Here is a 56,445-nt window from a genome sequence, read left to right as displayed (position 1 = left end):
GCATGCGGGACGACAGGTCGCGGCGTCGTTCGGCGAGCTTTCCGACGCCTTCGCCAGCCGCAGCAAGAAGACCTTCGACGAGATGGCCGAGGAGATGCTGCGGCCCATGCTGCAGGATTGGCTCGACAACAACCTGCCCACCCTCGTCGAGCGGCTGGTTCGCGAGGAAATCGAGCGCGTGGCGCGCGGCGCGCAGTGATCCTGCCCGAAAATTCGTGATGAAGTCGCTGCCTTGGGGCGGTGCCTTTGTTTGGAGGAGGGTGCAACCGTATCGCGGTGTACCCGGTCAGCGCCCGTCATCAAGGCGACATGACGGGGCTCTGGGCAAACGGGCTCTCTCGACGGCCGGCCACGTGATGCCCACCCCTACATTCGACAGGAACCTCCTCCGCGTCATGATCGTCCTCGCGGTGGGCCAGGTCATTGCTTGGGGCACGCTCGGCCTTCCTGCTGTCGTGGGCAGCCGGATGGCCGCCGATCTTCACATGAGCGTCTCGGCTGTCTTTGCCGGCATATCCGTCCGTGGCGCGCGAGACGATGCCCTTGGCCCTCTGCGACAAGGCTGATTACACACAGGCTGCCTCGCGCCCTGCCTTGCCGCTCAATCTGATCTCGGCGACGTCTCCGCCGCTCATGGCGGGGCTGCTGGTGCATTCCGGCAGCAAGGCGCTTCTGCTGCTGGCGATAGCCTGTTCCTGCGTCGCGCTGGCCATCACCCTGACACTCGGCACACGCCGCCCGACTGCCGCCGTCGCCATCGCCTGAATGCCGCGCCGGCACGACGGCAGTTCCACCAATGGCGCCGATTGCCGCTTGCCGCGAGCAGCCTATCTATAGACTGCGGCGAGCGTCTCCTCCGCCCGCGGTTGACTCGACCAAGCCCTTCCGATTTACACCGGTGGGATCAATTCCCGACAGTTCGGACTTCCTCCATGCTTGAAAAGACCTACGACGCCAAAACCGTCGAGCCGAAGATCGCCAAAATCTGGGAAGAGGCCGACGCCTTTCGCGCCGGCGCGGGCGCGGAGGAAGGGGCGGAAGCCTTCACCGTGGTGATCCCGCCACCGAACGTCACTGGCTCGCTGCATATGGGCCATGCGCTCAACAACACGCTGCAGGACATTCTCGTGCGCTTCGAGCGCATGCGCGGCAAGAATGTTCTGTGGCAGCCTGGCATGGATCACGCCGGCATCGCCACCCAGATGGTGGTCGAGCGCCAGCTCATGGAAAGGCAGATTCACCGCCGCGACCTCACACGCGAGGAGTTCGTCGAAAATGTGTGGGAGTGGAAGGCCGAATCCGGCGGCTCGATCCTCAACCAGCTGAAGCGCCTCGGCGCCTCGGCCGACTGGTCGCGCGAGCGCTTCACCATGGACGAAGGCCTGTCGAAGGCGGTGCTGGAAGTCTTCGTCACGCTCTACAAGGAAGGGCTGATCTACAAGGACAAGCGCCTTGTGAACTGGGATCCCAAGCTGCTGACCGCCATTTCCGATCTCGAGGTCGAGCAGCACGAGGTCAACGGCAATCTCTGGCACTTCCGCTACCCGATCGAAGATGTGACTTTCGATCCCCAGAACCCGAAGACGTTCATCACGGTTGCGACGACGCGGCCAGAGACCATGCTCGGCGACACGGCGGTGGCCGTGCACCCGGACGACGAGCGGTTCAAGGATCTGGTGGGCAAGAACGTCGTCTTGCCGATCGTTGGCCGCAAGATACCGATTGTCGCCGATGAATACTCGGATCCGGAAAAAGGATCCGGCGCGGTCAAGATCACCCCGGCGCACGACTTCAACGATTTCGAGGTCGGCAAGCGCCACAAGCTGCCGGCGATCAACATCCTGACCGTCGAAGCCGCCGTAAAGCTCAAGGACAACGAGGATTTCCTCGCCGGCCTCGAGGTCACGCCGGAGCGCCAGGCCGTGTGGGACGAACTCGATGGGCTCGACCGCTTCGCGGCACGCAAGAAGATCGTCGAGCTGATGGAGGCGGGCGGCTTCCTGGAGAAGGTCGAGCCACACCGCCATGCCGTGCCGCATGGCGACCGCGGCGGCGTGCCGATCGAGCCGTTCCTCACCGACCAGTGGTACGTCAACGCAGCCGAGCTCGCCAAGCCAGCTATGGCTTCCGTGCGCGAGGGCCGCACGAACTTCGTGCCGAAGAACTGGGAGAAAACTTATTTCGACTGGATGGAGAATATCCAACCCTGGTGCATCTCGCGCCAGTTGTGGTGGGGCCACCAGATACCGGCCTGGTATGGACCGGACGGGCGCGTCTTCGTCGAGAAGACTGAGGAGGAGGCGTTGGCCGCCGCCGTCGAGTACTACCTGGCGCTGGAGGGGCCCTGGAAAGCCTGGGTCGAGGACAAGCTCGAGAACTTCCAGCCGGGTGATATCCTGACGCGCGACGAGGACGTGCTCGACACCTGGTTCTCCTCGGCGTTGTGGCCGTTCTCGACACTCGGCTGGCCCGACCATACGCCAGAGCTCAAGACCTACTATCCGACCGACGTCCTGGTGACAGGCTTCGACATCATCTTCTTCTGGGTCGCCCGCATGATGATGATGGGGCTGCACTTCATGGACAAGGAGCCGTTCCACACGGTCTATGTGCATGCGCTGGTGCGCGACAAGAACGGGCAGAAGATGTCGAAGTCGAAAGGCAACGTCATCGACCCGCTCAATCTGATCGACGAGTATGGCGCCGACGCGTTGCGCTTCACGCTGACGGTCATGGCGGCGCAGGGACGCGACGTGAAGCTCGATCCGGCGCGCATTGCCGGCTATCGAAATTTCGGCACCAAGCTCTGGAACGCAACGCGCTTCGCAGAGATGAACGAGGTGGCGCGCAATGACGACTTCTGGCTGCGAGACGCAAAGCTAGCGGTTAACCGGTGGATCCTGACGGAACTGACGCGGGCGGCGCGCGCTATCACCGAGGGCATCACAGCCTATCGCTTCAACGAAGCGGCGGGAGCCGCATACCGCTTTGTCTGGAACCTGTTTTGCGACTGGTATCTCGAGCTTCTGAAGCCGGTGTTCATGGGCACCGATGAGGCGGCCAAGGCCGAGAGCCGGGCGTGCGTGGCCTTCGTGCTCGACGAGATCTACAAGCTGTTGCATCCGATGATGCCGTTCATGACGGAAGAGCTGTGGGCGCAGACCGCGGGCGAGGGCAAGGAGCGCTCCTCGCTGCTTTGCCACGCCGCCTGGCCGTCGCCCGACTTCGAGGACGAGGATGCTGCGGCCGACATCAACTGGCTGGTCGATCTCGTTTCGGGCATCCGTTCGGTGCGCTCGGAAATGAACGTGCCGCCGGCGGCGATTGCGCCGCTGGTGGTGATCGGCGCCAACGCGCTGACCAAGGAGCGGCTGGAGCGCCATACCCAGGCCATCATGCGGCTGGCGCGGGTGGGCGACATCGCGCTCGGCGACACGCCGCCCAAGGGTTCGGCGCAGATCGTGGTCAACGAGGCGACCGTCTGCCTGCCGCTCGGCAGCCTGATAGATCTCCAGGCCGAAGCCGCGCGCCTGCAAAAGGAACTGGCCAAGGTGACCGAGGAGATCGCCCGCCTGCACAAGAAACTTTCGAACGAGAAATTCGTCGCCAACGCTCCGGAAGAAGTGGTCGAGGCCGAGCGCGAAAAACTGGCGGAATATCGCGAGGCGCAGGAGAAGCTTTCGGTCGCCCTCAAAAGGGTGCGGGACGCCGGTTGAGCGCCAAGATTCGCACCCGTCAAACGGCGCTTTCCGGTACGTTAGCTGCCTCGAAAATAGGCATGCCGCTACGTTAATTTTGACGTAAACGGAAACTTTGCGCCCCATTGTTGCCGTAATGTAACAATGGGGCCTGTTTACCCAAAAATCGGCTGTTTTTGTGCTGTTTTGGATGATTTTTGTAGCCGTTTTGCACCGTTCGACGCCGTTTGAGCCGATTTAAGGCTCAATTGAGAGGACTGTCACCGTGGCGAAATTACGTGCTGTCAAGATGTACATGTACAGTTTTTGAATTCGTTGTTGCGCCGTTAACCCGAATTGGTTCTAGCTTGGACCACTTAGTATTCGGGGAGGGATTCCATGAACATTTTGCGTCTGAAGGCACTGCTGGGGGCAGGGTGCTTTTCTCTCGCCTTGATCGGAGCTGCGATGCATCCGGCCCATGCCGGTGGCCTGGAGCGCGGCGGCTACGACATCGACCTGCTGTTCGATCCGGCACCGGTCGCGACCGAAGCGGAAGCAACCTATGTGATGCCGGACCGTAAGTACAAGAATGCGCTTGGTCCGGGAGGCTTCAACCTAGGCTACGGCACAACGGCCAAGGGGGCAGAGGACTATTGGGTGCCGCGCATTGGCGCCAAGGCCCAGATCGTTCAGGGCGTCGACTGTATGGTCGATTATTCCCAGCCTTGGGGCGCACATGTTGCGCCAGGCATCTGGAACGGCGCGTTCTCCAACATCGAAACCAACATCAAGAGCGACAACTACGCCGGTACCTGCTCTTACAAGATGGATGCCGGCAAAGGCCAGCTTCGCTTTATCGGCGGCGTATTCTACCAGAAGGTCTACGGCTTCAAGGAAAGCCTGGTGTCGCCCCTAGTGCCGGATTTCGGCGGTACCGGCCGGGTTGATCTGTCGAGCAGCGGCTGGGGCTGGCGCGCCGGCATTGCTTATGAAATCCCTGAGATCGCCTTGCGCGCGAGCCTTGTCTACAATTCGAAGGTCAAGCTCGATAACATTTCGGGCACGTTGGACCTGACGAATGTTGGCGAGGGTGTGATCCCGATCTACGGCTCGACCCAGTACATGCCGGATGTGGTGGAATTGAAGCTCCAGTCGGGCATTGCGCCGGGATGGCTCGCTTTCGGCTCGATCAAGTGGGTCGACTGGAGTGTTCTGCAGAGCGTGCCAATCTGCGCGGTCGGTACCCCCGCTGCATTGTGCGTCACGGGTGATAAGGCTCATTCTGCTCAGCTGACCTCGCTCGATCTGATGTACCGTGACGGCTGGACAGTGACCGGCGGCATCGGCCACAAGTTCAACGAAGAATGGAGTGCCGCCGCTCAGCTTTCATGGGATCGCGGCACCTCGCACGGTTATGGCTCGCAGACCGATACGTGGACGGTGGGCGGTGGGGTGGCCTATACGCCCCGGCCAAACATCGAACTTCGTCTTGCTGGCGCGATCGGCGTGATGACCAGCGGCCATTCCGGGATCGTGGCTGGTGAGAACGGCTATCTGGCAGGCACGGATGCCAGCTACGATTTCGGCAACGATCTGGTCACCGCAATTTCGGGCGGTCTGAAGATCACATTCTAAGACTTTGAAAATTCAAAGAAAAAAGGCCGAGCAATGCTCGGCCTTTTTTCTTTGACCTATGGGGCTCCCGACTCCACCCGATCGGGCAATGTTGCAGATTCGCTGCACAATTAGCGCCCTATGCGATTGTGACGTTTTGGCAACAGTTTATGAACAACCCCTGCGCTAAAGATCAGGTCGAGGGGACTGCCCATTTCCCGCCATAAACCCGGAGCACCTCGGTTAGGTGCCAGGAAGCGTGCCGGGGGTGGCTCGGCGATGGGCAGGCCGCGGGGTGTGCGGCAAGGACGAGTATGGACGCCAAGGTTATCTCCAAGGCCAAGTTGCCGAGCCGCTACGTGACCGTTGGTCCGGCGCGGGCGCCGCATCGCTCCTACCTCTATGCCATGGGACTTTCGGCGGCCGAGATCGCGCAGCCGCTGGTCGGCGTTGCCAGCTGCTGGAACGAGGCGGCGCCCTGCAACATCTCGCTGATGCGCCAGGCGCAGGTGGTGAAGAAGGGCGTGGCCGCCGCCAACGGCACGCCGCGCGAATTCTGCACCATCACCGTCACCGACGGCATCGCCATGGGCCACCAGGGCATGAAGTCGTCACTGGTGTCGCGCGAGGTCATCGCCGATTCGGTCGAACTCACCATGCGCGGCCATTGCTACGACGCGCTGGTCGGGCTTGCCGGCTGTGACAAGTCGCTGCCCGGCATGATGATGGCGATGGTGCGCCTCAACGTGCCGTCGGTCTTCATCTATGGCGGTTCGATCCTGCCTGGCAGCTATCGCGGTCGGCAGATCACCGTGCAGGACGTGTTCGAGGCCGTCGGCCAGCATTCGGTCGGTACGATCGGCGATGCCGAGTTGCTGGAAATCGAACAGGCGGCGTGTCCTTCGGCCGGATCTTGTGGCGCCCAGTTCACCGCCAACACCATGGCGACGGTCGCCGAGGCGATCGGCCTGGCGCTGCCTTATTCCTGCGGCGCGCCGGCGCCCTACGAGATGCGCGACCGCTTCAACTTCGCGTCCGGCGAGAAGGTCATGGAACTGATCGCCAAGAACATCCGGCCGCGCGATATCGTGACCCGCAAGGCGCTGGAGAACGCTGCGACCGTGGTTTCGGCCACCGGCGGCTCGACCAACGCCGCGCTGCACCTTCCGGCGATCGCGCATGAGGCCGGGATCAAGTTCGACCTTTTCGACGTGGCGGCGATCTTCGAGAAGACGCCCTACATCGCCGACCTCAAGCCCGGCGGCAAATATGTCGCCAAGGATATGTTCGAGGCCGGCGGCATTCCGCTCTTGATGAAGACGCTGCTCGATCACGGTTATCTGCACGGCGACTGCCTCACCGTGACTGGCCGCACTTTGGCCGAAAACATGGAGCACGTTGCCTGGAATGACAGCCAGGACGTGGTCCGTCCCGCCAACCGGCCGATTACCAGCACGGGCGGCGTTGTCGGCTTGAGGGGCAACCTTGCCCCCGAAGGCGCGATCGTGAAGGTCGCCGGCATGTCGGAGCTGAAATTCTCAGGACCGGCGCGCTGCTTCGATTCGGAAGAGGAGTGTTTCGAAGCGGTCACGCAGCGCAATTACCAGGAAGGCGAGGTTCTCGTCATCCGCTACGAGGGGCCGCGCGGCGGTCCGGGGATGCGTGAGATGCTGTCGACGACGGCGGCGCTCTATGGCCAGGGCATGGGCGGCAAGGTGGCGCTGATCACCGACGGCCGCTTCTCGGGCGCCACGCGCGGCTTCTGCATCGGCCATGTCGGGCCGGAGGCCGCGGTGGGCGGACCGATCGGGCTGATCAAGGATGGGGACATGATCTCGATCGACGCCGTGAACGGCACAATCGAGGTGGCGCTATCGGACGCCGAATTGGCCGCCCGGGCAAAGGACTGGAAGGCGCGCGAGACGGACTATCAGTCTGGCGCGATCTGGAAATACGCACAGACCGTAGGGTCGGCCCGCGATGGCGCGGTCACCCATCCGGGCGCTGCCAGAGAAACGCACTGTTATGCGGACATCTGAGGTGTTGAGGTCGTTTGTCTTGCCGGCACTGGTCGCGATCGCGACCTTGGGCGCCGTCGGGCAGGCCATGGCCTTCGACGACAAGGTGTTCGACGACAAGACCGGCGTGAAGCCGCAGTCCAGCCCGTGGGCGGTGTTCCAGTTCGGCTTTTCGGCCTACAAGAACGGCCATAAGGAACAGGCGGTCGAAGCCTATAAATACGCCGCCGAGAACGGTCAGATCGGCGCGACCTGGAAACTTGCGCGCATGTATGCCGAAGGCGACGGCGTGGCGCGCGACGACTATGCCGCGTTCAAATTCTTCTCCGAGATCGTCGACCAGGATGTCGAACCCGGTTCGCCGGAGGAAAGCTATGTGTCGGATGCGCTGGTGGCGCTCGGCGATTACCTTCGCAAAGGCATTCCAGGCAGCCCGGTGACGGAGAACGATGTCGCGGCGCAGGAATATTATATGCGTGCCGCCGCCAACTACCGCAATCCGAACGCCCAGTTCGAGATCGGCCAGATGTTCCTGAAGGGCGAGGGCGGCGTGAAGGCCAGCGTCAAGCAGGCCGGCCGCTGGCTGCAGCTTGCGGCGGAGAAGGGTCATGCCGGCGCGCAGGCGACGCTCGGCAACCTCCTGTTCCAGAGCGGCAAGATCGTGCGCGGCCTGGCAATGATGACGGCCGCGCTGCAACGCGCTCCGGCGGCCGACCAGCCCTGGATCCGCACCATGCAGGAAGAGGCCTTCGCGGCAGCCGGCGAAGCCGACCGCCGTACCGCGATCTCGCTCGCCGACGACATCCTGACCAAAGGCAATAACGGCGACCAGTAAGCCGCTGCTGATTTCCAGCTTGCAGGAGGGGGCTTCGCGCAGGGCCCCCGAAGCACGTTTCGCCGGTCCGAGGCTAGAGCATTTCACCGTTTCATGGAAACGGCGAAACGCTCTATCTCTTTGTTTCTACGCAATTCCGGACGGAAAACCGTTTCACACTTTTCCTGGAATTGCTCTAGTGCCCCCCGGCCGCTGCTTCGCGGCCATCCGCCTCAAGAGGGGAGATTATCCCCTCAAGTCTCAGTTGGCGGTCGGCTCGGTCGGTGTTTTATCGGGCGTCGGGGTGACGACCGATGTCGGGCGCGGTTTCGGCGCCTCGCCGGGGCACTCGTCCTTGACTGTCGTCCAGGAAGTGTTGTTGAGAACCATCTCGCAGCGAGCGAGGTGGCTTTGGCTGGGAAGCGTCAGGCAAGCCTGTTCACCGAGCTTGTAGGAATTGCCGTTGGCAAGACAGGCCTGGGCGGCAAGCACCGGCGCGGGCGTGGCGACGGCGATAGCGGCGCCCATCGCGCCAAGAGCAAATCGCATTTTCATGTCACCCCCCATTACGACGGTTCGTATCAAAGGCGCGATTTGTGGCGACAAAACGGTTCGGCGAGGGCTGCGACGCGATCCGGACTCAGGCCGGCTGCAGATCGAGTTCTATCGCCACCGGCACGTGGTCGGACGGTTTCTCCCAGGCCCGCACATGCTTTTCGACCGAGGCCGAGGCAAAGCGGTTGGCGGCCTCCGGCGACAACAGCAGGTGGTCGATGCGAATGCCGTTGTTCTTCTGCCAGGCGCCGGCCTGATAGTCCCAGAAGGTATAGACATCAGGCGAATCCGAGACCGCGCGCACGGCTTCGGTGAAGCCGAGGTTCTTCAGCCGGCGGAAGGCTTGTCGGGTCTGCGGCTGGAACAGCGCGTCGCCGAGCCAGTTCTCGGGGAACCTGGCGTCGGCGAGCTCGGGAATGACGTTGTAGTCGCCGGCCAGCACCAGCGCTTCCTCGAGCCGCAAGCGTTCTTGCGCCCAGCGCTCAAGTCTCGCCATCCATGACAGCTTGTAGGAAAACTTCCGCTCGTCATCGACCGGGTTGCCGTTGGGCAGATAGAGCGAGACGACGCGGAGGGCGCCCTTGCCGGTCGAGAACACGCCCTCGATGAAGCGCGCGTGGTCGTCCTCATCGTCGCCCGGCAGGCCGCGATTGACCTCGTCGAAGCGCAGCTTCGACAGGATGGCGACGCCGTTGAAGCTCTTCTGGCCGTTGGTCTCGACATTGTAGCCCAGCGCCTCGATCTCGGCGCGCGGGAACAGTTCGTCGACCGACTTGATCTCCTGCAGGCAAACGATGTCCGGCGCGCTCTCGGTCAGCCAGTGAGTGAGGTTGCCGATGCGGGCGCGAACGCCGTTGATGTTCCAGGTAACGATCTTCATTTCGGCCTCAATGCGATTCCGGACTGAGGCTGATCGTATTGCCTGCGGGGGCCTTTAGATAGGCCACCTCAAACTTCTCCTGCCAGAAGGCACCAAGCGCGCACAGGCTTGACGAGACCGATACCCGTGTCCGCCGTATCGCGCTGCCCGCAGGTTTCGAAAATAGCGTGAGTCAGATGGAGAAGCTGGTGCCGCAGCCGCAGGAGGCGACCGCGTTCGGATTCCTGATCTGGAAGGACTGGCCCATCAGATCGTCGACGAAATCGATCACCGAGCCGCCCATATAGACCAGCGACAGGTCGTCGATCAGGATCGTCGCCCCGTCCTTCTCGATCGCGACATCGTCGTCGTTACGGCTGTCCACGAGATCGAACTTGTAGGAAAAACCGGAGCATCCGCCGCCTTCGACGGAGACACGAAGCGCCGTCTTGCCAGCTTCGCCGGCAACGATCCTGGCGATCCGCTTCGCGGCGGCGTCGGTCATCTCGACCTTCATGGCAGTCTTTGCGTCCGCGCCCATCGGCGTCACCTTGCTTTCGGTTTCACATGATAGGTATGAAGCGGGCGCGGGCAAGTCAACTGGTGGGTGAATGGGCAAGGATGCTCTCGGCGACATCGGATTCGGCTACCGGCCGCGCGCCGTCTACGCGAGCGATCCGGCGCAGTCGCGCGGCCGCCTGTTCCCTGAACCCGAAAGTCCGACGCGCACGCCGTTCCAGCGTGACCGCGACCGCATCATCCATTCCACCGCCTTTCGCCGGCTGAAGCACAAGACGCAGGTCTTCGTCGCGCATGAGGGCGATCACTATCGTACACGACTGACGCATTCGATAGAGGTGGCCCAGATTGCCCGCGCCCTGGCGCGGGCGCTGCGCGGCGACGAGGATCTCGCCGAGGCTGTCGCGCTGGTGCATGATTTCGGCCACACGCCCTTCGGCCACACGGGCGAGGAGGCGCTGAACGAGAAGATGGCCGCCTGGGGTGGCTTCGACCATAACGCGCAGTCGCTACGCGTGGTGACACGGCTCGAGCGGCGCTATGCCGAGTTCGACGGGCTGAACCTCACCTGGGAGACGCTGGAAGGACTGGTCAAGCACAATGGTCCGCTGACCGACGCAAGCGGCAAGGGGCTCAAGGGTACGGTGCCGCAGGCGATCCGCGACTATTCCGAATTGCACGACCTCGAGCTCGACCGCTTCGCCGGCATCGAGGCGCAATGCGCGGCGATCGCCGACGACATCGCCTACAACACCCATGACATCGACGACGGTCTGCGCGCCGGCTTCCTGACGCTGGACATGCTGGACGACATTGGGTTGCCGGGGTCGATACTCAAGGGCGTACGCGCCCGCTATCCTCAGCTCGACGATGTCCGCACCGGGCACGAGCTCATGCGCAGGCAGATCACGCTGATGGTCGAGGACGTCATTGCGTCTGCCTCGGCAAATATCGGGCGCTTGAGGCCGGAAAGCGCCGATGCGGTGAGAGAGGCCGGCGAGACGATCGTGAGCTTTTCCGCCGGCATGGCGGCGGCCGAAAAGGAACTGAAGGCCTTCCTCTACAAGCATCTCTACCGTCATGCGGAAGTGATGCGCGTGCGCGCCGACGCCGAACAGATCGTGCGCGACCTGTTCGATGTCTATTTCGCCGACCCGCGCGCCATGCCGGACGGGTGGCGCGAAGGGCTCGACCGCGCCGAGGATCGCATCAAGGCGCGCAGCGTGGCCGATTTCCTGGCCGGCATGACCGACACCTATGCGCTCAAGGAACATCGGCGTCTGTTTGACCATACGCCGGATTTGAGCTAGGGCGAGCCACGATTTTGCCGGCCAAGCAGCCGGCGCCTCTTAAAGCCCAGAGCACACCCAATGAATATCTTCGCCGATTTCAACGCGCGGATCGTAAAGGCCGTCGAAACCCTCGACCTGAAAGACAAGGATGGCGCCGCGCTCGACCTGTCGCGCATCGCGGTCGAGCCGCCGCGCGATGCAAGCCATGGCGATCTTGCAACCAACGCGGCGATGGTGCTTGCAAAGCCAACCGGCCAGAATCCGCGCGCGCTTGCGGAAAAATTGGCGGAAGCACTGCGGGCCGACAGCGATATCGCCTCCGCCGAAATCGCAGGCCCCGGCTTCGTCAATCTCAGGCTCAAGGATGGGTTCTGGCAGGCGCATCTTGCCGGACTGCTCGGTGCGGGCCGCGACTATGGTCGCTCGAGGATCGGCGGCGGACGCAAGGCCAATGTCGAGTACGTCTCGGCCAACCCGACCGGCCCGATGCATGTCGGCCATTGCCGCGGCGCAGTCGTCGGCGACACGCTCGCGAACCTGATGGCATTCGCGGGGTACGACGTAACCAAGGAATACGTCATCAATGACGCGGGCGCGCAGATCGACGTGCTTGGCCGCTCGGCCATGCTGCGCTATCGCGAGGCGCTCGGCGACAACATTGGCGAGATTCCTTCCGGCCTTTATCCTGGCGACTATCTGGTTCCGGTTGGCCAGGCGTTGGCCAAGGAATTCGGCCGCGACCTGCTGCCGTTGCCCGAAGAGGAGGCGTTGGCGATCGTCAAGGATCGCACTGTCGACGCGATGATGGCGATGATCCGCGAGGATCTGGCGCTGCTCAATGTCCATCACGACGTCTTCTTTTCCGAGCGCACGCTGCATGCCGACAATGCCAAGAAGATCCGCGCGGCGATCGCCGACCTGACGCTGAAGGGCCATATCTACAAGGGCAAGCTGCCGCCGCCGAAGGGCGAGAAGCCAGACGACTGGGAAGACCGCGAGCAGACGCTGTTCCGCTCAACAGCGGTGGGCGACGACATGGATAGGGCACTGGTCAAATCAGACGGCTCGTTCACCTATTTCGCCGCCGACGTCGCCTATCTCAAGGATAAGGTCGAGCGCGGCTTCGTCGATCTGATCTATGTGCTGGGCGCCGACCATGGCGGCTATGTCAAGCGGCTGGAGGCGCTGGCGCGCGCTGTTGCCGGCGACAGGGTCAAGCTCACGGTTTTGCTTTGCCAACTGGTAAAGTTGTTTCGCGATGGCGAGCCCGTCAGGATGTCAAAGCGGGCAGGGGATTTCGTCACTCTGCGGGAGGTTATCGAGGAAGTTGGGCGTGACGCGGTCCGCTTCATGATGCTCTATCGCAAGAGCGACGCGCCGCTCGATTTTGACTTCGCCAAGGTCACGGAGCAGTCCAAGGACAATCCGGTGTTCTATGTGCAGTACGCCTCGGCGCGCTGCCATTCGGTGTTCCGGCAGGCGAGCGAGCAACTGGGCGAGGCAAATTTCGATCGAAACCGGCTGGCTGCCTCGGTCGCGTCACTGACGGACGAAGGCGAAATCGGCCTGATCCGGAAGCTGGCTGAATATCCAAGGCTGATCGAATCCGCGGCACTTGCGCTCGAGCCGCACAGGCTGGCATTCTACCTTTACGATCTGGCTTCCAGCTTCCACGGACACTGGAACCGGGGTACCGACAACCCAGACTTACGTTTTGTTAAGGTTAACGACCCACAATTGACGCATGCCAGACTAGGGCTGGTGCAGGCTGTCTCGGATGTCTTGACGTCCGGCCTGACGCTGATAGGGGCCGATGCGCCGACCGAAATGCGTTAGGTTTGACTAAAAAACCTGTCACCTTTTGCCCACATTGCGCTGGTAAGGGCCAACCCTGCGCGACGTCCATGGCGTCCGACTGTGTGCGAGTTCGGGAACAATAATGGCAGACAGAACCCAGCTGAAAGTAGCCGACCACAACCATATCGCCGAGGATGATCCGTTCGCGGAACTGACCCGCATCATGGGTTTCGATCCGCGTCAGCCTGCCAGGCCGCAGGCGCCCGGGGTCGAGAAGGTAGGGTCGGCAAACCAGGCTGTCGGAGACGACGATTTCGACATCGATCTCGAAAAGGAGTTGATGGGCGAATTCGACGCGGTCGAGGAAGAGGCGCCGGTCGCGCAGCAGGCTGCCGCGCCGCGCCTTGCGCATGAGCCGGCTTTCGAAACGGCGAGTGCTCCATTGAGCGATGACGAGCTCGCGGCGTCCTTCGAACAGGACTTCGTCTTCGACGATGCGGCAGATCATGCCCATTTCGCCGCGCCTCGCGCACCTGAGCCAGCCGCCGACATCGCGTTCGACGATGATTTCGACACGGCGGTTGCGAACTCGCTGGATGTCTCGCCGCTCGAAGACGATCTTCCCATCGACCAGGAGATGGCTGCGTCGCTGGATCAGGATTTCCAGCCTGACCGCCATGAGACCGCCGTAGCCCGCCAGGATCCCGCCGAGGCCGTGCAGTCGGCCAGCGAAGCAGCGTTCGATACCGACTTCGACAACGCCGTCCAGATATCGCTCGAGGACGAGTTGGCCTTCGACAGTCACGAACATGACAGGGCAGGTGAAGTCCATCATGCTCACGCCGCCCCCGCTCAGCCGATCCCGGACGAGGACTTCGCCGGCCATTTCGATGAAGCGATGGACGACGTCGACCTGGATATCGATCCCCATCATAATCTTCCGCTCGACCCGGAACCGGCCGTCGAAGTGGCGCAGTTCGCCGCCCACCCGGAACCGGTTGTAACAGCCGAGCCGGTCGTCGATGTGGCTGAACACGCCTTCGGCGATGAGGCTGAACACGCCTTCGGCGATGACTTCGAAGCCAGTTTCCGCGATGCTCTTGCCGACCAGCCGGAAGTTCCGGCCGTGGAACCTGCCAAGGAAGCTCCCGAACCAGTTACCGTAGTGCAGCCGTCAATCGCCCAGCCCGCGCCAGTCGTGCCGGCGCCGGTAGCGCTGGTTGCCGCGGTCGAACCGGCGAAGCCGGTCGCGGCCGCCAGCGAGCGGAGCCTGGAAGACGAACTCAACGCGCTGCTCGGCGCGATGACCGCCCGGCCGATGCCTGTCGTGAAGGAAGCCGCGCCGGCTCCGCAATCTGTCGCACTGGCTGCCTTCGGCTATGGCAGCCATAAACCGGCCGCCGCCCGCGATTGGGATGCTGGCGAGCATGGTCCCGCGCAGGGCCAGCAGGCGGTCCACGCTGCCGACACCGATCTCGACGATCTGCTCGCGGGTGAACTCGATCGGCACGATTTTCATGCCGAGCCGTCCGTGACCGATCCCGAGCCGAGCATCGATTTCGATGACGAGGCCTTCGACGCAGCCTTTGCCAAGGGCATCGAGATGGATCGGGAAACGCACGCGGCGGTCGCCGCGCCCGAGGTGTCGTCCGCGAGGCCGGCCAATTCGCCGAGCTGGCTGAATTCGACGCCGGCCGAGCCGGCGCCGTCGTGGAGCCGCGCGACTCCGGTCGCCGCTCCGGCGCAGGCTTCGTTCGCGCCGCAGCCGGCGCCCTCGGCGCCGCAGGCACCCTCGGCACCGCAGGCGGTTGCAGAGCCAGCCTACCGGAGCGAGCCGGTTGTTGATTATTCGGCCTATGTCAGGCCAGCCCCGGCGCAGCCTTCGTTCCCAACCCAACCGGCGCCCGCGGCGCCGCAGATGCCGGCGGCGCCCATTTATCAAAGCGAGCCGGCGGTGGATCAGCCGGCCTTCAACAGGCCGGCGCCGCAGTCTCGTCACCACGACGAGATGCCCGACGTCGAGACGGTCGATGTGCCGGAGCGCGTCGTGGCGCTCGCCGACGACCTCGACATTCCGGAGCTCAGCTTCGAGGAAGACCAGCCGGCGGCGCCCGCCTATGACGATCTCGACGCGGAGTTCTCGAGCCTGCTCACCGAGATGAACGCGACCGACATCGCGCCGGCGACGACGACGACGAGCCGCAGCTACGAAGACGATTCCTACAATGCCGGCTTCAAGATGGGCTACGATCGCCGGGATACGCGCGCAGAGCCACCCGCCTCGGCTCCCGCGGCTGCCTCTTATGCCGCCGCGAACGATTACGACGCCCACGATTTGCCGGGCAGCCGGCCGGTCTCCCAAAAGGACGAATTCGCGGCTGACCAGCTCGACTACGATCCAGAACTCGATGAGGCGATGGCGATACCGGGCCTTGCCCAGAGCGAGGCGGCAAAGCCGCGCAGCCGTGGCCTGATGATAGCCGCGCTCGTCGGCGCCGTGGCGGTAGCCGGCGGCCTTGGCGCGCTTGCCTTCTCATTCGGCGGCAAAGGCGGCAGCGAAGCGCCGGTGATCGTCAAGGCCGACAACGCACCGATCAAGGTCAAGCCGGAAAACCCTGGCGGTGCCGTGGTGCCGAACCAGGACAACAAGGTCTATGACGCAGTCGCCAAGGGCGGCAGCGCCAAGGCCACCGAACCGGTGCAGCAGAAATTGGTGACCAACACCGAGGAGCCGGTCGACTTGGCCACCAAGGCGCCGCAGAGCCGCGTCGTCGATCTTTCGCCTGATGGTGCCGGCGCTGCTGCCGGGACGGATGCGGCGGCCAATCCGGACGCGAGCGCCCAGGCAAACACGTCTCAGGCCACGCAGCCGGCCGCGCCCGCGCCGAAATCGGAAGACCGCATCGCCCAGGTTCTGCAGGACGCAGACAAGGGAACCAATACCGATGTCGTCGCCGTGGCGCCGCGCAAGGTGAAGACCATGATGGTGAAGCCTGACGGCTCTCTGGTCCCGCGCGAGGATCCGGCGCCGGCCGCGCCGAAGGTTGCCGCGACCGAGCCAGCCGACCCGGCTCCGCAGCATGTCGCGCCGGCGGGCCAGTCCGATAGCCAGCAGACCGGAACCGTCGCCCCAACAGCGGATCAGGCTGCCGATCAGAGCAGCGACGACCAGACCGATGCCGCCAAGCCAGCAAAGCCTGCTGCCAAGGCGCAGTCGTCCAACACGCCTGCGAAGGTGCCGGTGGCGCCGCCGCGTCCGTCCGATCAGCCGGTCGACATCGTCGGCGAGGTCAAGCCCGACCAGGTGGTCGCATCCGTCGATCCGGCGGCGGCGGGCGGTGGTTCGTGGTCGATGCAGATCGCGTCGCAGCCGACCGTGGAAAGCGCCCAGTCGACGTATCAGGACCTGCAGCGCCGCTATGGCAGCGTGCTTGCCGGCCATACCGCGAGCATCGTCAAGGCTGAAGTCGCGGGCAAGGGCACCTTCTATCGCGTTCGCGTGCCGGCCCAGTCGCGTAACGACGCGATCGCGCTCTGCACCAGTTACAAGGCGGCCGGCGGCAACTGCTTCGTGTCGCGCTGATCAGGGTAGACTCTCACTCAAGCCGGCGCCGCCTGAAGGTCGCGCCGGCTTTTCGTTGTGGACGGTCGCCAGCTTCCAGCCACCGGCGGGCAGGGGTGATTCCCTTTGCTTCCTCGAAGCCCTAAGGTTCTGTTCATGAGCGAATCAAAATCCATGATCCTCGGCTGCGCCGGGAAATCCCTTACTCCAGAGGAAATCCGCTTCTACGGCGGAGAGCGCCCTTGGGGCTTCATCCTGTTCGCCCGCAATATCGGCGAGCCCGGGCAGATCCGCGACCTGGTCGCCTCGATGCGGGACAGCGTCGATCGTCCAGACGCTCCTGTCTTCATCGACCAGGAAGGCGGCAGGGTTCAGCGCCTGCGGCCGCCGCTGGCGCCGAACTACCCGGCCGGCGGCGCTCTCGGAGCCCTTTGGCGGGAAGATCGTGAGGCGGGGCGCCGTGCCGCCTGGCTAATGGCGCGGCTGCATGCCTTCGATCTCCTTCGCTACGGCATCACGGCCGACTGCCTCCCCGTGCTCGACGTGCCGGTCCAGGGCGCAAGCGACGTCATCGGCGCGCGCGCCTACGGGGCCGAGCCCGATGCGGTCATCGAACTCGGTCGGGCTTCCGCCGAGGGGCTGGTCGCTGGTGGCGTGCTGCCGGTCATGAAACACATTCCTGGCCATGGCCGCGCTTCGGCCGACACGCATTTCGCCCTGCCGACGGTCGATACGCCGCTCGCCGAATTGCGACGGCATGATTTCGCTCCCTTCAAGGCGCTAAACCACCTGCCGATGGCCATGACAGCGCATGTCGTCTACAGCGCAGTCGATCCCGACCATCCGGCAACGACCTCGGCCAGGGTCGTCAACGAGGTGATCCGCGGCGAAATCGGTTTCGACGGTCTCCTGATGAGCGACGACACGTCGATGAAGGCACTTTCTGGGGATTTCCCGACAAAGGCGGCGGCAATCCTTGCGGCCGGCTGCGATCTCGTCCTTCACTGCAACGGCGTTTTCGAGGAGATGTCCGGGATCGCATCGCGCACGACAGCGCTCGAAGGCAAGTCGCTGGCGAGAGCGGAGCGGGCATTGTCCTATATAAAGGGCCGCGACGTCGCCGAGGAAGCCGCGATTCGCGCGGAATTCGCCACCTATTTCAAAGCGGTGGCCTGAACCGAAGGGAAGAAAGGCAAGTGGCGGAGGCATTGGAGAGCAAGGCCGCGAAGGCCGCACCGATGGACCGTCTGTGGGCCGAGAACGACGATTCACGCCTTACCGGCGATCCGTCGCTGGTGGTCGACGTGGCCGGTTTCGAAGGTCCGCTCGACCTCTTGCTGCATCTGGCGCGCAACCAGAAGGTCGATCTGGCGCGCATTTCCATCCTCGCGCTCGCCGAACAGTACCTGGCCTTCATCGAGAGGGTGAGGGCGCTGCGGCTGGAGCTTGCGGCCGACTATCTGGTGATGGCGGCTTGGCTCGCCTTCCTCAAGTCGAAGCTGCTGATCCCCAAGCAGCCGGGCGAAGAGGGCGAAAGCGGCGAGGAACTGGCGGCAGTGCTGCAGTTCCGCCTGAAACGGCTGGAGGCGATGCGCGATGCATCGGCAAGGCTGGTCAACCGCAACCGGCTCGGCCGAGACGTCTTCGCGCGCGGCATGCCCGAAATGGTCATCGTCGAGAAGCGCAACACCTATTCCGCCTCGCTTTACGATCTTCTGACCGCCTACGCCCAACAGCGCCAGAAGCAGGCGATCAACAATGTGACCATCGCCAGGCGCGCGGTCTGGTCGCTGAAGGATGCGCGCGACGTGCTGGCCAAGCTGGTCGGGACGCTCAGCGACTGGACAGCGCTCGACAGCTTCCTGATCGAGTATCTGGCGGCTCCGGAGGAAAGGCGGACGGCGGTTGCCAGTTCCTTCGCCGCGACGCTCGAAATGGTGCGTGAGGGCAAACTGGAAGTGCGGCAGGACCAGGTTTTCGCGCCGATCTATCTGCGCGGGCGCGCGCAAGCGGTAAGGGCAGTTGAGGTGGCATCATGAGCGAACGCGCCAACGCTTCCGTTATCCCTTTCAAGGTCGAGGATCAGCCGGAAGACGATGCGACCGAACAGGGTTTCATCGAAAATCCCGCCGAGCGCCTACAATTGGCGGAAGCCGTTCGCATGGCCGAGGCGATCGTCTTCGCCAGCGCCGAGCCGGTGAGCGAGAAGCAACTGGCGGCGCGGCTGCCGGAAGGCGTCAACATTCCGGCGGCGATGGCAGATCTGCAGGAAATCTACGCCAGGCGCGGGGTTAACCTGGTGCGTGTCGGCGACGCCTGGGCATTCCGCACCGCAGGCGACCTGGCTTTCCTGATGAGCCGCGATACCGTCCAGCAGAGGAAGCTTTCGCGTGCCGCGCTCGAGGTGCTGGCGATCATCGCTTACCACCAGCCGGTGACGCGCGCCGAGATCGAAGACATCAGGGGCGTCGAGACGTCGAAAGGCACGCTGGACACGCTCCTGGAAACCGAATGGGTGCGGATGCGGGGCCGGAGGCGGACGCCGGGCCGTCCGGTGACTTACGGCACGACCGACGCCTTCCTCGACCATTTCGCGCTGGAAGAGATCCGTGACCTTCCCGGCATGGACGAGCTGAAGGGCGCGGGGCTGTTGTCGACGCGCATGCCGGCGAATTTCTCGATACCGGTGCCGCCGGCCGATCCCGAGGCGCTGGCCGAGGACGAGGATGAACTGACCGACATCGACCTCGAGGAACTCGGCCTGCTCACCCCGCGCGTCACGGAAGAGTGACCGTAAAACAAAGCAGGAATGGCGCTTAGCCAGCGCCTGCGCGGATTCGTAGCAAGGCGGTCAAGCCGAAAGTGCGTGACATCCGCCAGCCATTTTATCAACTTCATTGCGGTTGTGTTTGAATCCCAAGGCGAAAACGCATAGATCATCGCCAGGGAAAACATTCGAGAGAGATTTGAAATGGGTTCATTATCGATATGGCACTGGCTGATCGTGCTGGTCATCGTGCTGCTTCTGTTCGGGCGCGGCAAGCTGCCGGAGCTGATGGGCGACATGGCCAAGGGCATCAAGAGCTTCAAGAAGGGCATGGCTGACGACGACGCCGACGACCAGCGCACCGTCGAGCATCGCGCCGACGAAACCGTTTCGCCTGCCAAGGAAAAGGCCAGCAAGAGCTGAGCTCGGTGGTTGCTTTGTGCATGTCGTTATCCCAAAACGGTTTCGCGCTTTTGGGCGACATGCACCCGTCGGAATAGATTGCCATGTTTGATATCGGCTGGAGCGAACTGCTGGTGATTGCGGTCGTCATGATCGTGGTCGTCGGGCCGAAGGATCTGCCCAACATGCTGCGCACTTTCGGCCGCACTGCGGCAAAGCTGCGCGCGATGGCGGGCGACTTCCAAAAGCAGTTCAACGATGCGCTGAAGGAAGCCGAGCTCGACGACGTCAAGAGTTCGATCGACAGCCTTCGCGGCCTCAATCCGATGAACGAGGTGCGTAAGCAGCTCAATCCGTTCGAGCAGGCTGCGGCCGACGTGCGCTCGGGCGTCGACAACATGATGAAGCCGACGCCGGCGCCCGACCCGGCTACTCCGGCATCGCCGACGCCGCAGGCGAGCGAGCCGCTCAAGAACGGCGCGACCGCAATGCCCGGCGGAAATGAAGCCGCGCCGACCTCGGCGACCTTTCCTGCCATGACCGACGCATCGGTGACGGCGCCAGCCGCCGGAGAGCCGGCGCAGGAAGCGGCGTCCGCCAAGAAGGCGGCGGCGAGGTCAGCACGGCAGGCGTCGTCCAAGCCTGCGGCCACCAAAGCAACCGCCAAGTCCACGCCTGCGGTGGCAAAGGCCGCCAAGCCAGCAGCCGCGAAAAAGGCAGCCGCCAAATCCGAGGCCAAGCCGGCCACAGCCGCGGCGCAAAAGACCGCTCCGAAAAAGGCCGCTGGCACGCGCAAGACGGCGGGAGCCGCCAAGTGAGCGTTTCTGACAAGGAAAAAGAAGAGATCGAGAAGTCGTCGGCGCCGCTGATCGAGCATCTCGTCGAATTGCGCCGGCGGCTGATATGGTCGCTCGGCGGGTTCTTCGTCGCCTTTCTCGTCTGCTTCTTCTTCGCCAAGCGCCTGTTCAATCTTCTGGTCGTGCCGTTCAAATGGGCAACCCAGTGGGCAGGCCTCGATCCGCACAAGGTCGAGCTGATCTACACCGCGCCGCAGGAGTTCTTCTTCACCCAGGTGAAGCTCGCCATGTTCGGCGGCATGGTGGTCGCGTTTCCGCTGATCGCGACGCAGATCTACAAGTTCATCGCGCCCGGTCTCTACAAGAACGAGCGCAGCGCCTTCCTGCCGTTCCTGATCGCCTCGCCCGTGCTCTTTCTGATGGGCGCGTCGCTGGTCTACTTCTTCTTCACCCCGATGGTGATGTGGTTTTTCCTCGCCATGCAGCAGGTCGGAACCAACGACCAGGTGCAGATTTCGCTGCTGCCGAAGGTGTCGGAATATCTCAGCCTGATCATGACGCTGATCTTCTCCTTCGGCCTGGTGTTCCAGCTGCCGGTGGTGACCAGCCTGCTGACGCGCGTCGGCCTGCTGTCATCACAGGCGCTGGTCGACAAGCGCAAATGGGCGATCGTGCTTGCCTTCGTCGTTGCCGCCGTGCTGACGCCACCGGATCCGCTGAGCCAGTGCGGGCTCGCTATTCCGACGATCCTTCTCTACGAGGTGGCCATCTGGTCCTCGCGCATAATCGAGCGCAACCAGGAACGTGACCGCTTGGCGCGCGAGCAACAGGATGCTGGCGGATCGGCGGCCAAAAAGGCGGCGGACGCCCCGTCGACGCAAGCGCCGACCTGAGATCAGCCCGAAAAAGACGGCGTACGCCGTCTTGCATCGATCAAGGATGCGGTTTACGCCCTCGAACTGAAGCGCATCGCCCATCAAGCGATGCGTTTCAGTTTTGTTTCGAGCATGTCGTTCTCCCAAAACCGCTGCAAACTTTGGGCGACATGCCACCCGAGGACGGACAGCAATGCTTGACATCAAATGGATTCGCGACAACCCGCAGGCCCTTGTTGAAGCGCTGGTGAAGCGCTCCTGGTCGGCCAGTGACGCGCAGTCCACTGCCGATGACCTTGTCGCCCGGGATGAGGCGCGCAGAGCGCATTTGAGCGAGTTGCAGGTCAAGCAGGAGCGTCGCAACGCGGCCTCGAAGGAGATCGGCAACGCCATGCGCTCGGGCGATGCTGCACTTGCCGAGAAGCTCAAGGGTGAAGTCAGCGACATCAAGGCCTTCATCCAGAACGGCGAAGCGCGCGAGCGCGAACTCGACAAGGCGTTGAACGATGCTCTTGCTGTACTGCCCAACGTGCCGCTCGACGACGTTCCGGTCGGCAAGGACGAGCACGACAACGTCGTGAAGCACATTGTTGGCAGCGTGCCCGCACGCCCGAACTGGGTGAAAGAGCACTTCGAGATCGGCGAAGCGCTCGGCATGATGGATTTCGAGCGGGCCGCGAAGCTCTCCGGTGCGCGCTTCACGGTGCTGAAGAGCCAGCTTGCGCGCCTGGAACGGGCGCTCGGCCAGTTCATGATCGACCTGCACACCAGCGAGCACGGCTATGAGGAAATCATCCCGCCGCTGATGGTGCGCGACGAGGTGCTCTTCGGTACCAACCAGTTGCCGAAGTTCGAGCTCGACCTGTTCTTCACGCCGCATGGCGATGGGCGTCTTGGCCTGATCCCGACGGCGGAAGTGCCGCTCACCAATCTCGTGCGCGAGGAGATTACCGCGCATGAGAAGCTGCCCCTCCGCTACACGGCGCTGACTCCCTGCTTCCGCTCGGAAGCGGGCTCAGCCGGCCGCGATACGCGCGGCATGCTGCGCCAGCACCAGTTCTACAAAGTGGAACTGGTCTCGATCACCGACCAGGAAAGCTCGATCGCCGAGCATGAGCGCATGACGCAATGCGCCGAGGAAGTGCTGAAGCGGCTCGGCCTGCCGTTCCGCACGGTGACGCTCTGCACCGGCGACATGGGTTTTGGCGCGCGCAAGACCTATGACATCGAGGTCTGGTTGCCGGGCCAGAACGCCTATCGCGAAATCTCGTCCTGCTCGGTCTGCGGCGACTTCCAGGCGAGGCGCATGGATGCCCGCTACAAGGACAAGAACGGCAAGGGCAACCGCTTCGTCCATACGCTCAACGGCTCGGGCACAGCGGTCGGCCGCGCACTCATAGCTGTCATGGAAAACTACCAGAATGAGGACGGCAGCGTAACCATTCCTGAAGCGCTGCGGCCTTATATGGGTGGTCTTGCGAAGATCGGTCCGAAGTGAATCATGCGCATCCTGCTGACCAACGATGACGGCATCCACGCCGAGGGACTGGCGTGCCTAGAACGCATCGCTCGCACGCTCTCTGATGACGTCTGGGTTGTCGCGCCGGAGCAGGACCAGTCCGGCTATGCGCATTCGCTATCGATCTCGGAGCCACTCAGGCTGCGGAAGATCGGCGATAAGCATTTTGCCGTGCGCGGCACGCCGACCGACTGCGTCATCATGGGCACGAGGAAGATTCTGCCGGGGCCGCCGGACCTGATTCTGTCCGGCGTCAATTCCGGCGCCAACATCGCCGACGACGTAACCTATTCCGGTACCGTCGCCGGCGCGATGGAAGGCGCGCTGCTCGGCGTGCGCTCGATCGCGGTGAGCCAGGCCTATTCCTATGTCGGCGAGGATCGCGTCGTTCCCTATGAAACGACCGAGACCCTGGCGCCGGCGCTGCTGAAGAAGCTGGTGGCTATGCCGCTGCCGGGCGGGGTGCTGCTCAACGTCAATTTCCCGAACTGCGCGCCGGACGAAGTCGAAGGCACGGTCGTGACCTCGCAAGGCAAGCTGGTGCACAGCCTGTGGGTGGACGAGCGCCGCGACGGGCGCGGCCTGCCTTACTACTGGCTGCGGTTTGGCCGCGAGCCGGTCGAAGGCAAGAAAGGCACCGACCTCCACGCGCTGCGCAACCGGCTGGTGTCGGTGACGCCGCTGCAACTCGACCTCACCGCCCATGAACTTCGCGACCAACTGACCAAGGCGTTGTCATGAATAGGGGTTTGGCATGAACATGGCCGTCGACGACCGCGAAGGTTTTGCCGCTTTCCTGCTCCGCCTGCGCGGCCGGGGCACGGCGCCGAAAGCGCTGATCGCCGCCTTCGAGGCGACGCCGCGGCGCGGTTTCCTCAACGGGCAGTTCCATTCCATCGCCTGGTCGGAAGGCATGCTGCCGATCGAATGCGGCGAGGCGATCGAGGGCGCGGACCTGCAGGCGGCAGTGATCGCCGCACTTGCGATCGAGCCGGGCAACCGCGTGCTCGAGATCGGCACTGGATCGGGTTACACCGCCGCCGTGATGTCCAGGCTTGCCACGCGCGTCGTCACCATCGACCGCTACAAGACCTTGACCGAACAGGCCAAGCAGCGCCTCGACGCGCTTGGCATCGGCAACGTCATCGCGCGCCAGGCCGACGGCTCCAACGGCCTGCCCAATGAGGGGCCGTTCGACCGTATCGTCGCCTGGGCGGCCTTCGACAGCCTGCCGCGCTTCCTGCTCGACCAGCTTTCGAGCGGCGGCATCGTCATCGCGCCGATCGGGCCGGAAGAGGGCGAGCAGGTGCTGGCCAAGCTGACCAAGGTCGGCAGCCGTTTCGAGCGTGAAGACATCGGCATGGTCAGGCTGCAGCCCATCCTGCGCAGCGTCGCAGCGGTGATCTAGCGGAGCCGCGCTGCCTCCGCCAAAATTTCCCCCAATGTTTTAAGAAAATTTTCGCCGGATTCTAATGGGTTAACCCCGCAGTAACATTAACGCGCTTTAATCAGCTCCAATGTGTACCGGGTCTGTGCGGGTTAGTGCGATGCAATTCAATGCTTTGAAGGCAAACAGACGCAATCTGGCGCGTGGCTGCGCCGTTCTCATGATCGCCGGCGCCGCGGCGGGATGCAGCTCGCAGTCGATGCGCTTCAACGGAGTCGACGACGTCTTCACGTCGTCCACCAACAACCAGCGCACCATCATCAACAAGCAGAATGTCGACCAGCCCTATCCGGGCGACAGCGTCGCACCGGCGCCGGTCGACGGCACGCACACCCAGTCGGTGAGCCGCTCCAGCCTCGAGCCGGTCACGTCGCAGCAACTGCCGCCGCCCTCGCAGCCAGGCGTCGCGCCGGCCAAGCCGATGCGCACCGCTTCGGCCCCGGTGCTCGCTCCGCCGCCTGCCGCGCCGCGTCTCGACAACACCGCAACAGGCACTGTTCCGCCGGTCGCCAAGCCGTTCAAGGCCGCCGAGCCCGATGCGGTGCGCAACGCAAGCGCCACGCCGCACGCCACCGAGATCGTGGTCAGGGACGGCGAGACGATTTCCGGCCTGGCACGGCACTATCATGTGCCGGCCGACGTGATCATCAAGGTCAACAAGCTCGATCCTAACAAGGGTATCAGAAGCGGGCAGAAGCTGGTCATCCCCGCCTATGCCTATTCGAGCAAGGTCGCCGACAACAAGCCGGCAAATGCCCCGAAGCAACCGGCAGGCGCGCCCGAGAAGGTCGCGGTGCTTCCGCAGCAGCCGAAAGTCAAGGACGGCAAGTCGGCAACGCAGGTCGACGCCTCGGCCGCGGCGAGCGGCTCCAAGAATCCCAAGCCCGCGCAGCAAGTGGCGGATGCAAAGCCGGCAGGCGCCGGCGGCACTTACACCGTACAGCAGGGCGACTCGCTAGCCTCGATCGCCAGGAAGACCGGTGTCGGCGTCGTGGCGCTGAAGAAGGCCAACGGCATGCAGGACGGCCTGCTGAAGATAGGTCAGACGCTTAAGGTGCCGGCAGGCGGCACGGCAGCGGTCGCCGAAGCCAAGCCGGCCAAGGTCGACCCGGTCACGACGGCAACGGTGCAGCCTCCGGCCAAGACGACGCCCTCGGAGACGCTCGCCTCCTACACGCCGCCGAAGAAGGACGCCAAGGTTATCCAGCAAGCCGAGAGCGACGACGCGGTTGCGCCGGACGCGACCGGCATTGGCAAGATGCGCTGGCCGGTGCGCGGCCGTGTCATCTCCGGCTTCGGCGCCGGCAAGGATGGCGTCGACATCGCCGTGCCGGAAGGAACGCCGATCAAGGCGGCCGAAAACGGCGTCGTCATCTATGCCGGCGACGGCCTCAAGGAGTTCGGCAACACGGTGCTCGTGCGCCACGAGAACGGACTGGTCACCGTCTACGGCCATGCCAGCTCGATCGAGGTGCAGCGGGGCCAGAAGGTCAAACGCGGCCAGGAGATCGCGCTCTCCGGCATGAGCGGCACGACGGACTCGCCGAAACTGCACTTCGAGGTGCGCAAGAATTCGGCTCCGGTCGACCCGACCGGCTATCTCGAATAGAATAAGAACAATTGCTGGCCGCCTGACCTCCAGTCCGGCCCGCCGTCTCAGCCCGCTCCACCCAAGGGGCGGGCTTTTTCAGTTTTTCGCTCGACAGTGATCTGACCTGAATCGAAGGTCGGCGGAGCAAAAACTGGTCTCCGCTTTCGGGATCATGGAACCGGGTCAGTCCTTGAGCGGCTTGCCGAGCCGGCCCGCCAGGTCCTGCGTGAACTGCCAGGCGACGCGGCCGGAACGGCTGCCGCGCGTGGTTGCCCATTCCAGCGCCTCGGCGCGCAGCGTGTCGGGATCGACGGTCAGGCCGTGATAACGGACATAGCCATTTATCATGTCCAGATATTCGTCCTGCGAGCATTTGTGGAAGCCGAGCCACAGGCCGAAGCGGTCTGAGAGCGAGACCTTTTCCTCCACCGCTTCCGACGGGTTGATCGCGGTCGAGCGCTCGTTGTCGATCATGTCGCGCGGCAACAGGTGCCGGCGGTTCGACGTGGCGTAGAAGATGACATTGGCCGGCCGGCCTTCGACGCCCCCCTCCAGCGCTGCCTTCAGTGATTTGTACGAGGTGTCGTCATGGTCGAAGGAAAGGTCGTCGCAGAACAGGATGAAGCGATAGGGCGCCGCTTTCAGCAGGCCCATGAGCTTCGGCAGCGTGTCGATGTCCTCGCGGTGGATCTCGATCAGCTTGAGCGGCCGGTCGAGCTTGTCCGAGGCGTTGACCGTGGCGTGCACGGCCTTGACCAGCGAGGATTTGCCCATGCCGCGCGCGCCCCAGAGCAGCACATTGTTGGCGGCAAAGCCCGATGCGAAGCGCTGCGTGTTGTCGAGCAGGATGTCGCGGACATGATCGACGCCCCGGATCAGCCCGATATCGACGCGATTGACCTTGCGCACGGGTTCCAGAAAACCGGGGTCCGCCTGCCATACGAAGCAGTCGGCAACCGAAAGATCGGTCTCCGGCATGGGCGGCGGGGCGAGGCGGGAAACCGCTTCTATCAGGCGATCGAGCTTGTTGTTGAGAGCGTCCAGGCTGTCGGTCATTTCAGGTCTTCTGCTGTGGCATTGCGGTGTTCAGAAGCAGTTCCATGGCAAAGCACCAAGAACCAACCCCAAGCTTTTGTTGGAGCACGATCTTTCGGCCAACGCCGAGCCGCATCCGGCTGCGACGCTCTAACACGCGCCGGACGGCCGGAAAAGCAACGGATTCACCAGGACGCGCAGTTGCATTGGCAACTTTACCGACTATATTCCGGCCAAAATTTTCGCGGGGCCGCCCCTGCGGTATTTCACCATCCAGGAGTTTCTTGATGTTCGTCACACCGGCATACGCCCAAGGCGTCGGCGCTTCCCCCGATATGTTCATCAGCATTTTGCCGTTTGTCCTGATTTTCGTGATCATGTATTTTCTGATCATCAGGCCGCAGCGCGCGCAGCTGAAGAAGCGGCAGGAAATGCTCTCGGCGGTGCGTCGCGGCGACACGGTTGTGACCGGTGGCGGCTTCGTCGGCAAGGTGACCAAGGTGATCGACGACAACGAGCTGGAGATCGACCTTGGCGGCGGAACCAAGGTGACGGCGCTGCGCTCGACGATCTCGGACGTGCGGGTCAAGGGCGAGCCGGTGGCGAACCAGAACGCCAAGAAGTAAGCCAGACCTCGCCGGCGGAACGCTGCCGCTTGTACGCCTGAACGGATAAGAACGAATGCTCTATTTCTCGCGCCTGAAGATGATCCTGATCTGGCTGGCCGTGGCCGTCACAGTGATCCTCGCCGCGCCCAACCTCTTCCCTGCAAGCGTGCTGGCGCAACTGCCGAGCTGGGTGCCGAAGCGGCAGATGACGCTCGGCCTCGACCTTCAGGGCGGCTCGCACATCCTGCTCCAGATGAATCAGAACGATCTGATCAAGGATCGGATGGAGACGACGCGCGACGAGATCAGGACGCTGCTGCGCGACGCCAAGATCAATTACACCGGCCTTTCCGGAGCGGGTCGTACCGTGCAGGTGCGCATCTCTGATGCCAATCAGCTCGACGCCGCCAAGAACGCGTTGAAGCCTCTGACCGCTCCGGTGGCCGCCAGCCTGTTCAGCGGCGGCTCCATCCAGGAAATGGCGCTGGATGATTCCGAGCCCGGTCTGCTCAAGTTCACCGTCACTGATGCCGGCCTCAAATACCGCACGTCGACCGCGCTGACGCAGTCGATCGAAGTGGTCGAGCGGCGCGTCAACGAACTCGGCACCACTGAGCCGATCGTGCAGCGGCAGGGTGACGACCGCATCCTGGTGCAGGTGCCGGGCCTGCAGGATCCGCAGCGGCTGAAGGAAATCCTCGGCCAGACCGCCAAGCTGACCTTCCAGATGGTCGACGACTCGATGCCCGTGCAGGACGCGCTGAAGAGCCGGCCGCCGGCAGGCTCTTCGATCCTCTATTCGCAGGACGACCCTCCGATTCCATATCTGATCTACAATCAGGTCCTGGTCTCGGGCGAAAACCTCGTCGACGCGCAGGCGACCTACAATTCGCAGACAAACGAGCCGGTCGTTTCGTTCCGTTTCGATTCCAAGGGCGCGACCCGTTTCGGCCAGGCGACCGCGAGCAACGTCGGCAAGCGCTTCGCCATCATTCTCGACAACCAGGTGATCTCCGCCCCGCAGATTCGCGAGCCGATCCTTGGCGGCAGCGGGCAGATTTCCGGCAACTTCACTGCCCAAAGCGCCAACGATCTGGCCGTGCTGCTGCGCGCCGGCGCCCTGCCGGCGACGCTGACGGTGATCGAGGAACGCACGGTGGGTCCAGGCCTCGGTCAGGACTCCATCCACGCCGGCAAGGTGGCGGGCGTGATCGGCTCCATCCTGGTCGTCGCCTTCATGTTCGTCGCCTATGGCTTCCTTGGCTTTCTCGCCAACGTCGCGCTTGCCCTGCACGTGGCGATGATCGTGGGGCTGCTGTCGCTGCTGGGCGCCACGCTCACCTTGCCTGGCATCGCCGGTATCGTGCTCACCATCGGCATGGCGGTCGACTCCAACGTTCTGATCTATGAGCGCATCCGCGAGGAGCGACGAAACGGCCGCTCGGTGATCCAGGCGATCGACACCGGCTTCTCCAAGGCGCTGGCCACGATCGTCGACTCCAACGTTACCTCGCTGATCGCGACCGTGGTGCTGTTCTGGCTGGGCACCGGGCCCGTGAAGGGCTTCGCTATCACATATGCTATAGGCATCCTGACCACGGTCTTCACCGCCTTCACCTTCACGCGCATGCTGGTTTCGATCTGGCTGCGCCGCGCCCGCCCGAAGGAACTGCCGCGCGCGCCAGTCACCTTCATCCCGCCGGGCACCAAGATTCCGTTCATGGGCTTCCGCCGGTGGACGTTCGCGTTGTCGAGTGCGCTGTCGATCCTGTCGGTGGTGCTGTTCTTCACCGTCGACATCAACTACGGCATCGACTTCAAGGGCGGCTCGCTGATCGAGGTCCAGTCCAAGCAGGGCGACGCCAATCTCGGCGACATACGCACCCGGCTTTCGCAGCTGAATATCGGCGAGATCCAGGTGCAGCAGTTCGGCGCGCCGAATGACGTGCTCATCCGAGTCGGAACGCAACAGGCGGGCGAGAATGCCGAGCAGACCGTCATCGACAAGGTGAGGGGCGAGCTGCAGGACCAGTATGATTTCCGCCGCGTCGAAGTGGTGGGGCCGACGGTTTCCGGAGAACTTGCAAAGCAAGGCACGATCGCCATGCTGATCGCGCTTGTCGGCATCCTGCTCTATGTCTGGTTCCGCTTCGAATGGCAGTTCGCCGTCGGCGCCATCATCGCCACGGTCCACGATGTGGTGATGACGATCGGCTTCTTCGTCATAACGGGACTGGAGTTCAACCAGTCGTCGCTGGCGGCGATCCTGACCATCATCGGCTATTCGCTGAACGACACCATCGTCGTCTACGACCGCGTCCGTGAGGATCTCAGAAAATACAAGAAGATGCCGTTGCCGCAGCTGCTCAACAACGCCATCAACGAGACGCTGTCCAGAACGACGCTGACTTCGGTGACGACGGCCCTGGCGCTGCTTGCGCTGGTGCTGTTCGGCGGCGAGGTGATCCGTTCCTTCACGCTGGCGATGCTGTTCGGCGTGGTGTTCGGCACCTACTCGTCGATCTTCATCGCCGCGCCGTTGCTGATCCTGTTCAAGTTGCGGCCGCAGGCCGCCGCCGAAGAGGAAAAGAAGCCAATGAACGGCAAGGCCGTAGCGACCTGAGGCTAGCCAGAGCCGGATCATCTCAGGTCAAGTCGACCTGAAATCGGAATCCGGCTCTAAACCAAGAGATAGAGCATGATCTCGTCCGAAAACCGCTCCGCACTTTTCGGCGCCACGCTCTAGGCCATGGCTAAAGGCATCATCATCCGCGAGGCGCATTTCCCAGGTAGGGCGCCGATCGAAGCCTACGGCAATGGCGGCTTCCGCTTTGCCGACATGTCGCATCGCGGCTCGCTGCTTTGCCTGCCCTCCGGCATCCATGGCTGGGAGCCGGCCGATCCGGTGGCGCTGAAGGCTTCGGATTTCGACAGGCTTTTGGCCGAAGCCGACAAGGTCGAGATTTTGCTGGTTGGCACCGGCAAGGATCTGCGGCCGCTGCCGGCCGCGCTGCGGGCCGCGCTGAAGGAGGCCGGCATCTCGGCCGATGCGATGTCGACCGGGGCCGCGGTGCGGACCTACAACGTGCTTCTGGCCGAAGACCGCGCCGTGGCCGCGGCTCTGATTGCCGTCGACTGAATGGCCGGCACGCCCGACACCGTCAAGAATGGCGACATCGTCATGGATGCGGTGCGCGCCGCCGATCATGATCGCTATCTCTCGGCGCTCTATGCGCCGGCCGAAAAGCGGGATGCGTTGGTTGCGCTCTACGCCTTCAACGCCGAGGTCGCAAGCGTGCGCGACCGCATCCACGAGCCGCTGCCGGGCGAGGTCAGGCTGCAGTGGTGGCGCGATGTCATCGCGGCCGAAGGAGAGGCAGAGACAGGCCATCCGATAGCCGATGCGCTGAAGGCGGCGATCGCCGCCAACCATCTGCCCAAGCCCGCCTTCGACAACATGCTCGAGGCACGCATCTTCGATCTCTATGACGACCCGATGCCTTCAAGGACCGACCTCGAAGGTTATTGCGGCGAGACCGCCGCGGCGCTCATCCAGCTCACCGCGATGGCGCTCGATGCAAAAGAGGCGCCGCGCTTTGCCGAACTGGCGGGCAGGGCAGGCTGCGCGCAGGCCATCACCGGCCTCATGCTCCTGCTGCCGTTGCACCGCAGGCGGGGTCAATGCTATGTGCCGGCCGACATCCTTGCGGCGGCCGGTTCTTCGCCGGAAGAGTTCGTCGAAGGCGACGGCGGCCCCGGCGCGCAGCGCGCGGTGGCAGCGATGATCGCGCTGGCGCGGGAGCATCTCAACGCATTCCAGAAGAGCGCGCCGACACTTCCCGTGGCGCTGCGGCCGGCTTTCCTGCCACTCGCGCTGACACGCGCCTATCTCGACAAAATGGAAAAGGGAGGGCGGTCTCCACTCGCGGGCAACGTGACGCTTTCCATCTTGCGCCGGCACTGGCTGCTCCTGCGTCATGCGATGCGAGGCTGGGCAGGCCTTTGACGTAAACGTCAATCGTGGTAGGGATTTTGCCGATCGGACTCGCCGTGAAGAAAAGCGGGCCGGCGGAGGAGATGCCTTCATATGAGCCTGCCCGTGCTCGTCGTCCTTGTCGTGGTCGGCATCGCGCTGTCGGTCGCCGCCGTGCATTTCACCGGCGGCTCGATCACGGCGACGCTTGCCGGCGCCGATCAGGCGCGCGATCGGTTCGCCGAAGATTTCCCGGACGAGAAGACAGGGACCGTCAGGCTGACCGCTGACAGGCATGCGGCGTTCCTCGAACTCGGCCCGGCGCGCAGCGGCATCGTCCAGAGCATTGGCGACTGTTTCCTGACGCGGATCGTTACGCCTCACGATATTCTGGCGCTTGAAGTCGAAGGAAGCGCGGTGACGCTCAGGATGGACGACTTCACCTGGAAGGGCGGAAGGTTCGCCTTTGCCAACGAGGCCGACGCGAGAGCGGTGGCTGCGGCCCTGCGAAATCAGGACCAGATCCGAAAGGCCGCGTGATGGACGATTATAATTTCCCGCAGGTCACCCAACTTGCCATTCCGTTCTTCGTCACGGCGATCCTGATCGAACTCTGGCTGGTGCGCACCGGTCGCGCCAAGGGATCTTTCGAGACGCGCGACACGCTGACCAGCCTGATGATGGGAACGGGCAATGTCGTCGCGGGGCTGCTGCTTGGCGTCGTGTCCTACTGGGCGCTGCTGTGGCTGTGGCAGTTCCGCTTCTTCAACCTCGGCCTGTCGGTCTGGGTGTTCGTCGCGACCTTCCTGCTCGATGACCTGCGCTACTATGTCTATCACCGCATCGCGCACCGGGTGCGCTGGGTGTGGGCGGAACACGTCAATCACCATTCCAGCCAGCACTACAATCTATCGACGGCACTGAGGCAGAGTTGGACCGGCCTCTTCACTTTCACTTTTATCCTGCAAGCACCGCTGGTGCTGCTCGGTTTCCATCCGGCGGTGATCGCCTTCGTCTTTGGCTTCAACCTGGTCTGGCAGTTCTGGATCCACACCGAGACCATCGGCAAGATGTGGGGCTGGTTCGAATTGATCTTCAACACGCCCTCGCACCACCGTGTCCACCACGCCACCAACCCGCGCTATCTTGACGCCAATTTTGCCGGCACGCTGATCATCTGGGACCGTATGTTCGGCACCTTTATCGAGGAACTGGAGGAAGACCGGCCGCGCTACGGCATCGTCAAGAATATCGGCACCTTCAATCCGCTGAAGGTGGCCTTCCATGAATGGATCGGCATGTTCAAGGATGCGCTGATGCCGGGGCTGACGATGGTGCAGCGCCTCAACTATCTCATCCAGCCGCCGGGCTGGAGCCATGACGGCTCGCGCGACACCTCTGAGACGCTGAAGCAGGCCTATGTGCGGAGAAATCCGTCCGAGGCGGGAAAGCCGGGGTTGCCGGGGGCGAGTGCCGAGCCGGCGGAGTAGCGGCCCTCAGGATGGGCCACCGCTATCTCGCATCAACGCTTCATAGTCGCGGCCGCCATAGAAGATGTTTACGATGTGCACGAGGTCGTTTTCGATCACATAGGCAATGACGGCGGAGTGTTCGAACGGGACTGTTCTCAGCCCAGGCAGGATGTCATCACGCAGGCGGCCGCCACGAGGGGCATTTCCAATACTCCGACAACGATCCTCTATCCGATCGACGAAGCCGTTAGCGGTGCTTTGACTTCTGCTGCTTTCAAAGATGTAAGCAGCGATGGCTTCAAGATCGGATATGGCCTCTTGGCTAAGAACGACGGCGAGACGCTGAATCATTGCTATCTTGCGCCATCCGAGAAATCCGGCTCTTTACCCTGTCGATTGCGTCATCGAGAGGAACGGCCGGCCTCTTGTCCTCGATCGAAGCCTTCACTCGTGCGCGGATCGAAGCCATGCGCTCGGCATGTTCTTCCTCTTCTCGCTGAAAGGCGCGAAGCGCGGCGCGTATAACTTCGCTTGCCGATCCGAAGGAGCCGTCCTCGACCTTTTCGCGGATCATACGAGCCATCGCAGGTGTGACGGTGACGGATAATTTCTCGACGGTTTCCATGACGTGCTCCAGAACCGTAAAGTAGGATATTATCCTACTTTACCTAGAGCGTCCAATTCTCGATGAAAGCCTATTCCGCTGCCTGCGACTGCGCGGGCAGTCCCAGCCATTCCCTGCAATCGGCCAGCGCGCGCGATGTGATGGCATGGCGCTTGGCGACGGTCTTGTCCTTGCCGCGCAGGCGTTTGCCTTCGACCTTCGGCGCTTCCGCCGGCGGGAACAGGCCGAAATTGACGTTCATCGGCTGGAAGGAGCGTTTGCCGGGCTCGTCATCGGAAACGATGTGGCCGCCGGTGATGTGGTTGAGCAGCGCGCCGAAGGCTGTGGTTATTGGCGGCAGCGACGCCGCCTGGCCGAGCCGCTCGGCTGCGGCGAAACGGCCGGCGAGCAGGCCGACCGCCGCACTTTCCACATAGCCCTCGCAGCCGGTGATCTGGCCGGCAAAGCGCAGGCCAGGGCGCGACTTCAACTGCAGCGATGGATCGAGCAGCGTAGGGGAGTTGATGTAGGTGTTGCGGTGCAGGCCGCCGAGCCGGGCGAAGTCCGCGTTTTCAAGTCCAGGGATGGTGCGGAAGATGCGGACCTGTTCGGCGTGCTTCAGCTTGGTCTGGAAACCGACCATGTTGTAGAGCGTGCCCAGCGCATTGTCCTGGCGGAGCTGGACAACCGCATAGGCTTTCACGGACGGATTGTGGGCATCGGTCAGGCCCATCGGCTTCATAGGCCCATAGCGCAGTGTCTCGACGCCGCGTTCGGCCATCACCTCGATTGGCAGACAGCCGTCGAAATAGGGCGTGCCTTCCCACTGCTTGAATTCTGTCTTCTGTCCGTCGAGCAGCGCCTGGACGAAGGCGAGATACTGCTCCTTGTCCATCGGGCAGTTGATGTAGTCCTTGCCGGTGCCGCCGGGGCCGACCTTGTCGTAGCGCGACTGGAACCAGGCGGTGTTCATGTCGATCGTGTCGAAATGCACGATCGGCGCGATGGCATCGAAGAAGGCAAGCGCGTCGGCGCCGGTCGCCTCGGCGATCGACTGCGCCAGCGAACGAGCGGTGAGCGGACCGGTGGCGATGATTGCCTGATCCCAGTCCGCCGGTGGTAGCCCAGGCACTTCCTCGCGCTGGATCGTGATCAGCGGATGCGCCTCGATCTTCGAGGTGACGGCATCGGAAAAGGCGTCCCGGTCTACGGCCAGCGCGCCACCGGCCGGAACCTGGTGCGCATCGCCGGCGCTCATGATCAGCGAACCGGCCAGCCGCATTTCGGCATGCAGCAGGCCGACTGCGTTGTTTTCGGCATCGTCGGAGCGGAAGGAGTTGGAGCAGACGAGCTCGGCCAGCCCATCGGTCTTGTGCGCGTCGGTGCCGCGCACCGGGCGCATTTCGTGCAGCACGACCGGGACGCCGGCCTGTGCAACCTGCCATGCGGCCTCGGAACCGGCGAGGCCGCCGCCGATGACGTGTACGGTTTTTTTGTTCATGCGCGTCGGAATAGTCGCTTGGCGGTGCGATTGCAATTGCCGGGTGGCGATAGCCGATGTGTGGAAACCTGCCCGAAAAACAACAACACCCGCCGGGGGAGGAGGTCCGGCGGGTGTCGTTTTGGTGGTCGATCCTCGGGAGGAGGTGAAGATCGACCGTATTCGTCATCGCCGGGGAGGAGGTCGGCTTTGACGAAATTCCTTTCGCCATTTTTAGAAGGGGCGAAACCCTTCGGAAGACGAACTACGTTCGCTTCAGAAACAACGCCCGCCGGGGGAGGAGGTCCGGCGGGCGCCGTTTCGGTGGTCAACCCTCGGGAGGAGGTGAAAGTTGACCGTATCCGTCAGGGTCGGGGAGGAGGTCGACCCTGGCGAAATTCCTGCTTAGACCGCCCTGCGGGCGACCATCTTGATCTCGTCGCGAACGATGCCGAGATCATGGAGCTGGCGGTTCGAAAGCCGACCGAGCTCTGAAACCGTCTCGCGATAAACGCGCCAGTTACGATAGCTGCGGATCAGGTTCATTGCCTTACTCTTTCAAAACTGGTTCGGACCATTTGCGGCCCGAAGCGGATTAGACCGCCTTGCGAGCGACGTAGTGGATGTCGCTGCGGCTGATGCCGAGGTCGGTCAGTTCACGGTTCGACAGGCGGCTCAGCTCGGAAACGGTTTCCCGGTAGCGGCGCCAGTTGCGGTAGTTGCGGATCAGGTTCATGGTAGTGCTCACTTCGTCTTTAGTTCGGATCATTCCGTTTGTGTACGAACGGAAAATAGGTCGGATCATATCGGTTTAAAAGTGCCATTGGCGCATGGCAGCAATGCAAATTGTGCAATGCAACATTAATGGCCTTTCACGCCTGCGACACAAAGAAGGCCGAATCGGAAAATGCCGTCACGTCAACGGCTTGGCAGTTCCGGCTGAAAAAATGACCAAGCTCGGGGGAAATTCATGGCGAGCTACGCGACACGGGTGAGGGCGGATATCGCCCGATGGCGGGAGGCGGGTCTTGTCGATGCGCCGACGGCTGAAGCATTGACCCGCGACGTGATTGCCAACGGGCGGGCATCGCTGAGCTTCGGTTCGATCCTGGCGATGATGGCGGCACTCCTGTTCGGCGCCGCCATCCTGATCTTCGTCGCCGCCAATTGGGAAGCCATTCCGCGGCTGGTGAGGGTGGTAGCGCTGTTCGCCGTGATCCTGGGCGGTTACGTCGGCGGCGCCGTCATGAAGACACGCGATCACGCCGCGATCGGCGAAGCGCTATGGATCATTGCCGCCTCGGCCTTCGGCGGATCGATCGCGCTGATCGGCCAGATGTACCATTTCTCCGGCGACGAGGCATCGGCGCTGGTCACGTGGGGCGCCGGGACGGCACTGGCGGCGGTCGCGCTGCGCTCCAGTCCGCTCACCGTAGCCGCAGTCGGCATTGCCGATGCCTGGCTGTTCCTGAAAGGCTTCGGCTATTATTGGCGTCCGGAGTTTCCGCACCTGTTCCTGGCCACTGCGGTCGTGTTGTTTGCCGTTTCATTCTGGACGCGCAGCCAGGTGGCCCGCCATCTGATCATCCTGTCGCTGCTCTTCTATCTGGTGCTGCTTGCGCTCGACCACGACACGCTGCGGGTTGCCATTCCGGTGGTCGTGGGCTCGGCGGTACTCTTCGCTGCCGGAGTATTTACCGGCGGACCGGTCGACAGGATGCTGCAACTCGGCGGCCGGCTGCCGTTGCATGCGCTGCTCGGCTTCCTGACGGGAATGGCAATCGTCCAGTTCCAATTGTCCGACGGGAATACCTACAACAATGCCGGTTTCGCCGTCGCCTCGATCCTCGCGCTGGCCGGCATAGTGGCGGCAATCGTGCTTGCGGGCCGCGAGAGCCGGGGACTGCGCTGGCTGGCCTATGCTGGCTTCGCCTTCGAACTTGCCATTATCTATAGCGTCACCTTGCAATCGATGCTGGACACGGCCGGCTTCTTCCTGGCGGCGGCCGTACTGCTCGGCATCCTGGCGCTGGTCATCATCCGCATCGAAAAACGCATGCGATCGTCGACGGGAGAAGCAGCGGCATGACCGGGAAAAGACTGATCATCTCGGCGCTGCTGCTGGCCCTTGTCCAGATCGGCTTCCTCGGCTGGATCATCGCCGGGCGCGCGGCGATCCTGCGCAATGGCAAGGAAGTGCTCCTGAAGATCGAGCCCGTCGACCCGCGCGATCTTTTGCGCGGCGACTACATCTCGCTCGGCTACGACATCTCGCGCATCCCGGTGAAGCTGATCGCGAACATTCCGCGAGGCAAGGAGACCAGCGACGACACGTCGATCGTGGTCCGGCTGAAGAAGGGGGCCGACGGCTATTGGCAGCCGACGACGGCTTGGTTCGACAAGGCGCCGGCGCCGGCCGGCCCGGACGAGGCGGACATTATGGGTCACGTCGCACCGGGATGGGGTCTGCGCGAACCGGAAGCAACGATCACGCCGGAATACGGCATAGAGCGCTTCTATCTGCCGGAAGGCGAGGGGTTGGCGATCCAGAACGACATGCGCGTGCGGCCGTTCGGCATGAAGCTCGCGCTCTCGGCCAATGGCACGGCGCAGATCAAGGCGCTCATGGATGGCGACAAGACGCTGTTCGGGGAACCGCTTTATTAATTACCAGAACCAAAGCTTCTTCATACTTGTCAGGAAGTCGTCGGTCATCGGGTAGCCTGATCGGTCTCCAAGAACGGAATCGATGCCGCATTTGGGGCAGATTGCCGTCATTCCGACCTCGTTGTCATCTTCGTCGACCCATTCTCGGATCTCAGATGGAGGAAAGATGGAAAGGCAAAAGAAGCAACCGCAAACCATGCTGCCCTCCACTTCCTGTCGATGATTGGAGCAGCGTTTGTGAGCTTGCCTATATTCGTCGGGAATTGTGAAAGCTGGTGTCACCGATGGTGGCCCGCTACCCGAAGCTCGTCAGGGCGTAGGTTGGTGCGGATGAAGGGACTCGAACCCCCACGCCTTTCGGCACTGGAACCTAAATCCAGGGCGTCTACCAATTCCGCCACATCCGCATTTCTCCGGCAATCCCATGTAGCCATCATTCTGTCAATGTCACGGCTCAAATGACGCTTGTTCAGCCATTGCGAAGATGGTTGAAAATTAGCCTAGCCTGTGACAAAAGGCGTGTCGAATGTGACGGGACGCGACGATCTGCTTCTGCAAGATGTGAGAAGAAGTAGGAAAAACAAAGACTTCTTCACATTTTGGAAAGCGCAGTTCTTGGGAGTTTGAACCGCCAGGCGGTCAAATCACCAGGTTCCGTACCAAAAGCCATTTCCGGCAAGATTATACCGGCAGGCTGTAAGCGGCTAAAAACCGTTTGGGCAGCCTCATTGGTGAAAACAAAGGTTCTAGAATGCAGGTCACCGAAACGCTCAACTCCGGTCTCAAGCGCGAGATCAAGATCACCGTGCCGGCCGGTGACATGGAAGCCAGGCTGATGGCGCGGCTGAACGATGCCCGCGACAAGGTGCGGATCAACGGCTTCCGTCCCGGCAAGGTCCCGGTGCAGCACCTGCGCAAGATGTACGGCAAGTCGTTCATGGCTGAGGTCGTCAACGAGATCCTGAACGACTCGACCCGTTCGATCATCTCCGGCCGCGGCGAGAAGGCCGCCATGCAGCCTGAAGTGATCATGACCGAGGACGAGAAAGAGGCCGAGAAGATCCTGGCCGGCGGCGCGGATTTCGAGTTCCGCCTCAACTACGAGGTGATCCCGGCAATCGAGATCAAGGATTTCTCGGATATCAAGGTGAGGCGTCAGGTCTATGACGTGCCGGAGTCGGAAATCGACGACCAGGTGAAGCGCGTCGCCGAATCGGCGCGCAGCTACGAGCCGAAGGACGGCAAGGCCGCGGAAGGCGACCGCGTGAGCATCGACTATGTCGGCAAGATCGACGGCGAGGCTTTCGCCGGCGGCGCCGGCACCGACCAGCCGCTGGTGCTCGGCTCCAAGGAATTCATCCCGGGCTTCGAGGACCAGCTGATCGGCACCAAGGCCGGCGACGAGAAGCAGGTTACCGTCACCTTCCCAGAAAATTACCAGGCGGCGCATCTGGCCGGCAAGGAAGCCACCTTCGACGTCACCGTCAAGGAAGTGGCGAAGCCGGGCGAGCTCGAAGTCAATGACGAGACCGCAAAGAACCTCGGCCTGGAGTCGCTGGAACGCCTGCGCGAGATCGTGCGCAGCCAGATCGAGAGCCAGTTCGGTTCGATGACCCGCCAGAAGGTGAAGCGCCAGCTGCTCGACCAGCTCGACGCCGCCTATTCGTTCGAGGCGCCGTCCAAGCTTGTCGAAGCCGAGTTCAACAACATCTGGGCTCAGGTCAACCGCGACCTCGAAGCGGCCGGTCATACGTTCGCCGACGAAGAGACGACCGAGGAAGAGGCGCGCGCCGAGTATATGCGCCTTGCCGAGCGCCGCGTTCGTCTCGGCCTGGTGCTTGCCGAGATCGGCGAGAAGGCCGGCGTGACCGTTTCGGACGAGGAATTGCAGCGCGGCCTGTTCGAGCAGGTGCGCCGGTTCCCGGCAAACCAGCAGCAGGAGGCCTTCGAATTCTATCGCAGCAATCCTGAAGCGATCAACTCGCTGCGCGCGCCGATGTTCGAGGAGAAGGTGGTCGACCACCTGCTCGGCCAGATTTCCGTCGATGACGTCAAGGTCAGCAAGGAAGAGCTGATGGCTGACGACGAGGAAGCGGAAACCGCGACCAAGGCGAAGCCGGCGAAGAAGGCTGCATCAAAGAAGGCCGAGGCCAAGGCAAGCGAAGCTAAGACGGGCGAAGCCAAGACGGGCGAGGCCGCCGACGAGGCGGAAGAGCCCAAGAAGAAGGCCGCGCCGAAGAAGAAGGCCGCCAAGGACGCCGAATAACGGTTCACCAGTTTGATTTCGAAAGGCCGCCGCGAGGCGGCCTTTTTCGTTGCCACTGCCTTCATTGTGGCGGCCGAGCAACACACTCAACTTGTGTTGATGGCTGGCCGCTGGCGATACCGAACGTTGATCATTATCTGCGCGGTATCGCATTTCGCATGGGTCGTTCGGAGGCGTCGGTGAGGCTGGCATTCGAGATGAGGGACGTGGTTGCAGCCGCGGCGCTCATGTTGGCCGCGACCGGCGCTGCCCATGCCGGGCCGGACCTCGGCAACTGGCGCGTCGATGTCGGCGGCGATGGCCAGGTCACGGCATCGCTCTACGCCACCAACAAGCTGCTCACAGGCGGCGGGGCGCTGGGCTACAGCCCCGTGCTGACATTGGCCTGTCGGCCGGAAGGCGAGCCGCGTTGGAGCGAATGGCTGCAGCTCAGCGATGCTGTCTCGGCCAGCCAGAAGATCACCATGTCGGTCGCTGTCGACGGCGGCAGCAAGTTCAATGAAAGCTGGTCGGTCGGGCCGCGCGGCCGAACGCTGGTCAGGGAAGGAAGCGACGGCATCAAACGGTTGGTTTCGGCAAACCGGCTGCTCCTTTCCTGGCGCTTCGGCCTGTTGTCCGGGCGCGGCGAGGCCGATTTCGAACTCGCCGGGCTCGCCGAAGCGGTCGGGCAGATCGCCGCGAACTGCAAGACCGATCCGCCTTGATCGGCTAGAGGAAGCCGGCCAGTTCGGCAGTTGTCATCACCCGCCCGAATACCTTGCCGATGATGCTCAGCGTCGCATTGTGCGACGCCTCGTCTATCCCGCCATTGGCGTCGCTGATGAAGGCAACCTTGTAATCGCGCATGAAGGCGCTGCGCGCGGTGGATTCGCAGCAGATGCTGGTGACGGTGCCGATGACGATGACGGTGTCGACCTGGCCGGCGCCGCGGATGTTGCGCAGAACCGTTTCGAGCTGTGTGTTGTGAAACGCGTCGTAGCGGTGCTTCTTGATGACGACTTCGCCAGGCAAGGGCGCCAGCTCGGCGACGATCTGGGTGCCGGTGCTGCCTTCCCGCATGCCATTGGTTTTCAGTTTCGGTTGGTATGCGGTTTCGAGCGGCGAGATGTCGAAACAGTCACTGAGCATGTGCTGCGTGTAGATCACCGGAACGCCCGCGGCACGACAGACGTCGATCACCTGCCGCATCGCCGGTATGCGATGGCGCGCCATTGCCACCTCCATGATCGCACCTTCGTCGACGAAGTCGCTTTGCATGTCGATGACGAGGAGGGCGGCGCGTTCCTTTTCGAACGGCCAGGGTTCATTGCCGTATTGAGGCATTTTAGATCTTCCTGTTTCTGACAGCGGCCAGATACCCGCCCCATGCAACTCCAGGGAGCCGCTGCTTGCTTTCCTGGACTGCTAGATCAGCAGCAGCCCCTTCATCGAGGCGTTGCCCTTGCGGCCGATGATGATGTGGTCGTGCACCGCGATGCCGAGCGGTTTCGCGGTATCGATGATCTGCTTGGTCATCTCTATGTCGGCGCGCGACGGCGTCGGATCGCCGGACGGATGGTTGTGCACCAGGATGACGGCGCTGGCTGAGAGCTCGAGCGCCCGCTTCACCACCTCGCGTGGATAGACTGGCGTGTGGTCGACCGTGCCGGTCTGCTGCACCTCGTCGGCGATCAGCCCGTTCTTCTTGTCGAGGAACAGGATGCGGAACTGCTCGCGGTTCTCGAAGGCCATGGCCGAGCGGCAATAGTCGAGGAGCTGCGTCCAGTTGGACAGAACTTCGCGGCCGCGCACTTCGCCGCGCGCCATGCGCTGCGCGGTGGCGGCAACGACCTTGAGGTCGGTCGCGACCGTCGGGCCGATTCCCTTCACCTCTTCGAGCAGGGATGGCGGCGCGCCGAGTACTTCGGCCAGCGAGCCGAAGCGGGCGATCAGCGCCTTGGCGATCGGCTTGGTGTCGACGCGCGGGATCAGGCGAAAGAGCAGAAGCTCCAGCAACTCGTAGTCGGGCAGGGCATCCGGTCCGCCGGCGATGAAGCGCCCGCGCAGCCGGTCACGATGGCCGTGGTAATGCGGTTTCTCAGCCGCGTCGGCCTTTTTCTGCGACTCCCGCGGTGGTTCGATCCAGGCTTCGGAAAAGAATGCCCGTTCGTCCTCGACTTTCCCCATGGCCTGCTCACCCCCTCCAGGCTTTGGCCCAAGCCTAAGCTGGCAGGCCGGGCCGGTCGAGCTTTTTCGGCGACAGGGTGAAGATCTCGCAGCCCGTGTCGGTGACACACCGATCGCGTGCTCATGCTGGGCCGAGAGCGAGCGGTCGCGCGTCACCGCCGTCCAACCGTCCCACAGTACCCTCACATGCGGGATCGGCGACGTATCGTGGTGGGACGGCGTTGTCGGCGTATCCTCCCCTCGTCGCCTTCTACCAACGGCCGAGGAGCAAATGCTTGCCTCGCCAATGGCAATGCGAATCGCTCTGCAATATAATGCCGCACCGCAGTTCGCTGACATCGGGACCACCCGTCGCCAGTAACAGATCAGCGCTCGAACCGAGTCGGTGGCAATGCAGGCTGGGACCGATCCAAACAATCCTACATCGCCATTGGCGTCTGGCGAGGAACCGGAAGGGTTTCGGCTCGCCCGCATCCGCGATCTGCAGGAACTGGAAGGCGGCGTGTATTGGCCGCGGCTGCAGCCGTACTTCCTCAAGCCTCATTTCAAGCTGTTGCGCTATAGAATACAGGAAGGGACCGGAGGCGACCGGACCCCGAAATTGTTCTCGGTCCGGGGCGCGAGCGGGGTCGGCGAACTGGACGTCGCCTACATTGCGGATCGACTTGCGGCGACGCTGACGGTCACCGGATCCGGCATACCCGACTACTGCCTCACCGCCGTGAGCAGGGGTGCCCTGGAATTCGGCGGCGCGCCGGGCGCTCGGACCGCGCTTGGAATCGGCAATAGCATGGGCCTGATGTACCGCGGAGAGCCCGCAACGACGCTGTCCGCGACCGGGAGCCACGAGCGGCTTGCGGTTTGGATCCCAGCGACGAGCCTGAACCAGCGATTGGCGGCGATGCTCGGCGGGCCTGTGACGAAAGACCTCGCCTTTGAGCCGGTCTTCGACTGGAGTGCAGTGCCGGCGCAGAGCTTGAGGCGCCTTTTGGGACTCATGGTGGAAGAGCTTGGCGGCCAGACACCCTTTGCGGGCAGCGAACTTGCCAGCCGTTCCTTCACCGACCTCCTGGTCTACACGCTCCTGCGCGCGGTCCCGCACAACTATTCGGATCATCTGGCACGGTCGGGCAGACCCGCCATCCCGGGAATCATACGGCGGGCGGAGGCATATATCCGCGCCCATGTCGAAGAGCCTATCGCTCTGCACGAGGTCGCGGAGGCGGCCGGGTGCAGCGTGCGCAGCCTGCAACTTGGCTTCCGGCGGTTCCGTGAGGCGACGCCGCTGGCAGCGATCCGCCTCGCTCGCCTCGAGGCGGTGCGCGACGCCCTCCGGTCCGGTAACATCGCAGGCACTGTCACCGACCTTGCCCTTCGGTTCGGCTTCACCAATCCCGGCCGCTTCGCGCACGACTACAAGGCGGCATTCGGCGAGGCCCCCCGCGACGCCTTGCGTCGTGGTTCAGGACATCGACGACACGGCCGGTGATCGGGGCGCCACGCAGGCCTGGGGCGCTTCGCCGCTTTCGCGATGTTTGCGCGATCTGTCTTGTTCTTTCGCTTTCCGCATAGAAAGCCGGCTTAGCGTCGTGGCAGGCTGAGCCTGTCGCGCTCAGTCAGGCGGCGCCGCAACGCAGACGCCCGGTGTGAGCAAAAAGGCTGCGCCGAAAGATGCCGAGCGCTGAGTGAGGCGATTGAGGAGTAGTCCGTGCCGAAGGACTTCCACTAGGAAAAGGTGCTTCAATGAACGACCTTGCCTCGACTTCAAAGCTAGCCGCAGAACCCATCGACTTTCGCCAATTGGCTCGCGGCTTGGGAACCGTCATCAACTATGCCGCCGGTGATGCGGTCTTTCGAGAGGGTGACGAACCCTCCTACGCCTACATAGTTCTGAGCGGAAAGGTCGAGGTGACCAGCCACGGCAAGCTCATCGAAGAGGTCGGCGAGGGCCGGCCATTGGGCATTGTGTCGATCATCGACAACAAGCAACGCTCGGCGACGGCGAAGGCTGTCGAGGCGTGCGAGATTGCCTTGCTAACCCGCAGGCAGTTCCGCTTCATGATCGAGACGACTCCCAATTTTGTTTGGTACGTCCTCTCCGAAGTCGTTGATCGATTGCGCGCAACGAACTCAGCATTGTGAGTAATTGGACTTCGGGCGTGATCTGTTGCTCTTCGAGGAGGCCGTCTTCCAAGGTCGCCGGTAGGTTGCCCTTCACCTTGGGGATGGCGGCGCGTCGAGCACCTCGGCCGCGACCGAAGCGGGCGATCAACGCCTTGGCAATGGGCCTGGCGTCGACGCGCGGGATGAGACGAAAGAGCAGAAGTTACAACCATTCGTAGTCGGGCAGGGCGTCCGGCACGCCGGCGACGAAGCGCTCGCGCGCGATCATGGTGGCCGTGGTAATGCGGCTTCTCGGCCGCCTTGGTCTTTTCTGCGACTTGCGCGGTGGTTCGATCCAGGCTTTGGGGAAGAATGCCCGTTCGTCCTCGACTTTCGCCCTGGCCTGCTCACCCCTCTCCAGGCTTTGGCTGATGCCTAAGCTGGGAGGCCGGGCCGGTCGAGCTTCTTCGGCGACAGCGTGAAGATCTCGCAACCGGTATCTGTGACTCCGATCGTGTGCTCGTACTGCGCCGACAGCGAGCGGTCGCGCGTCACCGCCGTCCAGCCATCCGACAGCACCTTCACATGTGGGCGGCCGAGATTGATCATCGGCTCGACGGTGAAGATCATGCCTGGCCGCATCTCGACGCCTTCGTTGACGGTGCCGTAATGCAGGATGTTGGGCGCGTCATGGAAAAGCTGGCCGACGCCGTGGCCGCAGAAGTCGCGCACCACCGAGCAGCGCTCGGCCTCGGCGTAAGTCTGGATGGCAGCACCGATGGCGCCAGTGCGGGCGCCGGGCTTGATAGCCGCAATGCCGCGCATCAGGCACTCGTAGGTCACCTCGAGCAGGCGCTCGGCGGCGCGCTTGATCGTGCCCACCGGATACATGCGCGAGGAATCGCCATGCCAGCCATCGAGGATATAGGTGACGTCGATGTTGACGATGTCGCCGTCCTTGAGCGGCTTGTTGTCGGGGATGCCATGGCAAACGACGTGGTTGATCGAGGTGCAGGAGGACTTCGTGTAGCCGCGATAGTTGAGCGTCGCAGGCAGCGCGCCGTGGTCCATGCCGAATTCGAAGACGAAGCGGTCGATGGTCTCGGTTGTCACGCCGGGCTTGACCATCGGCACAAGCTCATCGAGGCAGCGCGCGGTCAGGTCACATGCCTTGCGCATGCCGGCAAAGCCTTCCTCGCCGTAGAGGCGAATTTGGCCGGTGTTTCTTAGAGGGGCCGTAGAGGCGTCGAGATAGGTAACCATTTTTTCCGTTTGCCGGGTGCTGGCTCCATATTCGAGCCGATGCGAAGATTTCTCCAGATTTGGCACCGGAAGCCGCAAGGTTCAAGGAAGAAGTGCCGGCGAAGGACCATACCACGCCTTTCCTTTGGTCATTCGATGGGTTAGGCGGGTCCTGGTATCAGGAGAACTTGCCTTTGATGGCGCCGGAACGCGGAACATCGATGTTGCTGCCAGTCAGGACCGCATGCGCGGGCCTGATGGCGCTGCTGATGCTCGCGTTGCTGAGCTTCGCCCAGGCGGACGTTTCCGCCTCGACAGCATCGATCTCGGGCGGCGCCGGCGTCAGCGCGCACCGGCAGGGCGACACGATCGCTCTGCTGCGGACGTCAGGCAAGACACAGGCGGTTGAAGTTCGCTCCGGACGGCCGCTGCCCACAAAGCTCACCAGCGGCAATCCAGGCTCCCTTGCGCCGACATCCGAATTGCTCGCTATTGGCCATGCGTTGCCTGCCGAAGCCGGCAAGGCGCCGGTCCTGGTGGCCGTCGCGCGTTCGCACACCAACCAGGCCCGCGCACCGCCGACCGCGTGAATCAGGCGGTCGCTGACCGCAGCCTTCACCTCCAAGACATTTCTTCGCGTCGCGACCCGGCGACGGCCCTTGGCCGTTCGCCGGTTGCCTGGCGCGCATTCGGACGATTTTCAAATGCAACGCATCAAGACGTTCAAGACACTTACCCACGCGGCGGCTGCGGCCTCTTTTCTCGCCGTTCAAGCCGTTATCTGCGTCGGCACCGTCTATTGGGCGGTCGCCGCAACACTTCATATGGACGGGACGGCGGCGATCGTCCTTGGCGTCATTTTCGCCGTGCCGTCCACCTATCTGCTGATGATGGTATGCCGCATGGCCTTTGAAGCCGAGACAGACCCAGCGAACCAGTAGCCGCAATGGCTGCGGCCGCCAGGTGAAAGGGCGATGCGGTAGTGTCGCCCTGTCATACGATGGTTATCCTGGCGCTTTAGTCAGCTTTTCCAGCCCCGGCGAAGCGCCGGACTTCCCTCAGCTGTCATCGAGAGCAGGTTTCCCATGCGCCAGATCGTCTTCGCCGCCATTTTGCTGGCATCCACCGCGGCCAGTGCTTCCGCCGCCGACGGCACGCTCGTGCTCTATACCAGCCAGCCGAACACCGACGCCCAGCAGACGGTCGATGCCTTCACGGCGAAGCATCCCGGCATCAAGGTCGACTGGGTGCGCGACGGCACGCCGAAGATCCTGGCCAAGCTGCATGCCGAGATCGAAGCCGGCCAGCCGCAGGCCGACGTGCTCCTGATCGCCGACGTGGTGACCATGGAGGGCCTCAAGAAGGAAGGTCGGCTGCTTGCCTATCCGGAGGCGAAAGCCGATGGCCTCGACGCTGCGCTCTACGACAAGGACAAGACCTATTTCTCAACCAAGCTGATCACCACCGGCATCGTCTACAACACCAAGGCGCCCTTCGTGCCGACCAGCTGGGAGGACCTGAAGAAGCCGGAAGCCAAGGGCCTGATCGCCATGCCGAGCCCGCTGACTTCGGGCGCGGCGATGATCCATACCGTGACGCTCACCGGCAATCTGCCGGAAGGCTGGGATTATTACGGCGCCCTTGCCAAGAACGGCGCGCAGGCCAGTGGCGGCAACGGCGATGTGCTCAAGGCTGTCAGCGGCGGCGACAAGCTGTTCGGCATGATCGTCGACTACATGCCGATCCGCGAGAAGGCCAAGGGCGCGCCGGTCGAGTTCGTCTTCCCGAAGGAAGGCGTGTCGGCCGTCACCGAGCCGGTCGCGATCCTTTCCTCCGCCAAGAACAAGGAAGCCGCGAAGGCTTTCGTCGATTTCCTGCTGTCGAAGGATGGCCAGGAAGTCGCGGCCAAGATGGGCTACATCCCGGCCCGCGCCGACATCGCCCTCCCGGCGGGCTATCCCGACCGTGCTTCCATAAAGGTGCTGGATTATGACGCCGCGGCGGCGCTCGCCAACGATGCCGCGAACAAGGAAAAGTTCACCACCGTGATGAGCCAGTAAGCAGCATTGCCGTCTGCGGGACCCAGCATCGCGGCGTCTGGCCCCGCCTCGCAAGGGCTTGGCCTTACGCCGTCAGGCCCAATCACTGGCCGGCGGCTGTCGGCGCTGGCCGTGCTTGTGATCATCGCAGTGCTCAGCCTGCTGCCGATGGCGCGCCTCGTCATAGCTGCGGTGGCACCTGGAGGCGAGGTCGACCTCGCCGGCTTCGGCGCACGGCTTGCCAGGCCCGCCGCGCTGCGCGCGATGTGGCATACGCTGGACACAGCCTCTTTCGGCGCGGTTCTGGCGCTCTGCCTTGGCATTCCCTTTGCCATCGTCGTCACCATGACCGATCTGCCGGGACGAAAGATCGTCGGCTTTCTGCTCCTGCTGCCGCTGATGATCGCGCCGCAGGTCACGGCGCTGGCCTGGCTGCACCTTTTCGGCCCGTCGAGCACATTGCTTGGGATGCTTGGCCTTGCGCCGCCGCCGGGCACCCCCAACCCGATGCTTGGCCGCAACGGCATCATCCTGCTTTATGCCGTGCAGCACGCGCCGATCGTCTTCATCACCATGCGGGCGGGGCTGTCACGTGTGCCGCGTGATCTGGTCGAGGCGGCGAGGTCCTGCGGGGCGGGGCCGCTCGGCGTGTTGCGGACTATCGTGCTCCCGGTTGTGCGCCCTTATGTCGTGGCAGCCGCGGCGCTCGCCTTCGTTTCCGGCGTCGGCAATTTCGGCATACCGGCGCTGCTCGGCATGCCAGTCAATTACCTGACGCTGCCGACGCTGATCTATCAGGACCTGTCGAGCTTCGGGCCGAGCGTGCTGCCGCAGATCGCAGCGCTCTCGGTGCTTGTCGGAGCACTGGCGCTGGCCGGCATGGGGTTCCAGTCGGTGGCGCTCCGCGGCGCCGGCCATCGCCTCGCCGCTGGCACACCCGCGCAACTGGAACTCGGACGTTATCGCTGGCCGGCTGCCGGCCTATGCTGGCTGGTCATCGGCCTGATCCTCGTGCTGCCGTCCTGTGCGCTGCTGGCGACGTCGCTGGTGCCTTCTTTCGGCGTGCCGCTCACCTGGCAGACGGTAACCGTCGCCAACTATACGGAAGTGCTTGTGCGGCAGGCTTCGACGGTGCGCGCCTTCCGCAACTCGTTGTTGCTCGCAAGTGGCGCGGCTCTGATCCTGGCTCTCGGCGCCATTCCGATGGCTGTCGTGCTCGAGCGTTTCGACCGGCGCTGGCGGCGCGTGCTCGGCAGCGTTGTCGACCTGCCTTATTCGATCCCCGGCGTCGTGCTGGCGATCGCCTGCATCCTCTTGTTCCTGCGACCGCTGCCGCTGATAGGCAGCCTCTATGCGACGGCGTCGATCATCCTGGTCGCCTACGCGATGCGGTTCTTGACGCTGGCGATGAAGCCAGTGGCAACAGCGGTCGGACAGATCCCGCGCGATCTGGAAGAGGCGGCGGCGGTGTCCGGCGCCGGACCGTTTCGTCGGCTCTGGACCATCGCGGCACCGCTGGCCGCCCCAGCCGCCGTGGCCGGCGGCCTGCTCGTATTCATGAGCGCCTTCAACGAACTGACCGTGTCCGCGCTGTTATGGTCGAGCGGCAAGGAGACGCTGGGCGTCGTGTTGTTCAGCCTGGAAGAGGCAGGGCTTGGCACTCAGGCGGCCGCGATTGCCGTCTCGACGATCGTGGTTGTGATCGCGCTTCTTCTGACGCTTGACCGGTTTGGCCGTCGGCTGCCGGCAGGCATTCTACCCTGGCGCTGAATTCTCTGTTTGTTTGAAGTAATTCCGAACGGAAAACCGTTTCACATTTTTCCAGGAATTGCTTTAGGCGCCCGGTACGACCCAGGCGTCCGATACCGCGACATGCACCCGCTCGCCGGTCGCCAGTGCCTCGGTGCTGTCGACCAGCAATTGCTGTCCCGGCCCGGAAAGCGCGAGCCTTACCTCATGGACCGCTCCGCGATAGACACTGTCCAGCACGGTCGCCGGCAGGCCGTCCGTGGCGATGCGCAGCGCCTCGGGCCGCAGCAGGATCTTGACCGCACCGGTCGGCTCGCCAAGGCTGCGCGCGGCAACGCGATGTCCGGCGACGTCGATCGTCGAGGTGCTGCCCGAATTGTGGACGGTGTTGCCCGAAATCAGGCTGCCGCGTCCGACGAAGCCGGCTACGGCAGCGTCGGCGGGGGAGCGGTAGATTTCCTGCGGCGCCGCTGCCTGCAACAATCTGCCCCCGCTCATGACGGCGACGCGGTCGGCAAGCGCCAGCGCCTCGGCCTGGTCGTGCGTGACATAGACAATCGTCGCGCCGGTGCGGCGGTGGATGTCGCGGAAGGCATCGACCATCGCCGAGCGCAGATGCATGTCGAGATTGGCGAGCGGTTCGTCGAACAGGATGATCCTGGCTTCGGCCACCAGGCAGCGGGCCAGCGCCACGCGCTGCCTCTGGCCGCCGGACAGTTCGTCGATGCGACGTTGCGCGAAATCGCCGAGGCCGACGATGTCGAGCACCGCGGCGACGCGCGCCGGGATATCAGCGGAGGCGACCTGCCTGGCCCTCAGCGGATAGCAGACATTTTCGGCGACATCCATATGCGGCCAAAGCGCATAGGACTGGAAGACGACGCCGACATTGCGCGCTTCCGGCGGCAACTGCCGTTTCGGGTCGGCGACGAGCCTGTCGCCGAAAAACACGCGACCTTCCGACGGCGCCTCGAACCCGGCAATCAGCCTCAGCATCGTCGTCTTGCCGCAGCCGGACGGACCGAGCAGCGCGGTGAAAGAGCCCGGCGGAAAGGCGAGCGACACACCGTCCAGCGCCGTCGTGTCGCCATATTGCTTGACGAGGGACTCGACCCGGATTTCGCTCATGCTTTTCGTCCACGGCAGAATACGACCTGACCCGGGCAATACTTTGGAAAGCTGTCGTTAGCAATGATCGCAAACTACTCGCCCGCGACCGCACTGAGGTCACATTCCTAGGCCAGAAGGCGGGCAAGGCAACTTTTCGGCACGAACGGCGTTGCTTGCTCGACGCCAGCTCGGGAGACAGGGAATGGACAGACTGCAATTCGAGGTGCCGGTGCGTATAACGCCCGCGCCCGGCCTGCCGGTCGAGGAAATCTACAGCGTCGAACAGGCGCTCGATTTTTTGCAGGATTGGCCGAGGCGGCGGCATGGCAAGGTCTATGAAGCAGCCTTCAATGCCTGTTTCGGCGCGACGGTCGACGTGGCGAGCACCGAGGAAGCATGCCGGGCGTTCATGGCCTTCTGTCGCGTCAGCGGGTTGCTTGCCAGGGACATGATGTCTCCGAGCAAGCGCGCGAACGGGTCGAGGGTGTATCGCGAGGCACGGGCGTAGGCATTTCGCCTCGGTCGGTTCAGGCGGCGAAAGATACGCCCCTGTAGTGCATTCCCACCTGCACGCCGCGCACGATCAGCCGCGACAGGATTTCCAGGTCCACGGGCATCTTCGGGCGCCAGACATCCAGCAGAAGCGCGACCCGGGGCTGATCGGAGCTGTTCATGACCTCGTGCGTGAACGTGTCGTCCCACAACATGCCTTCGCCGTCGGTGATTCGCCGCTCCTGATGGTCGATCATCATGATCGTCGCGGGACGGCCATCTTCCTGCTTCGGGATGGCCAGGCCGAGGTGAAACCGCATGATGCCGCGAAACGGCCCGCGGTGGGGCGGGATGTGCTTGCGCGGCGCCAGGAAGGAAATTGCCGCCGACTTGACCTCGGGGCATTCGGAAAGCAGTCGGCTGAGGACCGGCATCCGCGCGAGGTTTTCCGGGATCGTCATGTCGTAGGCCTTGAGCACGAACATGCGCCAGTCAAGGCCGTCATTGGCCGAGATGTCTGCCTGCTCGGGCATGATGTCGTGGAAGCGCGGCGCCCTGTTCAACTGAACGGCAAGCGCTTCGTCGCGGATGCCCAGCCAGGCAGCCTCGAACTTCGCGGCGTTCGGAAAGTGAATGCGGGAATCAAGAATCGGTGGCGTGTCTATGCGCCTCTCATAGATGCGCCGGACGAGACCAGTTCCAAGATCGTAGATGTGCGACATGGCGTTACCTCGACGTGGTTATAGTATAGTAGATGTTTTCTTTCAGCTGCTCACGGAGATTTGTTGAAGCGTTGAACGGACGTTTGGGCATGAGGCAGATTTCGTGTCACGGCGCCTTCGACGCCAGCCGCGGGCCGGTGCTCACATCGACGATTTCGGGCTTCGTGCTGTCGAGCATTCCGTCCCAGCCACCGCCGAGCGCCTTGTTGAGGGCGATGTAGTCCGTGGCGGTCGACACCCGGCTCTGCAGGAGCGCGTCCTCGGCGGAGTAGGCCGAGCGCTCGGCATCCAGCACATCGAGGAGGCTCGTCTCGCCGGCCTTGTAGCGCGCCCGCTCGAGCCGTGCGGCATCGGTGTAGGATTTCGTGGAGGAGGCAAGCTTGCCGTTCCTTACGCGCTCCTGCGCCAGCGATACGAGCGCGTTTTCCACATCCTCGAGCGCGGTTAGGACGGAGGCCTTGTAGGCGATGAAATACTGGTCTCGCTGGGCCCTCGCCACGTCGACGGCGGCTTCCAATTGCCCAGCGTTGAACAGCGGCACGCTCAGCGTCGGCCCGAACGACCAGCCGATCGTGGAGTTCTTGCCGAGGTCGCCGAGCTGGAAGGCGGCAGTACTGATGTTTCCCGTCAGGCTGACGGATGGATAGCGCGCCGCCTCGGCCTGGCCGATCTTCGCGGTGTACTGGGCATATTGCCGCTCGGCCATGCGCACATCCGGGCGGGAAAGCAGTATGTCGGCCGGAATTCCAACCGGAATCGGCAGACGCGGCGTAGGGATCGGCGCGCCGCGCTTCAACCGGCCGTTGAGCGCGGCGGGCGGCCTGCCGGTAAGCACCGAGAGGCGATGCACGGCTTCGGCATAGCTTGCTTCCAGCGTCGGGACGTCGGCCTCCGTGCTGGCGGCCTGTCCCACCGCCTTGGCGACATCCGCCGCCGTTGCCGTACCGGCCTGGGCCATCATGCGGGTTAAGTCCGCGGTCTGCCTTTGCGATGCGGCAGCGCGGCGGGCGAGCGCGATGCGGGCCTGATAGCCACGCACCTGCGCATAGTTGGAGGCCACGTCCCCGACGAGCGTCAGCAGGGTCGAGCGGAGGTTCTCCTCGGAGGCGTCCACGCCGTAACGCGCGGCCTCGACGCCCCGACGGTTGGCACCGAACAAATCCAGCTCCCAACTGGCATCGAAGCCCGACTGATACTGGGCATAGACGTCGCTGGCCGTTCTGCCCGCCGTGGTCGCTGCGGTCTTGTTGCGCGTCGCGGACGCGGAGCCGGTGGCCGACGGGAACAGCGTTCCGACGGATTCGCGATAGCTTGCGCGCGCCTCGCGAATCCTGGCCTTCGCCGTCGCGACGTCGAGATTGCCTGCAACCGCTTCTTCGACAAGCGTGTTCAGTTCCGGATCGCGCAGCCGCTGCCACCATCTGGAGAGCTGCGCCGGCTTGGCAGATTGCGTCGGCTTCTGATCACTCCAACTCGCCGGCACGGCCAATAGCGGCGTCCGATAATCCGGGCCTACCACGCATCCCGAGAGCAGCACAGCGCCAAACGCAGGCAAAAGCAGCCCCTTCGCGGTCAGCAGACCGCGTTCCAAACCTGTCATGAGAGAACCTTTATTGCTGGTTGAGTGCCGCCGGCGTCTCGCCCGTATCCTGTTTGGCCGCCTTGCCCTTGAAGATGCGGCGCACCGTGACGAACAGCAGCGGCACCAGGAACACGCCGATCACGGTTGCCGCGATCATGCCGCCCATCACGCCGATGCCGACCGAGTTCTGCGCGCCCGAGCCGGCACCGCTGGCGATCGCCAGGGGCGTGACGCCGAGGATGAAGGCCAGCGACGTCATCAGGATCGGCCGCAACCGTTGCCGCGCCGCCTCCAGCGTCGCTTCGACCAGCCCCATTCCGGCCGCCTGCCGCTCGATGGCGAACTCGACGATGAGGATGGCGTTCTTGGCGGCAAGACCGATCGTGGTCAGCAGGCCGACCTTGAAGTAGACATCGTTGGTCTGCCCGAACAGGCTCGCCGCGGCGAGCGCGCCGAAGATGCCGATCGGCACCGCGAGCATGACGGCAAACGGTATCGACCAGCTCTCGTAGAGTGCTGCAAGGCACAGGAAGACGACGAGCGCGGATATGGCATAGAGCGCCGTCGCCTGGTTGCCGGAAAGCTTCTCCTGATGCGACAGTCCGGTCCACTCATGCGAGTATCCGGGAGGCAGTTGCGCAATCAGTTTGTCTACCTCATCCATCGCGGCGCCCGAGCTCACGCCGGCGGCGGCCGCTCCCTGGATCTCGACCGCGGCCGAACCGTTGTAGCGTTCGAGCCGGGGCGAACCGTAGGTCCAGTGACTGGAGGCGAAGGCCGAGAACGGCACCATCGCGCCGCCGGCGTTGCGGACCTGCCATTTGTCGAGGTCTTCCGGCTGCATGCGGAAGTCGGCATCCGACTGCAGATAAACCGGCTTCACCCGACCACGATCGATGAAATCGTTGACGTAGTTGCTGCCCCAGGCGGTTGAGAGCGTGCTGTTGATGTCGGCAAGGCCGACGCCCAGCGCGCTTGCCTTTTCCTGGTCGATGTCGACCGAGAATTGCGGCTGGTCCTCCTGGCCGTTGGGCCTTGTGTTGGCAAGCATCTTGTTCTGGCTGGCCAGGCCCAGAAGCTGGTTGCGCGTCTGGATCAGCGCGTCATGGCCGGCGCCATTGACGTCCTGCAGGTAGAAATCGAAGCCGTTGGTGTTGCCGAAGCCTTGGATAGCCGGAGGGGCAAGCGCGAAGACCTGCGCATCCCTGATCTTGGCGAAGGCGCCCATGGCGCGGCCGGCCACCGCCTTTGCCGCGAGGGCCGGCGTCGTGCGCTTGTCGAAGTCCTTCAACCGCACGAACGCGATGCCGACATTCTGTCCGGCGCCGCCGAAGCCGAAGCCGGAGGCGGTGAACACCCCGTCGACCGCGTCCTTCTCCTCGTTCAGATAATGATCGGTGACCTGGGCCAGCACACGCTCGGTCCGGTCCTGCGTCGCGCCGACCGGAAGCTGCACGCTGGTGATCAGGATGCCCTGATCCTCATCCGGCAGGAACGAGCTCGGCAGCCGAACGAACAACCAACCAACGGCGATGACGATGGCGAGGAAGACCGCCAGGAAGCGCCATGACCGGTTGATGATGCCGTGCGAGCCGTCGCGATAGGCGAGCGTGCCGCGGTCGAAGACGCGGTTGAACCAACCGAACGGACCTCTTTGGGTCGCGTGGTCCTTGGGCGGCCGCAGGATCGTTGCGCAGAGCGCCGGCGTCAACACCAGCGCGACCAGCACGGACAGCACCATCGCCGAGACGATGGTCACCGAGAATTGCCGGTAGATGATGCCGGTGGAGCCGCCGAAGAAGGCCATCGGCACGAACACAGCCGACAGCACCGTGGCGATGCCGATCAGCGCGCCGGTGATTTCGCCCATCGACTTGCGCGTCGCCTCGCGCGGCGGCAGGCCGTCCTCCTGCATCACGCGCTCGACATTCTCGACCACCACGATGGCATCGTCGACCAGCAAGCCGATGGCAAGCACCATGGCGAACATGGTGAGCGTGTTGATCGAATAGCCGAAGAAGGAAAGCACGCCGAAGGTGCCGAGCAGAACGACCGGCACCGCAATCGTAGGGATGATGGTCGCGCGCAGGTTCTGCAGGAAGATGAACATCACCAGGAACACCAGCACGATCGCCTCGGCCAGCGTCTTGACCACCTCCTCGATCGACAGGCGCACGAAGGGCGAGGTGTCGTAGGGGTAGACCACCTCGACGCCTTGCGGGAAGGTCGGACTCAGGCGGTTGATCGTCGCGCGGACTGCCTCGGCGGTGCTTATCGCATTGGCGCCGGTCGCCAGATTGACGGCAACGCCGGCCGACGGCTTGCCATTATAGTGAGCGGACGTGGTGTAGCTTTCGGCGCCGATCTCGACCCTGGCGACGTCGTTCAGCCTCACCAGCGAGCCGTCGGTGTTGCTCTTCAGGATGATGTTGCGGAACTGCTCGGCGGTTTGCAGGCGGCTCTTGGCCGTCACGGTGGCATTGAGCTGCTGGCCCTTGCGCGCCGGCAGGCCGCCGAGCTGGCCGGCGGAAACCTGCGTGTTCTGCGCCTGGATGGCCGAGGCCACATCGCTCGGTATCAAGGCATATTTGGCAAGCTTGTCCGGATCGAGCCAGATGCGCATCGCATAGCCGGAGCCGAAAAGCTGCGTCGAGCCGACGCCCTCGACGCGCTTCAGCGTGTCGTTGACGGTGGCGTTGACGTAGTCGGCGAGGTCGGTCGAATTCATCTTGCCGTCGGAGGAGACGAAGCCGATGACCATCAGGAAGCCGGTCGAGGACTTGGAGACGGTGATGCCGTTGCTCTGGACGACCTGCGGCAGCTGCGACTGCACCAGCTGCAACTTGTTCTGGGTCTGCACCTGGGCAGTGTCGGGATTGGCGGCGCTGGTAAAGGTCAGCGTGATCGAGGCCGCGCCGGTGGAGGTCGACGTCGCCGTCATATAGTCGAGATTGTCGATCCCGGTCATGCCTTGCTCGATGACCTTGGTCACCGAATTCTCCACCGTCTGGGCATCGGCGCCGGGAT

At 63.4% G+C, this 56,445-nt stretch carries 53 protein-coding genes, 1 tRNA gene and 2 pseudogenes (1 of these 56 only partly in view); 36 read left to right on the top strand and 20 right to left on the bottom strand.

From position 1 onward, the window contains the following. The 6 genes from Q0L57_RS04365 to Q0L57_RS04340 form a co-directional block, all read left to right on the top strand. Positions 1–199: the 3' end of a PopZ family protein gene (locus Q0L57_RS04365; RefSeq protein WP_296738635.1), read on the top strand. The gene continues 608 nt to the left of window position 1, outside the view; the window shows 199 of its 807 coding nt (coding positions 609–807); the start codon falls outside the window, past its left edge; its stop codon occupies positions 197–199. Between the two features lie 338 nt (positions 200–537). Continuing rightward, entirely contained in the window at positions 538–765 is a 228-nt protein-coding gene (locus tag Q0L57_RS04360) for a hypothetical protein (protein ID WP_296738632.1), read from the top strand. Positions 766–932: 167 nt separating this feature from the next. After that, positions 933–3,716, top strand: a complete 2,784-nt coding sequence (locus Q0L57_RS04355; protein WP_296738629.1) for a valine--tRNA ligase — start codon at positions 933–935, stop codon at positions 3,714–3,716. Between the two features lie 360 nt (positions 3,717–4,076). Further along, positions 4,077–5,315, top strand: a complete 1,239-nt coding sequence (locus tag Q0L57_RS04350; protein WP_296738627.1) for an OmpP1/FadL family transporter — start codon at positions 4,077–4,079, stop codon at positions 5,313–5,315. A gap of 293 nt (positions 5,316–5,608) precedes the next feature. Beyond that, positions 5,609–7,333, top strand: a complete 1,725-nt coding sequence (gene ilvD, locus Q0L57_RS04345; RefSeq protein WP_296738624.1) for a dihydroxy-acid dehydratase — start codon at positions 5,609–5,611, stop codon at positions 7,331–7,333. Then, positions 7,320–8,147 carry a tetratricopeptide repeat protein gene (locus tag Q0L57_RS04340; RefSeq protein WP_296738622.1) on the top strand — a complete coding sequence of 276 codons (828 nt, stop codon included), beginning with the start codon at positions 7,320–7,322 and terminating at the stop codon, positions 8,145–8,147. The genes ilvD and Q0L57_RS04340 overlap by 14 nt, the downstream gene beginning before the upstream one ends. A gap of 240 nt (positions 8,148–8,387) precedes the next feature. Here the strand turns inward: Q0L57_RS04340 and Q0L57_RS04335 are convergent, their stop codons facing one another. The 3 genes from Q0L57_RS04335 to erpA form a co-directional block, all read right to left on the bottom strand. Beyond that, entirely contained in the window at positions 8,388–8,681 is a 294-nt protein-coding gene (locus tag Q0L57_RS04335; RefSeq protein WP_296738619.1) for a hypothetical protein, read from the bottom strand. A gap of 85 nt (positions 8,682–8,766) precedes the next feature. Next, positions 8,767–9,561, bottom strand: coding sequence for an exodeoxyribonuclease III (gene xth, locus Q0L57_RS04330; protein WP_296738617.1), 795 nt, complete (start codon positions 9,559–9,561; stop codon positions 8,767–8,769). A gap of 172 nt (positions 9,562–9,733) precedes the next feature. After that, the gene (erpA, locus tag Q0L57_RS04325; protein ID WP_296738614.1) at positions 9,734–10,081 is read right to left on the bottom strand and encodes an iron-sulfur cluster insertion protein ErpA; all 348 of its coding nucleotides are present in this window, start codon (positions 10,079–10,081) and stop codon (positions 9,734–9,736) included. A 70-nt stretch (positions 10,082–10,151) separates the two neighbouring features. Here erpA and Q0L57_RS04320 point away from each other — a divergent pair, with 70 nt between their 5' ends. The 13 genes from Q0L57_RS04320 (at position 10,152) to Q0L57_RS04260 (ending at position 26,126) form a co-directional block, all read left to right on the top strand. Next, positions 10,152–11,369: a deoxyguanosinetriphosphate triphosphohydrolase gene (locus Q0L57_RS04320; protein WP_296738611.1), complete on the top strand. Its 1,218-nt coding sequence runs from the start codon at positions 10,152–10,154 to the stop codon at positions 11,367–11,369. A gap of 60 nt (positions 11,370–11,429) precedes the next feature. Beyond that, positions 11,430–13,187: an arginine--tRNA ligase gene (gene argS, locus Q0L57_RS04315; RefSeq protein WP_296738609.1), complete on the top strand. Its 1,758-nt coding sequence runs from the start codon at positions 11,430–11,432 to the stop codon at positions 13,185–13,187. Positions 13,188–13,290: 103 nt separating this feature from the next. Beyond that, the gene (locus Q0L57_RS04310) at positions 13,291–16,731 is read left to right on the top strand and encodes an SPOR domain-containing protein (protein ID WP_296738606.1); all 3,441 of its coding nucleotides are present in this window, start codon (positions 13,291–13,293) and stop codon (positions 16,729–16,731) included. 135 nt (positions 16,732–16,866) lie between these two features. Then, positions 16,867–17,886: a beta-N-acetylhexosaminidase gene (gene nagZ / locus Q0L57_RS04305; protein WP_296738604.1), complete on the top strand. Its 1,020-nt coding sequence runs from the start codon at positions 16,867–16,869 to the stop codon at positions 17,884–17,886. A 62-nt stretch (positions 17,887–17,948) separates the two neighbouring features. Next, positions 17,949–18,749, top strand: a complete 801-nt coding sequence (locus Q0L57_RS04300) for a ScpA family protein (RefSeq protein WP_296738650.1) — start codon at positions 17,949–17,951, stop codon at positions 18,747–18,749. Then, on the top strand, positions 18,746–19,501 hold the full coding sequence (gene scpB / locus Q0L57_RS04295; protein ID WP_296738601.1) for an SMC-Scp complex subunit ScpB: 756 nt from the start codon (positions 18,746–18,748) through the stop codon (positions 19,499–19,501). Before Q0L57_RS04300 ends, scpB begins: the two co-directional genes overlap by 4 nt. Before the next feature lie 180 nt (positions 19,502–19,681). Next, complete coding sequence (locus Q0L57_RS04290; RefSeq protein WP_296738598.1) at positions 19,682–19,900, top strand: twin-arginine translocase TatA/TatE family subunit; 219 nt, start codon at positions 19,682–19,684, stop codon at positions 19,898–19,900. A gap of 83 nt (positions 19,901–19,983) precedes the next feature. Next, positions 19,984–20,697, top strand: coding sequence for a Sec-independent protein translocase protein TatB (gene tatB, locus Q0L57_RS04285; RefSeq protein ID WP_296738596.1), 714 nt, complete (start codon positions 19,984–19,986; stop codon positions 20,695–20,697). Beyond that, entirely contained in the window at positions 20,694–21,569 is an 876-nt protein-coding gene (gene tatC, locus Q0L57_RS04280; protein ID WP_296738593.1) for a twin-arginine translocase subunit TatC, read from the top strand. The genes tatB and tatC overlap by 4 nt, the downstream gene beginning before the upstream one ends. Before the next feature lie 175 nt (positions 21,570–21,744). Further along, complete coding sequence (gene serS, locus Q0L57_RS04275; protein WP_296738590.1) at positions 21,745–23,049, top strand: serine--tRNA ligase; 1,305 nt, start codon at positions 21,745–21,747, stop codon at positions 23,047–23,049. 3 nt (positions 23,050–23,052) lie between these two features. Then, positions 23,053–23,811 (top strand): 5'/3'-nucleotidase SurE, encoded by a 759-nt coding sequence (gene surE / locus Q0L57_RS04270; RefSeq protein ID WP_296738588.1) that lies wholly within the window; start codon positions 23,053–23,055, stop codon positions 23,809–23,811. A 13-nt stretch (positions 23,812–23,824) separates the two neighbouring features. Beyond that, positions 23,825–24,478, top strand: coding sequence for a protein-L-isoaspartate(D-aspartate) O-methyltransferase (locus Q0L57_RS04265; protein ID WP_296738585.1), 654 nt, complete (start codon positions 23,825–23,827; stop codon positions 24,476–24,478). A 139-nt stretch (positions 24,479–24,617) separates the two neighbouring features. Then, positions 24,618–26,126, top strand: coding sequence for a peptidoglycan DD-metalloendopeptidase family protein (locus Q0L57_RS04260; protein ID WP_296738583.1), 1,509 nt, complete (start codon positions 24,618–24,620; stop codon positions 26,124–26,126). Between the two features lie 165 nt (positions 26,127–26,291). Here the strand turns inward: Q0L57_RS04260 and Q0L57_RS04255 are convergent, their stop codons facing one another. After that, a complete protein-coding gene (locus Q0L57_RS04255; protein ID WP_296738580.1) occupies positions 26,292–27,164 on the bottom strand; it encodes an ATP-binding protein in 873 nt (290 codons plus the stop codon). A gap of 1 nt (position 27,165) precedes the next feature. Continuing rightward, positions 27,166–27,522 carry a hypothetical protein gene (locus Q0L57_RS04250; RefSeq protein ID WP_296738653.1) on the bottom strand — a complete coding sequence of 119 codons (357 nt, stop codon included), beginning with the start codon at positions 27,520–27,522 and terminating at the stop codon, positions 27,166–27,168. Between Q0L57_RS04250 and yajC the strand changes: the two genes are divergently transcribed. From yajC to Q0L57_RS04220, 6 genes are all read left to right on the top strand, one after another. Continuing rightward, positions 27,431–27,769: a preprotein translocase subunit YajC gene (yajC, locus tag Q0L57_RS04245; protein WP_041004168.1), complete on the top strand. Its 339-nt coding sequence runs from the start codon at positions 27,431–27,433 to the stop codon at positions 27,767–27,769. The genes Q0L57_RS04250 and yajC overlap by 92 nt on opposite strands. Positions 27,770–27,824: 55 nt before the next feature. After that, positions 27,825–30,374, top strand: a complete 2,550-nt coding sequence (gene secDF, locus Q0L57_RS04240) for a protein translocase subunit SecDF (RefSeq protein WP_296738555.1) — start codon at positions 27,825–27,827, stop codon at positions 30,372–30,374. Between the two features lie 126 nt (positions 30,375–30,500). Next, on the top strand, positions 30,501–30,890 hold the full coding sequence (locus Q0L57_RS04235) for an Mth938-like domain-containing protein (protein WP_296738552.1): 390 nt from the start codon (positions 30,501–30,503) through the stop codon (positions 30,888–30,890). Beyond that, the gene (locus tag Q0L57_RS04230; RefSeq protein WP_296738550.1) at positions 30,891–31,757 is read left to right on the top strand and encodes a phytoene/squalene synthase family protein; all 867 of its coding nucleotides are present in this window, start codon (positions 30,891–30,893) and stop codon (positions 31,755–31,757) included. Between the two features lie 81 nt (positions 31,758–31,838). Then, a complete protein-coding gene (locus Q0L57_RS04225) occupies positions 31,839–32,264 on the top strand; it encodes a hypothetical protein (protein ID WP_296738548.1) in 426 nt (141 codons plus the stop codon). After that, the gene (locus Q0L57_RS04220; RefSeq protein ID WP_296738647.1) at positions 32,264–33,214 is read left to right on the top strand and encodes a sterol desaturase family protein; all 951 of its coding nucleotides are present in this window, start codon (positions 32,264–32,266) and stop codon (positions 33,212–33,214) included. The genes Q0L57_RS04225 and Q0L57_RS04220 overlap by 1 nt, the downstream gene beginning before the upstream one ends. A 6-nt stretch (positions 33,215–33,220) precedes the next feature. On the opposite strand, the gene Q0L57_RS04215 is transcribed toward Q0L57_RS04220, so the two are convergent. The 5 genes from Q0L57_RS04215 to Q0L57_RS04195 all read right to left on the bottom strand — a co-directional run bounded on the left by Q0L57_RS04215 (position 33,221) and on the right by Q0L57_RS04195 (position 36,016). Further along, the gene (locus Q0L57_RS04215) at positions 33,221–33,547 is read right to left on the bottom strand and encodes a type II toxin-antitoxin system RelE/ParE family toxin (RefSeq protein ID WP_296738545.1); all 327 of its coding nucleotides are present in this window, start codon (positions 33,545–33,547) and stop codon (positions 33,221–33,223) included. Continuing rightward, positions 33,519–33,821 (bottom strand): type II toxin-antitoxin system ParD family antitoxin, encoded by a 303-nt coding sequence (locus Q0L57_RS04210; RefSeq protein WP_296738542.1) that lies wholly within the window; start codon positions 33,819–33,821, stop codon positions 33,519–33,521. Before Q0L57_RS04210 ends, Q0L57_RS04215 begins: the two co-directional genes overlap by 29 nt. A 70-nt stretch (positions 33,822–33,891) precedes the next feature. Next, positions 33,892–35,301 (bottom strand): methylenetetrahydrofolate--tRNA-(uracil(54)-C(5))-methyltransferase (FADH(2)-oxidizing) TrmFO, encoded by a 1,410-nt coding sequence (gene trmFO, locus Q0L57_RS04205; RefSeq protein ID WP_296738540.1) that lies wholly within the window; start codon positions 35,299–35,301, stop codon positions 33,892–33,894. Between the two features lie 384 nt (positions 35,302–35,685). Beyond that, complete coding sequence (locus Q0L57_RS04200; RefSeq protein ID WP_296738538.1) at positions 35,686–35,826, bottom strand: DUF1127 domain-containing protein; 141 nt, start codon at positions 35,824–35,826, stop codon at positions 35,686–35,688. A 49-nt stretch (positions 35,827–35,875) separates the two neighbouring features. Continuing rightward, positions 35,876–36,016: a DUF1127 domain-containing protein gene (locus Q0L57_RS04195; RefSeq protein WP_071031999.1), complete on the bottom strand. Its 141-nt coding sequence runs from the start codon at positions 36,014–36,016 to the stop codon at positions 35,876–35,878. A gap of 234 nt (positions 36,017–36,250) precedes the next feature. Between Q0L57_RS04195 and Q0L57_RS04190 the strand changes: the two genes are divergently transcribed. Together Q0L57_RS04190 and Q0L57_RS04185 are read left to right on the top strand one after the other, a co-directional pair. Further along, a complete protein-coding gene (locus Q0L57_RS04190; protein WP_296738522.1) occupies positions 36,251–37,369 on the top strand; it encodes a DUF2157 domain-containing protein in 1,119 nt (372 codons plus the stop codon). Then, complete coding sequence (locus Q0L57_RS04185; protein ID WP_296738519.1) at positions 37,366–37,947, top strand: GDYXXLXY domain-containing protein; 582 nt, start codon at positions 37,366–37,368, stop codon at positions 37,945–37,947. Before Q0L57_RS04190 ends, Q0L57_RS04185 begins: the two co-directional genes overlap by 4 nt. A 322-nt stretch (positions 37,948–38,269) precedes the next feature. Here Q0L57_RS04185 and Q0L57_RS04180 read toward each other — a convergent pair. After that, positions 38,270–38,354: transfer RNA gene (locus tag Q0L57_RS04180), tRNA-Leu, on the bottom strand. Positions 38,355–38,698: 344 nt separating this feature from the next. Here Q0L57_RS04180 and tig point away from each other — a divergent pair. Then, positions 38,699–40,213, top strand: coding sequence for a trigger factor (tig, locus tag Q0L57_RS04175; RefSeq protein ID WP_296738516.1), 1,515 nt, complete (start codon positions 38,699–38,701; stop codon positions 40,211–40,213). A gap of 179 nt (positions 40,214–40,392) precedes the next feature. Next, positions 40,393–40,917 (top strand): hypothetical protein, encoded by a 525-nt coding sequence (locus Q0L57_RS04170; RefSeq protein WP_296738513.1) that lies wholly within the window; start codon positions 40,393–40,395, stop codon positions 40,915–40,917. A 4-nt stretch (positions 40,918–40,921) separates the two neighbouring features. On the opposite strand, the gene Q0L57_RS04165 is transcribed toward Q0L57_RS04170, so the two are convergent. The 3 genes and pseudogenes from Q0L57_RS04165 to Q0L57_RS04155 all read right to left on the bottom strand — a co-directional run. After that, on the bottom strand, positions 40,922–41,536 hold the full coding sequence (locus tag Q0L57_RS04165) for an isochorismatase family cysteine hydrolase (protein ID WP_296738511.1): 615 nt from the start codon (positions 41,534–41,536) through the stop codon (positions 40,922–40,924). 81 nt (positions 41,537–41,617) lie between these two features. After that, positions 41,618–42,379: a DNA repair protein RadC gene (gene radC, locus Q0L57_RS04160; RefSeq protein WP_296738507.1), complete on the bottom strand. Its 762-nt coding sequence runs from the start codon at positions 42,377–42,379 to the stop codon at positions 41,618–41,620. Positions 42,380–42,413: 34 nt separating this feature from the next. Next, positions 42,414–42,571, bottom strand: a pseudogene (locus Q0L57_RS04155) (type I methionyl aminopeptidase); the annotation flags it as partial. A 199-nt stretch (positions 42,572–42,770) separates the two neighbouring features. Here Q0L57_RS04155 and Q0L57_RS04150 point away from each other — a divergent pair. Then, positions 42,771–43,868 carry an AraC family transcriptional regulator gene (locus Q0L57_RS04150; RefSeq protein WP_296738504.1) on the top strand — a complete coding sequence of 366 codons (1,098 nt, stop codon included), beginning with the start codon at positions 42,771–42,773 and terminating at the stop codon, positions 43,866–43,868. A 254-nt stretch (positions 43,869–44,122) separates the two neighbouring features. Further along, positions 44,123–44,521 carry a Crp/Fnr family transcriptional regulator gene (locus Q0L57_RS04145; RefSeq protein ID WP_296738501.1) on the top strand — a complete coding sequence of 133 codons (399 nt, stop codon included), beginning with the start codon at positions 44,123–44,125 and terminating at the stop codon, positions 44,519–44,521. 112 nt (positions 44,522–44,633) lie between these two features. On the opposite strand, the pseudogene Q0L57_RS34205 reads toward Q0L57_RS04145, so the two are convergent. Both Q0L57_RS34205 and map read right to left on the bottom strand, forming a co-directional pair. Beyond that, positions 44,634–44,903 (bottom strand): annotated as a pseudogene (locus Q0L57_RS34205) (hypothetical protein); the annotation flags it as partial. A 14-nt stretch (positions 44,904–44,917) separates the two neighbouring features. Next, a complete protein-coding gene (gene map / locus Q0L57_RS04140; RefSeq protein ID WP_296738499.1) occupies positions 44,918–45,745 on the bottom strand; it encodes a type I methionyl aminopeptidase in 828 nt (275 codons plus the stop codon). 200 nt (positions 45,746–45,945) lie between these two features. Here map and Q0L57_RS04135 point away from each other — a divergent pair, with 200 nt between their 5' ends. From Q0L57_RS04135 to Q0L57_RS04120, 4 genes are all read left to right on the top strand, one after another. Beyond that, the gene (locus Q0L57_RS04135) at positions 45,946–46,314 is read left to right on the top strand and encodes a hypothetical protein (RefSeq protein ID WP_296738496.1); all 369 of its coding nucleotides are present in this window, start codon (positions 45,946–45,948) and stop codon (positions 46,312–46,314) included. Between the two features lie 114 nt (positions 46,315–46,428). Then, on the top strand, positions 46,429–46,665 hold the full coding sequence (locus Q0L57_RS04130; protein ID WP_296738493.1) for a hypothetical protein: 237 nt from the start codon (positions 46,429–46,431) through the stop codon (positions 46,663–46,665). Between the two features lie 144 nt (positions 46,666–46,809). Continuing rightward, positions 46,810–47,784, top strand: coding sequence for an ABC transporter substrate-binding protein (locus Q0L57_RS04125; protein WP_296738490.1), 975 nt, complete (start codon positions 46,810–46,812; stop codon positions 47,782–47,784). A gap of 147 nt (positions 47,785–47,931) precedes the next feature. After that, a complete protein-coding gene (locus Q0L57_RS04120; RefSeq protein ID WP_296738644.1) occupies positions 47,932–49,533 on the top strand; it encodes an iron ABC transporter permease in 1,602 nt (533 codons plus the stop codon). A gap of 63 nt (positions 49,534–49,596) precedes the next feature. Here the strand turns inward: Q0L57_RS04120 and Q0L57_RS04115 are convergent, their stop codons facing one another. After that, a complete protein-coding gene (locus tag Q0L57_RS04115; RefSeq protein ID WP_296738487.1) occupies positions 49,597–50,640 on the bottom strand; it encodes an ABC transporter ATP-binding protein in 1,044 nt (347 codons plus the stop codon). Positions 50,641–50,824: 184 nt separating this feature from the next. Here Q0L57_RS04115 and Q0L57_RS04110 point away from each other — a divergent pair, with 184 nt between their 5' ends. Further along, the gene (locus tag Q0L57_RS04110) at positions 50,825–51,130 is read left to right on the top strand and encodes a DUF982 domain-containing protein (RefSeq protein ID WP_296738485.1); all 306 of its coding nucleotides are present in this window, start codon (positions 50,825–50,827) and stop codon (positions 51,128–51,130) included. A gap of 19 nt (positions 51,131–51,149) precedes the next feature. On the opposite strand, the gene Q0L57_RS04105 is transcribed toward Q0L57_RS04110, so the two are convergent. The 3 genes from Q0L57_RS04105 to Q0L57_RS04095 form a co-directional block, all read right to left on the bottom strand. Then, positions 51,150–51,836 (bottom strand): aspartyl/asparaginyl beta-hydroxylase domain-containing protein, encoded by a 687-nt coding sequence (locus Q0L57_RS04105; protein WP_296738483.1) that lies wholly within the window; start codon positions 51,834–51,836, stop codon positions 51,150–51,152. 106 nt (positions 51,837–51,942) lie between these two features. Beyond that, positions 51,943–53,436, bottom strand: coding sequence for an efflux transporter outer membrane subunit (locus tag Q0L57_RS04100; RefSeq protein WP_296738479.1), 1,494 nt, complete (start codon positions 53,434–53,436; stop codon positions 51,943–51,945). 10 nt (positions 53,437–53,446) lie between these two features. Beyond that, positions 53,447–56,445: efflux RND transporter permease subunit (locus Q0L57_RS04095; protein WP_296738477.1), on the bottom strand; the 2,999-nt coding region annotated here is incomplete at its 5' end.

Source organism: Mesorhizobium sp., from assembly GCF_024509055.1.
Lineage (GTDB): Bacteria > Pseudomonadota > Alphaproteobacteria > Rhizobiales > Rhizobiaceae > Mesorhizobium.
This window is presented reverse-complemented; position numbering and strand designations above follow the sequence as displayed.

Coding starts and splice junctions, on each gene's coding strand:
- Q0L57_RS04360 (WP_296738632.1), top strand. CDS start 538: ATGCCCTTGGCCCTCTGCGACAAGGCTGATTACACACAGGCTGCCTCG.
- Q0L57_RS04355 (WP_296738629.1), top strand. CDS start 933: ATGCTTGAAAAGACCTACGACGCCAAAACCGTCGAGCCGAAGATCGCC.
- Q0L57_RS04350 (WP_296738627.1), top strand. CDS start 4,077: ATGAACATTTTGCGTCTGAAGGCACTGCTGGGGGCAGGGTGCTTTTCT.
- ilvD (WP_296738624.1), top strand. CDS start 5,609: ATGGACGCCAAGGTTATCTCCAAGGCCAAGTTGCCGAGCCGCTACGTG.
- Q0L57_RS04340 (WP_296738622.1), top strand. CDS start 7,320: ATGCGGACATCTGAGGTGTTGAGGTCGTTTGTCTTGCCGGCACTGGTC.
- Q0L57_RS04335 (WP_296738619.1), bottom strand. CDS start 8,681: ATGAAAATGCGATTTGCTCTTGGCGCGATGGGCGCCGCTATCGCCGTC.
- xth (WP_296738617.1), bottom strand. CDS start 9,561: ATGAAGATCGTTACCTGGAACATCAACGGCGTTCGCGCCCGCATCGGC.
- erpA (WP_296738614.1), bottom strand. CDS start 10,081: ATGGGCGCGGACGCAAAGACTGCCATGAAGGTCGAGATGACCGACGCC.
- Q0L57_RS04320 (WP_296738611.1), top strand. CDS start 10,152: ATGGGCAAGGATGCTCTCGGCGACATCGGATTCGGCTACCGGCCGCGC.
- argS (WP_296738609.1), top strand. CDS start 11,430: ATGAATATCTTCGCCGATTTCAACGCGCGGATCGTAAAGGCCGTCGAA.
- Q0L57_RS04310 (WP_296738606.1), top strand. CDS start 13,291: ATGGCAGACAGAACCCAGCTGAAAGTAGCCGACCACAACCATATCGCC.
- nagZ (WP_296738604.1), top strand. CDS start 16,867: ATGAGCGAATCAAAATCCATGATCCTCGGCTGCGCCGGGAAATCCCTT.
- Q0L57_RS04300 (WP_296738650.1), top strand. CDS start 17,949: ATGGACCGTCTGTGGGCCGAGAACGACGATTCACGCCTTACCGGCGAT.
- scpB (WP_296738601.1), top strand. CDS start 18,746: ATGAGCGAACGCGCCAACGCTTCCGTTATCCCTTTCAAGGTCGAGGAT.
- Q0L57_RS04290 (WP_296738598.1), top strand. CDS start 19,682: ATGGGTTCATTATCGATATGGCACTGGCTGATCGTGCTGGTCATCGTG.
- tatB (WP_296738596.1), top strand. CDS start 19,984: ATGTTTGATATCGGCTGGAGCGAACTGCTGGTGATTGCGGTCGTCATG.
- serS (WP_296738590.1), top strand. CDS start 21,745: ATGCTTGACATCAAATGGATTCGCGACAACCCGCAGGCCCTTGTTGAA.
- surE (WP_296738588.1), top strand. CDS start 23,053: ATGCGCATCCTGCTGACCAACGATGACGGCATCCACGCCGAGGGACTG.
- Q0L57_RS04265 (WP_296738585.1), top strand. CDS start 23,825: ATGAACATGGCCGTCGACGACCGCGAAGGTTTTGCCGCTTTCCTGCTC.
- Q0L57_RS04260 (WP_296738583.1), top strand. CDS start 24,618: ATGCAATTCAATGCTTTGAAGGCAAACAGACGCAATCTGGCGCGTGGC.
- Q0L57_RS04255 (WP_296738580.1), bottom strand. CDS start 27,164: ATGACCGACAGCCTGGACGCTCTCAACAACAAGCTCGATCGCCTGATA.
- yajC (WP_041004168.1), top strand. CDS start 27,431: ATGTTCGTCACACCGGCATACGCCCAAGGCGTCGGCGCTTCCCCCGAT.
- Q0L57_RS04250 (WP_296738653.1), bottom strand. CDS start 27,522: ATGATCACGAAAATCAGGACAAACGGCAAAATGCTGATGAACATATCG.
- secDF (WP_296738555.1), top strand. CDS start 27,825: ATGCTCTATTTCTCGCGCCTGAAGATGATCCTGATCTGGCTGGCCGTG.
- Q0L57_RS04235 (WP_296738552.1), top strand. CDS start 30,501: ATGGCTAAAGGCATCATCATCCGCGAGGCGCATTTCCCAGGTAGGGCG.
- Q0L57_RS04230 (WP_296738550.1), top strand. CDS start 30,891: ATGGCCGGCACGCCCGACACCGTCAAGAATGGCGACATCGTCATGGAT.
- Q0L57_RS04225 (WP_296738548.1), top strand. CDS start 31,839: ATGAGCCTGCCCGTGCTCGTCGTCCTTGTCGTGGTCGGCATCGCGCTG.
- Q0L57_RS04220 (WP_296738647.1), top strand. CDS start 32,264: ATGGACGATTATAATTTCCCGCAGGTCACCCAACTTGCCATTCCGTTC.
- Q0L57_RS04215 (WP_296738545.1), bottom strand. CDS start 33,547: ATGATTCAGCGTCTCGCCGTCGTTCTTAGCCAAGAGGCCATATCCGAT.
- Q0L57_RS04210 (WP_296738542.1), bottom strand. CDS start 33,821: ATGGAAACCGTCGAGAAATTATCCGTCACCGTCACACCTGCGATGGCT.
- trmFO (WP_296738540.1), bottom strand. CDS start 35,301: ATGAACAAAAAAACCGTACACGTCATCGGCGGCGGCCTCGCCGGTTCC.
- Q0L57_RS04200 (WP_296738538.1), bottom strand. CDS start 35,826: ATGAACCTGATCCGCAGCTATCGTAACTGGCGCGTTTATCGCGAGACG.
- Q0L57_RS04195 (WP_071031999.1), bottom strand. CDS start 36,016: ATGAACCTGATCCGCAACTACCGCAACTGGCGCCGCTACCGGGAAACC.
- Q0L57_RS04190 (WP_296738522.1), top strand. CDS start 36,251: ATGGCGAGCTACGCGACACGGGTGAGGGCGGATATCGCCCGATGGCGG.
- Q0L57_RS04185 (WP_296738519.1), top strand. CDS start 37,366: ATGACCGGGAAAAGACTGATCATCTCGGCGCTGCTGCTGGCCCTTGTC.
- tig (WP_296738516.1), top strand. CDS start 38,699: ATGCAGGTCACCGAAACGCTCAACTCCGGTCTCAAGCGCGAGATCAAG.
- Q0L57_RS04165 (WP_296738511.1), bottom strand. CDS start 41,536: ATGCCTCAATACGGCAATGAACCCTGGCCGTTCGAAAAGGAACGCGCC.
- radC (WP_296738507.1), bottom strand. CDS start 42,379: ATGGGGAAAGTCGAGGACGAACGGGCATTCTTTTCCGAAGCCTGGATC.
- Q0L57_RS04150 (WP_296738504.1), top strand. CDS start 42,771: ATGCAGGCTGGGACCGATCCAAACAATCCTACATCGCCATTGGCGTCT.
- Q0L57_RS04145 (WP_296738501.1), top strand. CDS start 44,123: ATGAACGACCTTGCCTCGACTTCAAAGCTAGCCGCAGAACCCATCGAC.
- map (WP_296738499.1), bottom strand. CDS start 45,745: ATGGTTACCTATCTCGACGCCTCTACGGCCCCTCTAAGAAACACCGGC.
- Q0L57_RS04135 (WP_296738496.1), top strand. CDS start 45,946: ATGTTGCTGCCAGTCAGGACCGCATGCGCGGGCCTGATGGCGCTGCTG.
- Q0L57_RS04130 (WP_296738493.1), top strand. CDS start 46,429: ATGCAACGCATCAAGACGTTCAAGACACTTACCCACGCGGCGGCTGCG.
- Q0L57_RS04125 (WP_296738490.1), top strand. CDS start 46,810: ATGCGCCAGATCGTCTTCGCCGCCATTTTGCTGGCATCCACCGCGGCC.
- Q0L57_RS04120 (WP_296738644.1), top strand. CDS start 47,932: ATGGCGCGCCTCGTCATAGCTGCGGTGGCACCTGGAGGCGAGGTCGAC.
- Q0L57_RS04115 (WP_296738487.1), bottom strand. CDS start 50,640: ATGAGCGAAATCCGGGTCGAGTCCCTCGTCAAGCAATATGGCGACACG.
- Q0L57_RS04110 (WP_296738485.1), top strand. CDS start 50,825: ATGGACAGACTGCAATTCGAGGTGCCGGTGCGTATAACGCCCGCGCCC.
- Q0L57_RS04105 (WP_296738483.1), bottom strand. CDS start 51,836: ATGTCGCACATCTACGATCTTGGAACTGGTCTCGTCCGGCGCATCTAT.
- Q0L57_RS04100 (WP_296738479.1), bottom strand. CDS start 53,436: ATGACAGGTTTGGAACGCGGTCTGCTGACCGCGAAGGGGCTGCTTTTG.